The 51,452-nt window shown below is 68.9% G+C and carries 64 protein-coding genes and 2 pseudogenes (1 of these 66 running past the window's edge); 50 read left to right on the top strand and 16 right to left on the bottom strand.

Annotation, left to right across the window (positions count from 1 at the left end; all coding sequences use genetic code 11):
- Positions 1–270 carry the 5' portion of a transcriptional regulator gene (locus HNR00_RS26080; protein ID WP_183571591.1) on the bottom strand. It extends 12 nt beyond the left edge of the window, so the window shows 270 of its 282 coding nt (coding positions 1–270); the start codon lies at positions 268–270; its stop codon lies beyond the left edge, outside the window.
- Between the two features lie 88 nt (positions 271–358).
- Between HNR00_RS26080 and HNR00_RS17390 the strand changes: the two genes are divergently transcribed.
- Positions 359–1,048: a helix-turn-helix domain-containing protein gene (locus HNR00_RS17390; protein ID WP_183571589.1), complete on the top strand. Its 690-nt coding sequence runs from the start codon at positions 359–361 to the stop codon at positions 1,046–1,048.
- Between the two features lie 3 nt (positions 1,049–1,051).
- On the opposite strand, the gene HNR00_RS17385 is transcribed toward HNR00_RS17390, so the two are convergent.
- Complete coding sequence (locus HNR00_RS17385; RefSeq protein ID WP_183571587.1) at positions 1,052–1,339, bottom strand: hypothetical protein; 288 nt, start codon at positions 1,337–1,339, stop codon at positions 1,052–1,054.
- A 153-nt stretch (positions 1,340–1,492) separates the two neighbouring features.
- On the opposite strand from HNR00_RS17385, the gene HNR00_RS17380 reads away from it, so the two are divergent.
- The 26 genes and pseudogenes from HNR00_RS17380 (at position 1,493) to HNR00_RS17255 (ending at position 15,270) form a co-directional block, all read left to right on the top strand.
- Positions 1,493–1,927 carry a hypothetical protein gene (locus HNR00_RS17380; protein WP_246390764.1) on the top strand — a complete coding sequence of 145 codons (435 nt, stop codon included), beginning with the start codon at positions 1,493–1,495 and terminating at the stop codon, positions 1,925–1,927.
- A complete protein-coding gene (locus HNR00_RS17375; RefSeq protein ID WP_183571585.1) occupies positions 1,927–2,208 on the top strand; it encodes a hypothetical protein in 282 nt (93 codons plus the stop codon). Before HNR00_RS17380 ends, HNR00_RS17375 begins: the two co-directional genes overlap by 1 nt.
- 69 nt (positions 2,209–2,277) lie before the next feature.
- On the top strand, positions 2,278–2,853 hold the full coding sequence (locus HNR00_RS17370) for a hypothetical protein (RefSeq protein ID WP_183571583.1): 576 nt from the start codon (positions 2,278–2,280) through the stop codon (positions 2,851–2,853).
- A gap of 5 nt (positions 2,854–2,858) precedes the next feature.
- Positions 2,859–3,071 (top strand): hypothetical protein, encoded by a 213-nt coding sequence (locus tag HNR00_RS17365; protein ID WP_183571581.1) that lies wholly within the window; start codon positions 2,859–2,861, stop codon positions 3,069–3,071.
- A gap of 111 nt (positions 3,072–3,182) precedes the next feature.
- The gene (locus tag HNR00_RS17360) at positions 3,183–3,503 is read left to right on the top strand and encodes a hypothetical protein (RefSeq protein WP_183571579.1); all 321 of its coding nucleotides are present in this window, start codon (positions 3,183–3,185) and stop codon (positions 3,501–3,503) included.
- Positions 3,500–3,796 carry a hypothetical protein gene (locus tag HNR00_RS17355; protein ID WP_183571577.1) on the top strand — a complete coding sequence of 99 codons (297 nt, stop codon included), beginning with the start codon at positions 3,500–3,502 and terminating at the stop codon, positions 3,794–3,796. Before HNR00_RS17360 ends, HNR00_RS17355 begins: the two co-directional genes overlap by 4 nt.
- Positions 3,793–4,059 (top strand): hypothetical protein, encoded by a 267-nt coding sequence (locus HNR00_RS17350; protein WP_183571575.1) that lies wholly within the window; start codon positions 3,793–3,795, stop codon positions 4,057–4,059. Before HNR00_RS17355 ends, HNR00_RS17350 begins: the two co-directional genes overlap by 4 nt.
- Positions 4,056–4,448: an HNH endonuclease gene (locus HNR00_RS17345; protein WP_183571573.1), complete on the top strand. Its 393-nt coding sequence runs from the start codon at positions 4,056–4,058 to the stop codon at positions 4,446–4,448. The genes HNR00_RS17350 and HNR00_RS17345 overlap by 4 nt, the downstream gene beginning before the upstream one ends.
- A 60-nt stretch (positions 4,449–4,508) precedes the next feature.
- Entirely contained in the window at positions 4,509–4,823 is a 315-nt protein-coding gene (locus tag HNR00_RS17340) for a helix-turn-helix domain-containing protein (RefSeq protein WP_183571571.1), read from the top strand.
- The gene (locus tag HNR00_RS17335; protein WP_183571569.1) at positions 4,817–5,266 is read left to right on the top strand and encodes a hypothetical protein; all 450 of its coding nucleotides are present in this window, start codon (positions 4,817–4,819) and stop codon (positions 5,264–5,266) included. The genes HNR00_RS17340 and HNR00_RS17335 overlap by 7 nt, the downstream gene beginning before the upstream one ends.
- Positions 5,263–6,033 carry a DNA cytosine methyltransferase gene (locus HNR00_RS17330; protein WP_312886077.1) on the top strand — a complete coding sequence of 257 codons (771 nt, stop codon included), beginning with the start codon at positions 5,263–5,265 and terminating at the stop codon, positions 6,031–6,033. Before HNR00_RS17335 ends, HNR00_RS17330 begins: the two co-directional genes overlap by 4 nt.
- A gap of 184 nt (positions 6,034–6,217) precedes the next feature.
- Positions 6,218–6,907, top strand: coding sequence for a hypothetical protein (locus HNR00_RS17325; protein WP_183571567.1), 690 nt, complete (start codon positions 6,218–6,220; stop codon positions 6,905–6,907).
- Positions 6,908–6,912: 5 nt separating this feature from the next.
- Positions 6,913–7,350, top strand: a pseudogene (locus tag HNR00_RS17320) (DUF4326 domain-containing protein); the annotation flags it as partial.
- Between the two features lie 93 nt (positions 7,351–7,443).
- Positions 7,444–7,854 (top strand): hypothetical protein, encoded by a 411-nt coding sequence (locus tag HNR00_RS17315; protein WP_183571563.1) that lies wholly within the window; start codon positions 7,444–7,446, stop codon positions 7,852–7,854.
- Complete coding sequence (locus tag HNR00_RS17310; protein WP_183571561.1) at positions 7,851–9,329, top strand: hypothetical protein; 1,479 nt, start codon at positions 7,851–7,853, stop codon at positions 9,327–9,329. The genes HNR00_RS17315 and HNR00_RS17310 overlap by 4 nt, the downstream gene beginning before the upstream one ends.
- Before the next feature lie 2 nt (positions 9,330–9,331).
- A complete protein-coding gene (locus HNR00_RS17305) occupies positions 9,332–9,850 on the top strand; it encodes a hypothetical protein (protein WP_183571559.1) in 519 nt (172 codons plus the stop codon).
- A complete protein-coding gene (locus tag HNR00_RS17300) occupies positions 9,847–10,242 on the top strand; it encodes a hypothetical protein (RefSeq protein WP_183571557.1) in 396 nt (131 codons plus the stop codon). The genes HNR00_RS17305 and HNR00_RS17300 overlap by 4 nt, the downstream gene beginning before the upstream one ends.
- A complete protein-coding gene (locus tag HNR00_RS17295; protein WP_183571555.1) occupies positions 10,235–10,636 on the top strand; it encodes a hypothetical protein in 402 nt (133 codons plus the stop codon). The genes HNR00_RS17300 and HNR00_RS17295 overlap by 8 nt, the downstream gene beginning before the upstream one ends.
- Complete coding sequence (locus HNR00_RS17290; RefSeq protein ID WP_183571553.1) at positions 10,633–11,148, top strand: hypothetical protein; 516 nt, start codon at positions 10,633–10,635, stop codon at positions 11,146–11,148. Before HNR00_RS17295 ends, HNR00_RS17290 begins: the two co-directional genes overlap by 4 nt.
- Positions 11,138–11,449, top strand: a complete 312-nt coding sequence (locus tag HNR00_RS17285) for a hypothetical protein (RefSeq protein ID WP_183571551.1) — start codon at positions 11,138–11,140, stop codon at positions 11,447–11,449. Before HNR00_RS17290 ends, HNR00_RS17285 begins: the two co-directional genes overlap by 11 nt.
- Positions 11,442–11,801 (top strand): hypothetical protein, encoded by a 360-nt coding sequence (locus tag HNR00_RS17280; protein ID WP_183571549.1) that lies wholly within the window; start codon positions 11,442–11,444, stop codon positions 11,799–11,801. Before HNR00_RS17285 ends, HNR00_RS17280 begins: the two co-directional genes overlap by 8 nt.
- Complete coding sequence (locus HNR00_RS17275; RefSeq protein WP_183571547.1) at positions 11,791–12,150, top strand: hypothetical protein; 360 nt, start codon at positions 11,791–11,793, stop codon at positions 12,148–12,150. The genes HNR00_RS17280 and HNR00_RS17275 overlap by 11 nt, the downstream gene beginning before the upstream one ends.
- Positions 12,143–12,310, top strand: a pseudogene (locus HNR00_RS26075) (helix-turn-helix domain-containing protein); the annotation flags it as partial. The gene HNR00_RS17275 and the pseudogene HNR00_RS26075, both read left to right, overlap by 8 nt.
- 29 nt (positions 12,311–12,339) lie before the next feature.
- A complete protein-coding gene (locus HNR00_RS17265; protein WP_246390762.1) occupies positions 12,340–13,428 on the top strand; it encodes a tyrosine-type recombinase/integrase in 1,089 nt (362 codons plus the stop codon).
- Positions 13,429–13,732: 304 nt separating this feature from the next.
- Positions 13,733–14,185, top strand: a complete 453-nt coding sequence (locus HNR00_RS17260) for a hypothetical protein (protein ID WP_183571541.1) — start codon at positions 13,733–13,735, stop codon at positions 14,183–14,185.
- 362 nt (positions 14,186–14,547) lie between these two features.
- A complete protein-coding gene (locus HNR00_RS17255) occupies positions 14,548–15,270 on the top strand; it encodes a class I SAM-dependent methyltransferase (protein WP_183571539.1) in 723 nt (240 codons plus the stop codon).
- Positions 15,271–15,429: 159 nt separating this feature from the next.
- Here HNR00_RS17255 and HNR00_RS17250 read toward each other — a convergent pair whose 3' ends face one another.
- Positions 15,430–15,645: a hypothetical protein gene (locus tag HNR00_RS17250; protein ID WP_183571537.1), complete on the bottom strand. Its 216-nt coding sequence runs from the start codon at positions 15,643–15,645 to the stop codon at positions 15,430–15,432.
- Between the two features lie 157 nt (positions 15,646–15,802).
- On the opposite strand from HNR00_RS17250, the gene HNR00_RS17245 reads away from it, so the two are divergent.
- Entirely contained in the window at positions 15,803–16,510 is a 708-nt protein-coding gene (locus HNR00_RS17245; protein WP_183571535.1) for a glutathione binding-like protein, read from the top strand.
- Between the two features lie 395 nt (positions 16,511–16,905).
- On the opposite strand, the gene HNR00_RS17240 is transcribed toward HNR00_RS17245, so the two are convergent.
- Positions 16,906–17,772 carry an NAD(P)-dependent oxidoreductase gene (locus HNR00_RS17240; RefSeq protein ID WP_183571533.1) on the bottom strand — a complete coding sequence of 289 codons (867 nt, stop codon included), beginning with the start codon at positions 17,770–17,772 and terminating at the stop codon, positions 16,906–16,908.
- 13 nt (positions 17,773–17,785) lie between these two features.
- The gene (locus HNR00_RS17235) at positions 17,786–18,793 is read right to left on the bottom strand and encodes an alpha/beta fold hydrolase (protein WP_183571531.1); all 1,008 of its coding nucleotides are present in this window, start codon (positions 18,791–18,793) and stop codon (positions 17,786–17,788) included.
- Positions 18,794–18,879: 86 nt separating this feature from the next.
- Between HNR00_RS17235 and HNR00_RS17230 the strand changes: the two genes are divergently transcribed.
- Together HNR00_RS17230 and HNR00_RS17225 are read left to right on the top strand one after the other, a co-directional pair.
- A complete protein-coding gene (locus tag HNR00_RS17230) occupies positions 18,880–20,244 on the top strand; it encodes an MFS transporter (protein WP_183571529.1) in 1,365 nt (454 codons plus the stop codon).
- A gap of 72 nt (positions 20,245–20,316) precedes the next feature.
- A complete protein-coding gene (locus HNR00_RS17225; RefSeq protein WP_183571527.1) occupies positions 20,317–21,108 on the top strand; it encodes an SDR family NAD(P)-dependent oxidoreductase in 792 nt (263 codons plus the stop codon).
- A gap of 158 nt (positions 21,109–21,266) precedes the next feature.
- On the opposite strand, the gene HNR00_RS17220 is transcribed toward HNR00_RS17225, so the two are convergent.
- Positions 21,267–21,629 (bottom strand): SWIB/MDM2 domain-containing protein, encoded by a 363-nt coding sequence (locus tag HNR00_RS17220; protein ID WP_183571525.1) that lies wholly within the window; start codon positions 21,627–21,629, stop codon positions 21,267–21,269.
- A gap of 298 nt (positions 21,630–21,927) precedes the next feature.
- On the opposite strand from HNR00_RS17220, the gene HNR00_RS17215 reads away from it, so the two are divergent.
- Positions 21,928–22,368, top strand: a complete 441-nt coding sequence (locus HNR00_RS17215) for a PRC-barrel domain-containing protein (protein ID WP_183571523.1) — start codon at positions 21,928–21,930, stop codon at positions 22,366–22,368.
- A 20-nt stretch (positions 22,369–22,388) separates the two neighbouring features.
- Here HNR00_RS17215 and HNR00_RS17210 read toward each other — a convergent pair whose 3' ends face one another.
- Complete coding sequence (locus tag HNR00_RS17210; protein ID WP_183571521.1) at positions 22,389–22,760, bottom strand: hypothetical protein; 372 nt, start codon at positions 22,758–22,760, stop codon at positions 22,389–22,391.
- A gap of 296 nt (positions 22,761–23,056) precedes the next feature.
- Here HNR00_RS17210 and HNR00_RS17205 point away from each other — a divergent pair, with 296 nt between their 5' ends.
- The 4 genes from HNR00_RS17205 (at position 23,057) to HNR00_RS17190 (ending at position 28,497) form a co-directional block, all read left to right on the top strand.
- A complete protein-coding gene (locus HNR00_RS17205) occupies positions 23,057–23,704 on the top strand; it encodes a PRC-barrel domain-containing protein (RefSeq protein WP_312886076.1) in 648 nt (215 codons plus the stop codon).
- Entirely contained in the window at positions 23,701–25,053 is a 1,353-nt protein-coding gene (locus HNR00_RS17200; RefSeq protein WP_183571519.1) for an MFS transporter, read from the top strand. Before HNR00_RS17205 ends, HNR00_RS17200 begins: the two co-directional genes overlap by 4 nt.
- A gap of 317 nt (positions 25,054–25,370) precedes the next feature.
- Positions 25,371–27,137: an ABC transporter ATP-binding protein gene (locus HNR00_RS17195; protein WP_183571517.1), complete on the top strand. Its 1,767-nt coding sequence runs from the start codon at positions 25,371–25,373 to the stop codon at positions 27,135–27,137.
- 319 nt (positions 27,138–27,456) lie between these two features.
- Positions 27,457–28,497, top strand: a complete 1,041-nt coding sequence (locus tag HNR00_RS17190; RefSeq protein WP_183571515.1) for a threonine aldolase family protein — start codon at positions 27,457–27,459, stop codon at positions 28,495–28,497.
- A 60-nt stretch (positions 28,498–28,557) separates the two neighbouring features.
- Here HNR00_RS17190 and HNR00_RS17185 read toward each other — a convergent pair whose 3' ends face one another.
- On the bottom strand, positions 28,558–29,397 hold the full coding sequence (locus HNR00_RS17185; RefSeq protein WP_183571513.1) for a transglutaminase-like domain-containing protein: 840 nt from the start codon (positions 29,395–29,397) through the stop codon (positions 28,558–28,560).
- A gap of 212 nt (positions 29,398–29,609) precedes the next feature.
- Here HNR00_RS17185 and HNR00_RS17180 point away from each other — a divergent pair, with 212 nt between their 5' ends.
- The 11 genes from HNR00_RS17180 (at position 29,610) to HNR00_RS17130 (ending at position 40,455) form a co-directional block, all read left to right on the top strand.
- Positions 29,610–30,410, top strand: coding sequence for a heme ABC transporter permease (locus tag HNR00_RS17180; RefSeq protein ID WP_183571511.1), 801 nt, complete (start codon positions 29,610–29,612; stop codon positions 30,408–30,410).
- 8 nt (positions 30,411–30,418) lie between these two features.
- Complete coding sequence (ccmD, locus tag HNR00_RS17175) at positions 30,419–30,562, top strand: heme exporter protein CcmD (protein ID WP_183571509.1); 144 nt, start codon at positions 30,419–30,421, stop codon at positions 30,560–30,562.
- On the top strand, positions 30,559–31,158 hold the full coding sequence (locus HNR00_RS17170) for a DsbE family thiol:disulfide interchange protein (RefSeq protein ID WP_183571507.1): 600 nt from the start codon (positions 30,559–30,561) through the stop codon (positions 31,156–31,158). The genes ccmD and HNR00_RS17170 overlap by 4 nt, the downstream gene beginning before the upstream one ends.
- 120 nt (positions 31,159–31,278) lie before the next feature.
- Positions 31,279–32,022, top strand: coding sequence for a (Fe-S)-binding protein (locus tag HNR00_RS17165; protein WP_183571505.1), 744 nt, complete (start codon positions 31,279–31,281; stop codon positions 32,020–32,022).
- A 181-nt stretch (positions 32,023–32,203) separates the two neighbouring features.
- Positions 32,204–33,775 (top strand): lactate utilization protein B, encoded by a 1,572-nt coding sequence (locus HNR00_RS17160; RefSeq protein ID WP_183571503.1) that lies wholly within the window; start codon positions 32,204–32,206, stop codon positions 33,773–33,775.
- Complete coding sequence (locus HNR00_RS17155) at positions 33,772–34,377, top strand: LutC/YkgG family protein (protein ID WP_183571501.1); 606 nt, start codon at positions 33,772–33,774, stop codon at positions 34,375–34,377. The genes HNR00_RS17160 and HNR00_RS17155 overlap by 4 nt, the downstream gene beginning before the upstream one ends.
- A gap of 86 nt (positions 34,378–34,463) precedes the next feature.
- Entirely contained in the window at positions 34,464–35,324 is an 861-nt protein-coding gene (locus tag HNR00_RS17150; RefSeq protein WP_183571499.1) for a transglutaminase-like domain-containing protein, read from the top strand.
- Positions 35,325–35,418: 94 nt separating this feature from the next.
- Positions 35,419–36,801 carry an ethanolamine ammonia-lyase subunit EutB gene (locus HNR00_RS17145; RefSeq protein WP_183571497.1) on the top strand — a complete coding sequence of 461 codons (1,383 nt, stop codon included), beginning with the start codon at positions 35,419–35,421 and terminating at the stop codon, positions 36,799–36,801.
- The gene (gene eutC, locus HNR00_RS17140; protein ID WP_183571495.1) at positions 36,798–37,580 is read left to right on the top strand and encodes an ethanolamine ammonia-lyase subunit EutC; all 783 of its coding nucleotides are present in this window, start codon (positions 36,798–36,800) and stop codon (positions 37,578–37,580) included. The genes HNR00_RS17145 and eutC overlap by 4 nt, the downstream gene beginning before the upstream one ends.
- A gap of 270 nt (positions 37,581–37,850) precedes the next feature.
- Positions 37,851–39,581: a dihydroxy-acid dehydratase gene (ilvD, locus tag HNR00_RS17135; RefSeq protein ID WP_183571493.1), complete on the top strand. Its 1,731-nt coding sequence runs from the start codon at positions 37,851–37,853 to the stop codon at positions 39,579–39,581.
- Positions 39,568–40,455 carry a tetratricopeptide repeat protein gene (locus HNR00_RS17130; RefSeq protein WP_183571491.1) on the top strand — a complete coding sequence of 296 codons (888 nt, stop codon included), beginning with the start codon at positions 39,568–39,570 and terminating at the stop codon, positions 40,453–40,455. Before ilvD ends, HNR00_RS17130 begins: the two co-directional genes overlap by 14 nt.
- A 27-nt stretch (positions 40,456–40,482) precedes the next feature.
- Here the strand turns inward: HNR00_RS17130 and HNR00_RS17125 are convergent, their stop codons facing one another.
- On the bottom strand, positions 40,483–41,376 hold the full coding sequence (locus HNR00_RS17125) for a dihydrodipicolinate synthase family protein (RefSeq protein WP_183571489.1): 894 nt from the start codon (positions 41,374–41,376) through the stop codon (positions 40,483–40,485).
- 140 nt (positions 41,377–41,516) lie between these two features.
- Here HNR00_RS17125 and HNR00_RS17120 point away from each other — a divergent pair, with 140 nt between their 5' ends.
- Positions 41,517–42,038, top strand: a complete 522-nt coding sequence (locus tag HNR00_RS17120; protein ID WP_183571487.1) for a GAF domain-containing protein — start codon at positions 41,517–41,519, stop codon at positions 42,036–42,038.
- A gap of 47 nt (positions 42,039–42,085) precedes the next feature.
- On the opposite strand, the gene ychF is transcribed toward HNR00_RS17120, so the two are convergent.
- From ychF to HNR00_RS17100, 4 genes are all read right to left on the bottom strand, one after another.
- Positions 42,086–43,183 (bottom strand): redox-regulated ATPase YchF, encoded by a 1,098-nt coding sequence (gene ychF, locus HNR00_RS17115; RefSeq protein ID WP_183571484.1) that lies wholly within the window; start codon positions 43,181–43,183, stop codon positions 42,086–42,088.
- Positions 43,184–43,196: 13 nt separating this feature from the next.
- Positions 43,197–43,643: a PIN domain-containing protein gene (locus tag HNR00_RS17110; RefSeq protein ID WP_183571482.1), complete on the bottom strand. Its 447-nt coding sequence runs from the start codon at positions 43,641–43,643 to the stop codon at positions 43,197–43,199.
- A gap of 273 nt (positions 43,644–43,916) precedes the next feature.
- Positions 43,917–44,549 carry an aminoacyl-tRNA hydrolase gene (gene pth, locus HNR00_RS17105; protein WP_183571480.1) on the bottom strand — a complete coding sequence of 211 codons (633 nt, stop codon included), beginning with the start codon at positions 44,547–44,549 and terminating at the stop codon, positions 43,917–43,919.
- 91 nt (positions 44,550–44,640) lie between these two features.
- Positions 44,641–45,345 (bottom strand): 50S ribosomal protein L25/general stress protein Ctc, encoded by a 705-nt coding sequence (locus HNR00_RS17100; protein ID WP_183571478.1) that lies wholly within the window; start codon positions 45,343–45,345, stop codon positions 44,641–44,643.
- 316 nt (positions 45,346–45,661) lie between these two features.
- Here HNR00_RS17100 and HNR00_RS17095 point away from each other — a divergent pair, with 316 nt between their 5' ends.
- Positions 45,662–45,901, top strand: coding sequence for a hypothetical protein (locus tag HNR00_RS17095; RefSeq protein ID WP_183571476.1), 240 nt, complete (start codon positions 45,662–45,664; stop codon positions 45,899–45,901).
- A 35-nt stretch (positions 45,902–45,936) separates the two neighbouring features.
- On the opposite strand, the gene HNR00_RS17090 is transcribed toward HNR00_RS17095, so the two are convergent.
- Together HNR00_RS17090 and HNR00_RS17085 are read right to left on the bottom strand one after the other, a co-directional pair.
- Positions 45,937–47,271, bottom strand: a complete 1,335-nt coding sequence (locus HNR00_RS17090) for a sensor histidine kinase (RefSeq protein WP_183571474.1) — start codon at positions 47,269–47,271, stop codon at positions 45,937–45,939.
- Positions 47,268–47,936, bottom strand: a complete 669-nt coding sequence (locus HNR00_RS17085; RefSeq protein ID WP_183571472.1) for a response regulator — start codon at positions 47,934–47,936, stop codon at positions 47,268–47,270. Before HNR00_RS17085 ends, HNR00_RS17090 begins: the two co-directional genes overlap by 4 nt.
- A 181-nt stretch (positions 47,937–48,117) precedes the next feature.
- Between HNR00_RS17085 and HNR00_RS17080 the strand changes: the two genes are divergently transcribed.
- The gene (locus HNR00_RS17080; protein ID WP_183571470.1) at positions 48,118–48,789 is read left to right on the top strand and encodes a DNA-binding protein; all 672 of its coding nucleotides are present in this window, start codon (positions 48,118–48,120) and stop codon (positions 48,787–48,789) included.
- 230 nt (positions 48,790–49,019) lie between these two features.
- A complete protein-coding gene (locus HNR00_RS17075) occupies positions 49,020–50,522 on the top strand; it encodes a phosphomannomutase/phosphoglucomutase (RefSeq protein ID WP_183571468.1) in 1,503 nt (500 codons plus the stop codon).
- Positions 50,523–50,695: 173 nt separating this feature from the next.
- Here HNR00_RS17075 and HNR00_RS17070 read toward each other — a convergent pair whose 3' ends face one another.
- Entirely contained in the window at positions 50,696–51,178 is a 483-nt protein-coding gene (locus HNR00_RS17070; protein ID WP_183571466.1) for a pilus assembly protein N-terminal domain-containing protein, read from the bottom strand.
- Between the last annotated feature and the right edge of the window lie 274 nt (positions 51,179–51,452).

Raw genomic sequence — 51,452 nt, 5'->3', positions numbered from 1 at the left:
CTCAGGAGTGGAGGGGGTGGGCCTTCCACCATGGGGGCCGGGGCGGTTGAGCATCGACGACGTGGGCGCGTCCCAGAGATCGGGGCGCAGTCTCCACCTTGGGATTGCGCCGCTGGTGGCGCGCTCGATCTTGACTGCCATCTCACCAGAGACCCGGCCGGCCGTTTTGGCCTTCCAGATGGCTCCCTGCGTGACGCCGCACGCGACCCCGAGCTTGGCTTCCGAGCCAAGCATGGTGATCGCCGCTTGAATGAGAGATCGCGCGCTCATGGTCGGAGATATAACTACCTGCGTGGTCGGTAGTCAACCACCATGTTGTCGAAGCGCGTCAACGACCGAGGTAGTATGGTGCGATGCTATGACGTGGCACGACCAAATCCGAGAGGCGCGCACGAAGCGCGGCCTGAGCCAGGGAAAGCTGGCAAAGGCCGTGGGTGTATCGCAGGCGATTATCGGCAAGATTGAACTGAGGCAGGTCGAGTCGACGAAGGCGCTTGGAGCGCTGATCGAGTTTTTGGGGCTCGATCGTGCCGACTTCCCGGAGGAGGCGTTTGGGCAAGTCGCGCTTCCCGCGACCGACAGCGCGCCTACCGAAGCGAGCCCATTGCCGCTCCCAGAGTACGCTCGCGATCCGGCCTACTGGGCTATGGCCGCGGGCTTGGTCGGCGATGTGCCCCTCTATGCTGCGGCAGAAGGAGGCGCCGGTACGATCCTGATTGATCGCGACAGCATCGGGTCCGAGCGCCGACCGCCCGAATTGCAGGGCGTAAAGAACGGATATGCAATTCTCGTGGTTGGAACGTCAATGACTCCCGAATTCGAGCCGGGCGATACGCTCTATATCAACCCGCGCCTTCCGGTAATTCCTAACACGTCTTGCGTATTTTACAGCAACAAAAATGAGGAGCCCACCGCTACGGTGAAGCGTTTCTTGGGTGAGCGCGGAGATATGTGGCTCGTTCGTCAGCACGAGCCCAAAAAAGACTTTGAGCTTGATGCCGAGGAATGGGCTGTCCGACATCGCATCGTTTCGAAAAAACTCCGCTGAAGCTCAGAATGGCAGGTCGTCCAGGCCCTCGATGCTGCCGTAGGATTTGACGATCACCGGCTCATCAAATTCGCCGGTCGCAATCGTCCCAGATCGCGCCAACACCACGACCGACGGCTTTCGCCTCGCCAGTCGCTCCGCGGTTCGTAGGGCAGCTGCCTCGCTGCGTGCTTCAAGCGGCTGGTCCATCTGAAGTCGGCCTCCCTGGAAGCTGAAGCTCTGGATGACGTAGAAAATCGCCTGGTCGCTGCTCGCCGACATCTTCGCCCCCATGGTGCTGGCAACGGCCATGTTCCTGTTTCGTTCCGGTTGCGGTCAATCCCTAACTCATGGGGATAGTTGTGGGTAACTACCTGTTTGCTTGAGCGCCCACTCAGGTAGTTGACAATTAACAACCTAGGTCGTAGCTTGCCTCTATCGCTTCTCGCGGTGGAGCCCATCCCGATGTCCAACAAGTCGATCGACTGGCGCGCCGCCCGGTCGCAGATGCGCAACGGCCGTAAGCCGATGCCGGAGGTTCGGGAGGAGCGCCTGCGCACGATGGTGGGCCTGCGCGGGTCGCCGGCCGTAGCGCTGTCGGCGTGGCGCGGGCGCTCCGGCCGCCGCTACGTCGTCGGCGTCCACACCATTGGCTTTGCGGATGCCATCGACGCCGTGCCCGCCGTCCTGATCGCGGTCAGCCGCAACGCCTCGGGCATTGCCGAGCCGATGGACGCTCGCAACGTCCCGACCCGTGAAGCCGCCGAGACCTGGATCTCAGCCGCCCGCGAAGCTGGCGCCACCGAGATCCACGTTCACCGTCTCGCCGAGGGTGACGACGAGCGCGACGCTCTCGTCAACGACCTCCTGTTGCCCGCCACCGAGACAGAGGCCGCGTGATGGCTTCCGATCTCATCGCCTCGGCCCGTCTGCCCGACGCGCTCGACACCCTCCAGATGCTCGCGACCGTCGCCCATGACCGGGTTTGCGTCGTCGAGGGCGCGGCTTCCAAGGCCATCGTCGCCGAGGACCGCCGCGCCGGCCTGCTCACGGTCGCTGCCGACTTCCGCGCCCTCGCCGAACGCATGGAGGCCGCGGCCGCCGAGGTCGCCCTCAACGCCATCGCCGAAGGCCTTGCCGGCGCCATTGGCGAGCCGCCCGCCGTCGCTCGCGCCGCCTGACTCGGCCGCCGCCCACTCTTCCCCTTCGCCGTGCCTGCCCCGCCCCCTCAAGCCGCCCGAGGTCCGCCCATGTGCGCGCCGTTTAGCCCCACCGACACCGCCGTGACGTCCGAGCCCGCTCTCACCTCCCTCGATCTCGCCGACGCCGCTGGCCGCACCTGCGTGGCCATCGCCGGCATCGTGGAGATCGTCCGCCGCATCGCCATCGACGACGCGACTGGCGCGCAGCTCGGCCCCCGTGGCGCCCATCACGCCGTCCTGGCTCGGATGCGGTTCGAGGAGGAGGTGATCGCCCTGCGCGCCACGCTCTGCAACGCACTCGCCGGAACGGCTGTCACCTACGCTGGCGAGACGGATTTCGCCCGGGCGCTCACGGACCGCATCGAGCGCAACAACCGGGCGATCCTCTCGACCGCGATGCGCCGGGTCGACACGGCCGAGGCCGCGGACGCCGCGCTGACGGCCAACGCCCACGATCGCGGCGACGCCATCACCGCCGCCCTCTACGGCACCACCGCGATCGCGCCCTGTGCCGATCTCACCCGTGAGGCGGATCGGTTCGACTACGGGAAGTCGGCGGCGGCCAACGCCTCGTTCGCCCACGGCACGCACGAGCGCGGCTTCGTCAGCCCGGCTGCGGCCTGACCGCCATGGCCGACGCCGCGCCCTGGATCGCGCTCGCCGCGTCGCTGGCGTTCCTCGCCGTCTCGATCCGCGTCCTGCTCTGGATCGCGGACCGGCCGCCGATCGTCCGCCACCGCACCGTGATCGGCGTGTGCGCCCGGCTCGACCTCGCGCCGCCCGCCAACCGCAACCAGCCCCGTCCGGAGATCTTCGATGACACCGCGTCCGTCGGCGGTTGAGCCGCGCCTGAACCCGAGCACCGTCCTGGCCATCGTGATCGCTGGGCCGGGCGCGTGGATCGCTGCCGCGGTCGGTGCCGCCCTCTGCGCCCGCGCGCATGGATGGCTGTGATGCAGCGCAAGCTCTCCGTCCCGGCCGCGCGGCGGCACTTCTCTGGCATCCCGCGTGCCTACACGCGCGAGTTGGCCGAGCCCCGAACGGTCGCCGCCCTTCGCCACGTGCTGGCCGGCCGCGAACGCTCCCCGGATGACGTCATCCAGGCGTGCCGCGACATTCGACTCGGGCTGATGTCGAGCCGGACGGTGAACATGCCCGGCATGCTCGACTGCCTGGGCGGGCTCGGGCTCGCCCGTCTGCACGGCAGGCAGGTCTCGTTGCGGGCGGCCGCGCGAGATCTGATGGAAGATGCCGACGCGCGGAGGCTGTGGTGACCGCCCGCCTCGCCCATCTCCCGCTCCCGGCCGCCTACGGCCAGCGCCCTGACGGCACGACATGGATCAGCTTTGGCGATCCCGCCAAGGGCCGGCATATCCAGATCGACGGACCGCTCTGCGCGAAGGCCGCGGCCGACATCTGCCGCGCCGTGAACGCCTTCGGCCCGGCCGCCTTCGCCCTCGAAGCCGTCCGCTCCGACTGCCGCGATCCCGACACCGATACCGCTCTCGCGCCTGCCACCGGTGAGCTTGTCGAGGCGGCCCTTGCAGCGATGGAGGGGCGAGCGTGAGCGGCAAGCACTGGCGCGCCTGGGGCGTGCTCTTCCGGTCTCAGAACCGCCTTGATGGCAGCAGCGCCTTCCTCGTGGGGACGACACTGCACCCCTGCAGGACGATGCTCTTCACGACCCGTCGTGAGGCGAGAGCCTTCATCGCTGCCGAGTACGGCTACATCCGCGAGCGCAAGGATCTGCGCGACGAGCCGCACGGCTGGCGCATGCCGGTGCCCGTTCAGGTCGATGTCCGGATCTCGAAGCGCGGAGCGCTCCCGTGATCCGCTGCGACGCCGTCACCTACGAGGACGTCGGCACCACGCCGCGCCGGCCCCTCACGCCTTCGCAGAAGCTCGAGCTCTACGAGCAGCAGAAGGGCATCTGCCCGCTGTGCGGCCTCTTCATGCGGCCGGGCAAGCGGCTGATCGACGAGCACCTGCGCGCGCTCGGCCTCGGCGGCAGCAACGACTTCGGCAACCGGGCCATCGTCCACGAGGCCTGCGCTCTCGCCAAGACGCACGGGCCGACCGGCGACCTCACGGTGATCGCCGACGCCAAGGCGCAGAAGCGCGCGATCCTCGGCTTCGAGCGGCCGAAGGGCCGGCCTCTACCCGGCACCAAAGCCTCCGGCCTCAAGCGCGGCTTCGACGGCCGCGTCACCCGCCGCTGAACCCACCCGCATCAGGATAGGCGCTCACCGATGCCGAAGCCCATTAACCCTGACGACCGTTTGATCGGCCAGCGCATCGCCGCCGCCCGATCGCGCAAAGGCCTGCCGCAGCGCGAGACCTCCGTGGCGTTCGGTTGGCCGCCCGGCGTGCTCAGCGAGGTCGAGCGCGGCACTCGCCCACTGGCCGCCTCCGCCCTCGTGGAGATCGCGCGCTTCCTCGGCGCCGACGCTGGATATCTCCTGACCGGCAAAGCCGGCAGCCACGTGCTCTCGCCGCGGGAGCAGCGGCATATCCAGAATTGCCGCCGGCTCGCACCTGCGCGCTTCGACGCCCTGGAACGCATCGTCGATTGCCCGGAGGCGCGCACATGCTGAGCGCCGCCGATTTCGCCGGCTTTGACCTCTCCGGGCTCTCCTCCGGCCTCCAGAGCATGGTGGTGCGCCAGGATCGCTACCGCCGCGAGGCGGCTAGCATCGGCGTCCGCCCCGACTGCCCGGAGACCTACCGGCTTGTGCAGGCGGCCGAGCGCGACGCCGCGGTGCTGGCCGACGCCGAACGGTTGGTCGCCCTCGTTCGCCAGTTCGCTGCCGACGAGAGCACCCGGCCGGCGGCGCCCGTGCTGCGGCTGGTGCGAAAGGACGACGTCGCGCCCGCGCCCGACCAGCCGACCGCTCGCAGCCTCGTCCGGCGGGCCCTGGCCGCGATTTCCGGCGCCCGATCCGGCGAAACGTCGAACTGCCCCGCCCTTTCCCCCGAATCCCATCACCTCACGACCCTCGCCGCGAGAGCGGGCGAGGATGGGGGGAGGGACGCGTGAGCGAGCCCCTGCACGTCCTTGATCTTTTCAGCGGCATTGGCGGCTTCAGCCTCGGGCTGGAGCGCACGGGTGGCTTCAGAACCGTAGCCTTCTGCGAAATTGATCCCTTCTGCCGGCGCGTGCTGGCGAAGCACTGGCCGGAGGTCCCCTGCTACGATGACATCCGCACCCTCACAGCCGATCGCCTCCGCGCAGATGGAATTGCCGTGGATGTCATCTGCGGGGGCTTTCCGTGCCAAGACATCAGCAACGGGGGGCATCGCGTCGGGATCGGGGGCGAGCGATCGGGCTTATGGTCGGAAATCGCCCGTCTTTCTGGCGAACTACGACCCGACTTCATCATCTTGGAGAACGTTGCAGCACTGCTTGGTCGAGGGCTTGGCCGGGTTCTCGGAGACTTGGCCGCGCTCTGGTATGATGCGGAGTGGCACTGCCTTTCTGCTTCCGACCTTGGCGCCCCGCATGAACGGGACCGCATCTGGATTGTGGCCTACCCCGAGACACTGCGACGGGACGAAGGGCAGTGGGGCGCGGAAGGGTGGGGGCGGCTCCTATGGGCTGGGATACACGATAGCCCGAGCGCTTGGTCTTCGGCAGCAAACAACCACGAAGTTCGATCCGGGCTTGTCCGAATTGTTCATGGGCTTCCCGATCATGTGGACCGCCTTGGAGTTCTCGGAAACGCTGTCGTCCCGCAAATCCCGGAAATGATCGGTCGCGCGATCTTGGCATCACGCGCTCCGTGCATTGCGGAGGCCGCGCCATGATCGTCGCCCTCATCCTCTACCCCGCCGCAATCATCGCGCCCGCTCCGACCTACCGCGGCCACGACGCCTGCATCGCCGCCGGTCGTGCGGCTGCCACGCGCGGACAGGCGCGGACGTGGGCGTGTGTGAGCGTCAGCGTTCGGTCTCGCGCGAACTCTCACCGAGATGACCGCGGAGGCGCGCTGTGAGCGAGATAGCTTTCGACTGGGTCGAACTTCCTGTCGGCCCTCAGCCGCTTCCCGAGTGGCTGCTCGGCGCCACGGTCCGCTGGAACGAGGGCTACGCGAATGCTCCCGACCTGTGGCTGATGGCTGATCGGCCACTGCGCGATTGGCCTGGACAGTCCTTCGTTCGCGAAGGGGGCGCGCTGGTCGCCCGGCATCCAGACGGCCGGATCCATCAGTGGGGCTTCCAAGGCGAGTTCGTCGAGACGGAACAAACGCGCTACGTCGCCGGCCAAGCCGAGCGCTTCATAATCCCGGCGACGCCGCCGAGCGAAGGTTGCGGCGGTTGGGCGGTGGATTGTCTGATGGCAGAAGGCCCCTACGCAGGCCGCCACGTCAGGATCAGGGGGCCGTGGGGCATCGGCCAGCCCGACGGCTACATTGATGTTTGCCACACCGTCCGCACGCCCGCCATCATCTGCGGCGCGCCGAGCCACAAGGAAGAGATTGGTCTCGCCGGCCTCGGGATCACGCACGACCTTTTCCTGCGCGTCGTCGCGCGGTTTCTACCGCACTGCCGGGTCGCCCGCATCTTGCGGCTGGGCTGGCGCGACCGCCTGGAGATCGTAGACGGCTCCTGGGACGAGCCGAAGACCGTGCGCCTGAATCGGCCACGAGCGCCGTCCTCACGCCCTCAGGCCGCGGAGTAGCCCCCATGCCCACCACTCAGGGCCGGGAGACGGCCGCCATAGGACAGGCGGAGGCGAAACCCGTCCGTCTGCAACTGAGCCGGAAGAAGGGGTTCGATCTCCAGGCGCACAGCCGGGCGGTGAACGGGCTGCCCGCGGTGAGCGTCGCGCGTCCTGGCATTCTCGGAAACCCCTTCGTGCACGCGACCGACCCGGCACAGGCCGTTGAGGCGTTTGATCGGCTGTGTCGCGGCGGCACCCAGAGCTTCCAGTGCAGCCCCGACGGCCTGCACTTCGCCGGTAGTATACACGCGAACGCCCTGCATTGGGCCTGGAGCGAGTGGCTGCGAGATCATGGGTTGCCGGCCATTCGAGGCAAGAACCTCGCTTGCTGGTGCGCCGTCGGCTCGCCCTGCCACGCCGACGTGCTCTTGCGCCTCGCGAACGGCCCCGTCTGCGACGACCCACTCCCGACCGGAGCGGATGCCGGGGAGGGACGGCACGCCCTTGCGCCTTCCGCAAGTTCAAATCCCACCGCAGCACGGGAGCATTGAACCATGCAGCACGCACGCTCGGACTACGGCCATATTCAGGACACCAGCGCCGCCCGCGAACTCGCGGAGCTGATCCTGTCCATGCAGATGGGCACACCGCAGGGTCTCCGCGCCCGTCAGCTTGCACGGCAGGTGCTCGGCGTCCCCGACCACGGCGAGTTCGCTGGCAGGGTCCCGATCCACACCAACGGCACGCTCCGGGTCATCCCGAAGGACGAGCCGGTGTTCCTGATCCGCGGCCAGGACGTGGCCGGGGGCGACGCAGTGCGCGCGTGGGCCGACCTCGCCGAGAAGGTAGGCGGCGCTCCCGACATTCTCGCGGTCGCGCGCGATCACGCCGCCAAGATGGACGCGTGGCCGAAGAAGAAGGTGCCGGATTTCGCTCCGACCTACAACGCGGGGTCACGCCCATGACCCTCGCCCCCACACACAGGGAGGCGAAGGCCTCCGCCTCCGATGCGGTGGAGCCCGCAGCCACCTCGCTTTCCGCATCGGAGAATAACGCTCGGCTCGTGGCCTACTTCGATGCCTGCTACCGCAACCCCCAACCAGAAACGCTGACCATGCCCCACGCACACGTGGAGGCCGGCGCCTCCGAACTCGCAGCCCGCGTCTGCCACGAAGAGCAGATGACGTTTTGGTCCGGCGAAATCATGGGTACGCTGTCGATAGGCGGCTACCTGCGCGAGGACTGGTCCTACGAGGACACGATTAGCGCCAGCGGGGCCGTCGCGGCCGATATCCGCAGCATCGTTGAGAGCGCGTTCGACCACCCTGAACTGAAGGTCGCCGCCCTCGCCCCGGCCGCAGTTCCGGAGAGCGTGCGGCGGCTGGTTTACGAGCTTCGGGGCTTTCACGACGCCCTGGACGGCCGGGAATGCGGCGATGGTGCCTTCACCATCCGCTGCGAGAATGGCGAAAGCGAGCAGACCCGCCTCAACCTGCGGGCGGTGCTTCGCGAGGCCGCAGCTACCCTCCTCGCCACCCCATCGTCCGTACAGGCGGGGGAGGTCTCCGCACCGGCCAGCGCCGGTGCGGAGACGGAGAGCGTGCGGGCGGCGACGCTGGAAGAGAAGGTTAAAGCTGCACTTGCGCAAAAGCACGTCCGTCAGCTTGGACCGAACCCACTTCCCGCTGGCTGCGACCTCTACCATCAACTAAGTCACCTGAAAGAGTGCTGGCACGCTGGTTACAAAGGGTATCTAACTCAAGAAAATCTGTTGCTTTGGCTGATGGATTTTGCTGCTGCGCTTGCCAGCGACCCATCGTCCGCACCGGCCAGCGCCGGGGCGGTGCCGGAGGACGAGCCGGTCGCGGAGGTGCTCTGGTACGACCCCGAGGCGCACTTTGGTGAGAAGAAGCCGCACAAAATTATCGACGCCTCGCTGGCGTTCATGGACGCCGCTGAGATCGGAACTAAGCTCTATGCTCGGCCCGCCGCCCCCGCCACACCCGAGCCCGCGGCGGGCGGAGGGCGGTCGGACGCTTGGCTGATTTTCGAGCAGCTAGAGAAGCTGGAACGGCACCTCCACGATCTCTCGGGCGAGCCGTTGGGCGGTCAGCCGGACGCTGCTGAAATCATCGAACACGCCCACGCCCGCATCCGGACGCTCTCTAACCAAGTGGAGGCGCTTGCGGCGCCCCGCTCGACCCTCTCCGCCTCGACGGCGGATGGGGGGACCGCGGGGGAGAAACGCCGGTCCCTTCGTCCCGAAGCCAGAGCCGCGCTCGACGGGCTGTTAGCGCTGAGCGCCGACGACTGGACGACCCTGCGCGCGGTCGATCCGAGCGCCGTCGCATGGTTAGAGGCGTTTCTGACGCCGACCCCCACCCGCCCCGACGCGACCGCTGAAGACGCCACCCCCGCCACCCCCGCAGAGGGGAGGTAGCCGTGGCGAACAACTTCGACCTTTCGGCGCTCGACGCCCTTCGCGAGTACCTGCACCCAAAGCCGCGCGGCGGGCAGCCAGCAACCACCGTGACCTTGCCGACGCAGACATCACCTCCATCGGCTGATGGTCTGATGCGGTCGCTCCGCGATCTGGTACCGGATCGCCCGCGTGAGCGCCAGGATGCTTCGGACGCCTTCGCCTTCAGCATCTCGCGGCGCTCAATCATGCCTAGCGGTGGCCTTCGCATCGTCGAAGACCCGCACATGACGAACACGGTCGAGGACTGGTCGCAGGTGCGCTCGCCCTCGCGGGCCGCCCGCCGCCGGCGCCAAGGCCATCGCCAGCGCATCCGTTGGGTCGAGAGACCGAAGCCCGACATCTACCACGTCGGCGACATGCTGGTGATGCATCCCGAGACCGCGCGCATCTTCCGCATGAAGGTGGCTGCATCTGGCGACGCGCTCGCCAAGCGCTTCGAGTGGGGCATCCTGAACACGATTTGTGTAGCCCGCCCATGACGCCCGCTGACCACGACGCCCTGCGCGAAGAGCCTGTCGAAGTCACGCCGGCAATGCTGGAGGCTGCGCGACGCGCCTGGAACGAGGGCGGCTACGCACTTCTGCCTACAGCCCAACGGATGGAGGCGGCAATTGCTGCTGCGCTGCCCCTCGCCCCTCTCCTCGCCAAGGCCGAGAGCGCGGAGCGGGTGGCGGCGGATGTGAAGCGCGCCCTGTCCGAAGCTACCCGCATGGACGCGATCCTGCTCATGGCCGGCGAGATGACGGCGCAGGAGCGGCGCACGGCCAGGGCGGTCGCCAACGGCATCGCTGCCAGGGTCCGCGCCGCCCTCCGCACCGACCCACCAGCGGGGACGGATGCTCCTGTGAAGGAGGGGGCGCGCCATGGGTGAGGTTCGCAATTTTATCGCTGGCCGGCTTGCCGAACTTGAACCACGGGCGGCTCAATTAGAGGCGGAACTGGCACCGTTGCGCGCCGAGATCGCCGACCTCAAGAAGGCCCATGCCGTGCTTGAGGGTAAGCCACCGCGCGGTCCAAGAAGGACGTGCGCACCGGAGCCCGACACCATTCAAGGGCAGGCGCTCGCAGTTCTTCGCGAGGTCCAACGCCCGCTGACGGCTGCCGAAATCCTCTCGCGCATCCACGTCCGGTTCGCCCGCGACCTAACGCGTGAGGGCTTGGCTCCGCAACTCAGCCGCCTACGCCGAGACGGGCATCTTGAGCACCGCGGGACGGAGTACGCGCTACCCGCCGATCTCGCTGCATCGAAGGACCAGCCCCGATGACCACACCCACGGGAGATGCCGGCGTGACGAGGACGGAGAGCTTGAAGGCGCTGATACTCCGCGTGCAGGCAGCGAAGGAGGCCGACCGCGCTCTAGACGAGGCGATCATGGCGGCATTCTACGTGCGTGACCGCCGGCACATCGGCGCCCGCGACTATTACACGAACGAGCGCGTGACGGAGGACGTGTGGGCCGATCCGCGAACCGACAGGTTTGTCACAAACCAAGTTTTCGAGTTTACGGCCGAGCCGAGACACCACGAGCGGCTCGTCGGCTTCTTGCCGGGCGATTGCTGGCAAATCAGCACGAGGTCGCCTGACCCGACCACATCGGGCTTCAGCAGTCGAGCCTGGGCAAAGATCGCCCCGTGTCTCGGCAACGCTGAAGGGCAGATGGTTGGCGCTCGCGATTGCATGGCGCCGACCGTCGCGCTCGCTCTCACGGCCGCGGCCCTGATGATCCATGTCTCGGCCCTCATCGCCCGATCCGAGGAGGCCGATCATGCCGAATGAGCGCGAGATCGCGGAGATCGAGGCGGTGCTCCGAGGGCATCTTGACTGCGAAGACGGGGCGGTCGGCGGCATCTATCAGGCCGCCGTCGTGATCGCCGCCCTCCGGGCCAAGGACCGCGAGGACGGGGCGCGGGAGATGCGGGAGAGGGCTGCTGAGGCGGCTGAAAGCTGGCTGGCCATTTGGGGCAGCTGCGAGATCCGGCACACATCGGCCCGCGAGTATGCAAGCGATGCCGTCGCCGATGTGCGCGACGTGATCCGGGCCCTCCCCCTCACACCGAAGGAGAGCGGCGATGCGTAGGCTGACCGGCGGGCAGCGGCTTCATCAGATCAAACGGAAGGCGGAACTTATCAGTCAGCGCCAGATGCGCAATTGGCAGGCCGGGCGTCTTCCTTGGCTTCCGTGCTCCGGCGACACCGAGCGGGATGCGATCATCGCCGAGTTCGACCGGATGGATGCCAACCTTGCGCAGCACCTAGAAGAGCACGCTCGGTTCCGCGCATCCGCAAATGAGATGTGGGAGCAGTGCAAGTTCTACGGCGGGCAGATGCTTGCAAACAAGAGGCGATACGAAGAGGCAGAGGCCAAGGTCGCCGAACTCAAAGCCCTCTGTGCCGCCCTCAAAGAACAGGAGGCGCGGGATGGCCGGTGATCGACAGGAGCTTCTGGACAGCTTCTACCATCAGCACGGTCCCTGCTGCGCGGGCTGCGATTGGTGGCGCTCGCTCAACTCGATGGCCGGCGAATGCCATGCCGGCCCGATGGTTGCCGGAGTTGATCGAACGGCGCCGCTCAATATCCACGGCGCGTCGCGGGCAATCGGCGCCGGCCACGTCATGACGCTGCGCGAGCACGTCTGCGGCGCGTTCAAAGACGAGTTCGATTGGGCCAGCCTGCCACTCGGCTACAGGCGACGGATCGGCGCTCCGCTCACCGAAAAGGGCCGCATCGCCCTCGCCACCACCCAGGGACGAGAGACCGGGGGAGGCGTGGATGGGTGAGCGACTTCTCCTCACGTTCGCGGAGGCCGGCGAGCGGATCGGCGTCTGCGATCGCACCGTGCGCGGGCATGTTGATCGCGGCGAGCTGAAATGCGTAGCTTTCGGCAACGGCACGAAGCGCCGCAAGCGGTTCATCCACCCCGACGACCTTGATGCCTTTGTCGAGATGAAGCGGCAGGAGCGCCCGGCATGTCCGTCTATCGCCCCAAGGGCTCGCCGTATTACCACTACGACTTCCAGTTCAGGAAGCGGCGGTTTTCTGGAACTACTGGCCGCCGAAAGAAGCCAGAAGCCAGGGAATACGAGCAACGGGTCAAGGAAGAAGCCAAACGCGCCGCCGAAAACGAGAGCGCCGCTGCAATTGGTGAAATGACGATCAACGCGGCGGCGCTGCGGTTCTGGAACGAGAAGGCGCAGCACTACCGCGGCAATGCTAAGAAGACCTTCAAGGCGTCGCTGGCGTGGATCGTGACGCAGGCTGGGCCGGATCGGAAGCTCTCCGAAATTCGCGGCACGGTCATCGCCGATTTGGTCGCCCGGCGTCGCGGAGATGGCGTGTCGCCCGCCACAGTCAACCGCACCGTCACCGAACCGCTGCGGCGCGTCCTGAACCGCGCTCGTGTCGCTTGGGAGATCGAGCTGCCGCTGATTGAATGGAAGGTCTACCGGCTGAAGGAGCCGGACGAGCGGGTCCGCGAGATGCGCGACGATGAGCAGCCTGTCATCCTGTCCGCCATGCCGGAGGGCTACCGAGACTTGGTGCGGTTCGCGCTGATGTCCGGCTGCCGGCTGGCCGAGTGCGTGAACCTGCGGTGGTCCGACGTGGATTGGGGCAAGCGCGAGATCAGCATCCTCGGCAAGGGGGACAAAAAGGCCAGCATTCCGCTGACTACCGATATGCGGGCGCTGCTGTTCCCGCTGCGCACCCACCATCCCGAGCGCGTGTTCACCTACCCGGTACGGAAGAAGCGCGGCCTGCGCGCCGTAGGTGACCGCCTGCCCATTACCTACGAAGGCATGAAGACCGCATGGCGCCGGGCTCGTGGGCCGGCAGAGGTCGATGGTTTCCGCTTTCACGATCTCCGCCATACGGCAGCGACGCGGCTGCTGCGCTCCGGCGCGAACATCATGGCCGTGCGCAACCTCCTCCGGCACACCGACGTGGCGACCACGGCCAAGTACGCGCACGTCACGATGGACGATCTGCGCGAGTCCATGGAGCGATTGGGTGAGCGGGCCGAGGGCAGAGGCGAGGGGGCGGTGAAGGTCACGAAGTAGGTTTGGGCGGCTTGCGGGCAGCGGCACGCTCGCGCTGAGCGATTGCCTTGTCCACCACAGATCGGACGAACGAGGCGTTGTCCTCGCCTTCGACCAAGACGGCTTTGATCCGATCCCGCGTGCCGGGGACGAACCGAATCAACACAGGCTCATGATCGTTCTTCGGCCGGGCCATCCGGCGGCTTGAACGGGATATCTCCGATGTCGTCAAGGATGGCCCAGTCATGCTCGTTTCCGAGATATCTCGGATTGACCTATAGCACGGCCGGTCGTAGGATGCGAGATATCTCGAAAGGGCATTTCGATGAAGAGCCTGAACCCCCGCATCATCCGCCGCAAAGACGGAAGCGCCCTGCTGACGGGCCTCTCGTATTCGGACCTTTGCCACATCCTGACGCTTGCTTCGATCCGGCAGCACGATAGCGAGAAGGAGCATCGGGAGCGGCGTGAGCCCGAAGCCGCCGCCGCCATTGCGCGCTATCGCGTTGAGGACGGGCCGGACGCCATCATGGCCGAGGTCGTCGAAGATAACCTGCGCGAGGAGCGCATCTTCCATCGCCGCATCCGCGCGACGCTCGACATGCTCAATGCGCGCACGAGCCCGCGCTACACAGGGGACGATGGGCCACTCCGCGCCTTGCCGCGATGGCAGGCGATGCGACGATTGGAGCGCGTTCGGTCTGATCGCCGGTTTCGGCATGCGATGGCGGAGATGATTGCGGACGCCGTCGCCAATCGCACCAAGGCAACTGTATAGCCCTCGAAGAGCCGAATTTTCGAATTCGTGAGGCCCGGTCCCGAAAAATCCCCGAGCCGCTCGGGACAAATTCCGCTAAGTCATTGTGGGGAAAGGCGCCAAGATGCTCTGCACCGATGCTCCCAAAGCAGATGCGCTACCAGACTGCGCTACACCCCGACGCGATGATCGCCGCGCAGGAATACGATTTTGACGCTCCGCGAGCAAGCCGGCCGTGCGCGACGCGTGCATGCCATGTCACCCGCCGACTCGTTTGACATGTCGATGGCCCGTCCGGTGTCGAAGGATCGCGCTCGACGACCGGCCGGTACGGCGCATGCTCTCCTGGCCGCGCCGGCGACGGTTCAGAGTTATTCAGTTGAATGCCGCGAACGCGTCTGGTACGCACGCAAAACGGATCAGTTCTTGCACTGAAATCAATGAAGGGGGCAACGATGCTTTGGTCCGGATTATCCGAGAAGACACTGCAAAAGATCATTACGCATTGTCTGGAGAATGATCCTGCACCGAAGACGCATCACATCACACGCTTCGCCATGTATAAGGCGCTTAGCGGCGTCTTGGCCGAACACGATAGCGAGGAAAAGACCTGCCTGGGTGTTTCGACATCCAAAAATCTGGCAAAAATTATCGGTCTCAACGCCGTGAAGTTCACATCGGCTAACTATCCTGAATACAATATCATGAAATTGCCGTTCGAGAACGAACAATTTGATTTCGTGATCACTGATCAGGTCTTCGAACACATTGAGGGATCCCCGATCGAAGCGTTCAAGGAATGCAATCGGGTTCTCAAGCCGGGCGGATATGCCGTTCATACGACCTGCTTCCTGCAGTTCATCCACGGCGCTCCGAGCGACTTCTGGCGCTACACGCCGAACGGACTGCGCTTCATGGCGACGGACAGCGGCTGCGAGGTCATCCTCGCCGATGGCTGGGGCAACCGCGAAGTGTGGCCCTATATCAATCTCGGTTTTCGCACCGCGAAGATCCCGGACAATCCGAAGAACCCGATCTACCAGCTTGCCATGCGCAACGAACCGGCCTGTCCCTACGTCGTCTGGATCGTCGCCCGTAAGCCCTGACCGAGAACGGCGCCGCCCCGCGGCGACCCCGGTCGGTTCGACGACGACAGCCCCGGCTGCGGCCGGGTTGGGCAGGATCGAAGTCCCGGGACGACGCAAGCAGATCCTGTCGTTCGGACGGCCGGGGGGAGCCTTGGCCGGTACCATCGCCCGAGGACGTCACACCAAGATGTCGAGGACGCGCTTCTCCGCGTCCAGGGACGACTTCAGCAAAGCGGTGTTCATCGCCACGTCGAACTTCGCCTGACCGGTCTCGACCACCGCGGCGGTCGGATCGGCCGAGGCTTCGGGTGCGGCGACGCGGGAGGCCGCACCGTCGAAGCGCTGGAAGGCGGCGCTCAGGCCCGCCATGCTCGTGGAGACCGCCGAGATCATCGCTTCCCCTTTCCTGTCCTCGCCGGCAGCACAGCACGGGAGCCGTGAAGCCTTCGTTGCCGGCAAGCGGACAAGTCGCGCAAGCGGCCGAGCTTGACCGGGCCGGCGCGGGTTCCCACCTCGCCGCCACCGAGCGCCGCGGAGATGCGAGGCACCAATGATTGATCTGCACTACTGGCCGACCCCGAACGGCCACAAGGTGACGCTGTTTCTCGAAGAGACGGGCCTGCCCTACCGCATCCATCTGGTCGATATCGGGAAGGGCGCGCAGTTCGAGCCGGCCTTCCTGAAGATCGCTCCCAACAACCGCATGCCGGCCATCGTCGATCACGCGCCGGCGGATGGCGGCGCGCCGGTCTCGCTGTTCGAGTCGGGCGCGATCCTGCTCTACCTCGCGGAAAAAACCGGGCGCTTCCTGCCGGGCGATCTGCGCGGCCGGACCGAGACCCTGCAATGGCTGTTCTGGCAGATGGGCGGCCTCGGGCCGATGCTCGGCCAGAACCACCACTTTTCGCAGTACGCCCCCGAGAAGATCCCCTACGCCGTCGACCGCTACGTCAAGGAGACCAACCGGCTCTACGGCGTGCTCGACCGGCGGCTGGCCGACCGCGAATTCGTGGCGGGTGCCGACTACACCATCGCCGACATGGCGGCCTATCCGTGGATCGTGCCGTGGGAGAAGCAGGGCCAGAACCTCGACGACCATCCGCACCTGAAGCGCTGGCTCGAGGCCATCGCCGAGCGCCCGGCGACGCAAGCCGCCTACGCCAAGGCCGTCGAGGTGAACCCGAGCTACGGCCAGCCGATGAGCGAGGACGCCAAGAAGGTGATGTTTGGCCAGAACGCTGCGAACGCGAAGCGGTAGTCGCCGAGCCTGTGTCCTGCGCGCCACCGCCATGAACCGGCGCGCAGGGTGGCCCGGCAAACGGTTGTGCTTCCCGCCGCGCGCCGCATACTGATTGTGTTGAACGAACACCTCCCCGTCACGAAGGCCCTGCGGCTCACAGGGCTTACGGCGGCCTCGCCGACCGCCGTCGCGCGAGTAGGCAGACGGGAAGGGGGTGAGCGATGTGCTGATGTTTCCGCTTCTGCGGATCGCCATTACGGAGAAACCCGAGCGGTGAGTGGTCGATGACCATCACGCTCGGGCTCATCTGGTAGTTAGTTCAATAAGAGCGCTCGCAGGTAGCCGCCTGCGGGCGCTCGCCACGATTATGGGACGCTCGCCTCGCAATCGCAATCAGCGCGAGCCGCCTGTCCTCACCGCCCGCTGCGCCGCGCCGCCACCGTGGCGAGCGCGGCAAAATCCCGGTCGCCTTCGCCATGGGCGATGGCGTCGAGCAGGTTGTCGCGCAGCACGCTTGCGAAGGGCATCGGCACGGACGCCGCTTCGCCGGCCTCGAGCGCGAGGCGCACGTCCTTGAGGCCGAGCCGCAGGGTGAAACCCGGCGGCTCGTAGCGACCTTCCATGATCATCGCGCCGTAATTCTTGTAGACCGGCGAGGCGAACAGCGTGTTGGTCAGCATCGCCAGCACGTCGGCGCCGGGGATGCCGTGGCCTTCCGAGAAGGCCGCGACCTCGCCCATCGCCTCGATCGCCGAGACGATCATGAAGTTGCCCGCGAGCTTGACCGCGTTGGCCTTCTCCGGCTCGAGACCGAAGCGCCAGGTCTTGGTACCCATGGCGTCGAACAGCGGCTGGACCTTCGCGATCGCCCCGTCCTCGCCCGCGGCGACGATGTTGAGCGCGCCGCTCGCCGCCGCGTCGGGCCGGCCGAAGACCGGGGCGGAGACGTAAGCCACGCCCGCCCGGCCGTGCACGGCGGCGAGTTCCTTGGCCAGCGCCACCGAGATCGTCGACATGCCGACATGCACCGCCGGACGCGCCGCGCCGTCGAGCAGACCGCCCTCGACGAGCACGGCGCGAAGCGCGGCGTCGTCGGCCAGCATGGTGATGGCGGCGTCGCCCGAGAACGCCTCCTCCGCGCTCCCCACCGGCTCAGCCCCCTCCACGGCGCGGGCGGCTTCCGGCGAGCGGTTCCACACCCTGACCCGGTGCCCTCCCGCGACGAGGCGGGCGGCCATGGCTCGGCCCATGCGGCCGAGCCCGATGAATCCGACGTCCATATCGTCTCTCGCCTCAGTTCCGGTCGAGGAAGTCGAGCATCAGCCCGTTGAACATGTCGGTCGCCTCCATGTGGACGAGGTGGCCGACATTGGCGATCACCTCGGCGCGGCCGTTGGGCATCCGCGCGGCCAGAGCCCGGGCATGTCCGGTGTTGTCGCCCATGCCGGCCCGCAGTTCCGGCGGCGCGAACGGCTTGCCCGGCGCGTTGCGGTCGTTGGCGCCCATCACGAACAGGGTCGGCGCCTTCACCAGCGGGAACTCGTGGACGACCGGCTGGCCCCAGATCGCCTGATAGGATTGCACGAACGAGCGCAGCCAGCGCGGATACTCGCCCGAGCCCTTCACCCGCTCGCGGATCTGCACGAACGGCTCGATCGCCGAGACCGGCAGCGACAGCGCGTAGCTCGTCATCAGCTGCTTGCGGTAGGCCTCGGCCGTCAGTTCGCCCTCGCGGGTCAGCAGCAGGTCGTCGGTGACCGGCGGCACGGTGAAGCGGTAATCCTCAAGCCCGATCGGCGCCTCCAGCACGAGGCTGTTCACCCGCTGCGGGAAGTTGCGCGCCATTCGCACCGCCAGCATCCCACCCATGGAGTGGGCCACCACGTCGAAGCGCTGGAGCCCCAGCGCATCGGCGAGCGCGACCGTCTCCGCGGCCATCCGGTCGAAGGTGAACGGCTTGATCGGCTTGGAGGACTTGCCGAATCCGAGCTGATCCGGGACGACGACCCGGTACCCGCCCTCCGCCAGCGCGCGGATCACCGGCTCCCAGTAGCTGGAAGGAAAGTTTCGCCCGTGCAGCAGCAGGACGGTGCGGCCGTTGGCGTTCCCCGTGGGGGCCACGTCCATGTAGGCGAGGCGTTGCGCCTCGTGGTCGCGGCTGAGCGGCAGGAACTTCACCGGATAGGGATAGGCGAAGCCTTCGAGCGCGATGCCGAGCGGCGCGTCCGCTCCCTCTTGGGCGGAAGCCGGTGCGGCGGTCAGGGCCAGCGCCAGCAGCGCCAGGATGGGGGCGGATCGCATGAGAACTCCTTGGTCGACTGTATACAGATAGGACAGCCGGGCCGTCAGCGCGCCTCTGTAGCGCATTTCAGCGGGGCGCGGTCGTAATGGCGAGCGCAGGCGGCGACGGGCTGCCGGCACGGGCGCGCGGGCTGGCGTTCTTCGCGATGGCGCTCGCGATGGCCATGGCGGTGCTCGACGGCGCCATCGTCAACGTCGCGCTGCCGGTGATCGCCCGCGATCTCGGCGTGCCGGCCTCGGACGCGATCTTCGTCGTCAACGCCTACCAGATCGCGGTGACCGCCGCGCTGCTGCCGCTGGCGACGCTCGGCGAGAGCCTCGGATACCGTCGGGTCTATCTCGCGGGGCTCGCCGCGTTCACGGCGGCCTCGGTCGCCTGCGCCGTCGCCCCCGACCTCCCGAGCCTGATCGCGGCCCGCGTGGCGCAGGGCCTGGGAGCCGCCGGGATCATGAGCGTCAACACCGCGCTCGTGCGCTTCATCTATCCGCAGCGCCTGCTCGGGCGCGGCGTCGGCAACGTCGCGCTCGTGGTGGCGGTCGCCTCGGCAGCGGGACCGAGCCTCGCCGCCGCGATCCTCTCCTTGGCCGAATGGCCCTGGCTGTTCCTGGTCAACCTGCCGGTCGGGCTGGTGGCCTTGGCGGTCGGGGCCCGGACGCTGCCGCATACGCCCCGCTCGTCCCGGCGGTTCGATTTGCCGAGCGCCGGGCTGAATGCCCTCACCTTCGGCCTCCTCATCGTCGGCCTCGACGGCTTGGCCGATCCCGGGCGGCGCGGCCTCGCGCTCGCCGAGATCGCCGCGGCGATTCTTGTCGGCACCGTCTTCATCCGCAGCCAGATCCGGCTGGCCCAGCCGCTCCTGCCCCTCGACCTCCTGCGCATTCCCGCCTTCGCGCTGTCGATGATGGCCTCGGTCTGCGCGTTCAGCGCGCAGATGGTCGCCTACGTCGCCCTGCCCTTCTACTTCCACGACGCCATCGGTCTCTCGGTCGCCCACACCGGCCTGCTGATGACGCCCTGGCCGCTCGCCATCGCCGTCATGGCGCCGCTCTCGGGGCGGCTCGCCGACCGTTACCCGCCGGGCCTCCTCGGCGCGCTCGGCCTCGCCCTGCTGGCCATCGGCCTCGCGGCCCTGGCGCTCCTGCCGCGGGAGGCGACGACCCTCGACATCGTTTGGCGGCTGACGCTCGCCGGCATCGGCTTCGGGCTGTTCCAGTCGCCCAACAACAAGATCATCATCCTGAGCGCTCCGCGGGAGCGCAGCGGCGGCGCGAGCGGCATGCAGGCGAGCGCCCGGCTCGTCGGGCAGTCGCTGGGCGCGGCGCTCGTCGCCGTGGCCTTCGGCCTCGTGGCCGGCGGGCCGGCCGCGGCCTTCGTGCCGACCCTGTGGTGCGCGGTCGTCCTCGCGCTGACCGGCGCCGTCGCGAGCGGGCTGCGCCGGGCGCGGTTCTGATCCGGCTTGCGCGCCGCACCCGAAGCCGGCCTCGCGCGTTGTGCCGAAAGGACAGCGCGACGGACGAGACCCATGGACATCGACCTGAAGGGACGCAGCGCCCTCGTCACCGGCTCGACCGGCGGCATCGGCTACGCCATCGCCAAGACCCTCGGGCAGCTCGGCGCCACCGTCGCCGTCAACGGACGCACGGGCGAACGGGTCAACGCCGCCATCGAGCGGCTGCGCGGAGAGGGGCCGGGCGCGGACTTCATCGCCGGCATCGGCGACGTCGGCACCGAGGAGGGCGCGGCCGAACTTCTCGCCGCCCTGCCGACGGTCGACATCCTCGTCAACAACGCCGGCATCTTCGAGCCGAAGCCGTTCTTCGAGATCCCCGATCAGGAATGGCGCCGCTTCTTCGAGGTCAACGTGATGAGCGGCATCCGGCTCGCCCGCGCCTACGGGCCCGGCATGGTGGAGCGCGGCTGGGGCCGCATCGTCTTCATCAGTAGCGAATCCGGGATCAACATCCCCGTCGAGATGGTCCATTACGGGGTGACCAAGACGGCGCAGCTCGCCGTCTCCCGGGGGCTCGCCGAGACGGTCGGCGGCAGCGGCGTCACCGTCAACAGCGTGCTGCCCGGTCCGACGCTGACCGAGGGTGTGGCCGACTTTCTGGAATCGATGGGGGGCGCCGGAGGCGATCTCGAAGAGAAGGGCCGCGCCTTCATCGCCGAGAACCGGCCGACCTCGCTCCTCAAGCGCCTCGCCCAGCCGGAGGAGGTCGCCAACATGGTGGCCTATCTCTGCACGCCGGCCGCGAGCGCCACGACCGGCGCGGCCCTGCGTGTCGACGGCGGCGTCCTGCGCGGCATCGCGTGAGGGGTCGTCGGTCGATCGCCGCGGCTCCAGCCTCGCAACGAGGGTGAGGGCGGCCCGGATCGGGCGTCCCTCACGAAACGAAAAAACCCGGCTCGCATCGGCGAACCGGGCCGGAGACGTCGGCGCGCGGAGCGCGCCGCAACCATCCCTCCAAAGAATCAGCCCTTCAGGTGGGCGGCGAGGTGCTTGTTCATCTCAAACATCGAGCACTTGTCCTTCCCGAAGATCTTCTTGAGCTTGTCGTCGGCGACGATCTCGCGCTTGTTCTCGGGGTTCTGGAGGTTGTGCTTCTTGATGTGTTCCCACACCTTGCTGACCACCTCGCCGCGCGGCAGCGGCTTGTCGCCGACGATGGCGGCGAGATCGGCGGAGGGGGTGAGCGGCTGCTGGAGCGCGTTCGGCTTGGTGCCGCCCTCGGCCTTGGTGGCGGTGGATTTCTTCGCGGCCGCGGGCTTCGCGGCGGCCTTGGTGTCGGCCTTCTTCGGAGCCGCGGCCTTCTTCTCCGTCGTCTTCGTCGCCATGGTTTCCCTCCGTTCTGCGATTCGCAGTCAGTTCGAAACGAGCCCGGGGTTCCGGGGCGCCAGGGAGCAACAACTAAGCGGTGCCGCGTCCGTTCCAAGAGCGCAAGGGCGCCATTCGGGCGACCATCCACAGATCAGGCGCGGTTTTCGTCGTCGAAGTGGCCGTTTCGGGACTTTCGGCGCACTCGCGGCGCGGATCGCGGCCGGCGCATCGCGCAATCGTTTCCTGCGAGGAACCGCACGCGGCGCGCCGCATTCATCGCAGGTCCGCCCTGCGGCGGCCAGCGAGGAGACGTGAATGCCGACGGACCTGCCCGCCGAACGCAGCTTGCGAAAGCCCGGAAGCCTCGAACTCGATCCCCAAGGCGGCGACGGCATCGCCATCGACGAGACGCCTCGGCTGATCGCCTCGGACAAGGTGGAGGGCACGCCGGTCTACGACGGGACCGGGCGCCATCTCGGCACCGTCCACAACTTCATGGTCGACAAGATGTCGGGGCAGGTCGCCTACGCGGTGCTGTCCTTCGGAGGTTTCCTCGGACTCGGCGAGACCTACCATCCCCTGCCGTGGCGGGCCCTCACCTACTCGGTCGAGCTCGGCGGCTACGTGGTCGACATCGATCCGGCGGAGCTGGAGGGCGCGCCGACGCAGGGCCCCGGCGAGGATCCGTTCTCCGATCCGTCCTTCGGCGGCCGCCTCGACGACCATTGGGGCGGCCGCAAGGCGCCGACCGCCTGAGCGAGCGGCCGGCGATGCCGTCAGAACTTGCCGCCGAGGCCGACGCCGCCGGGCGTCACCGACGGAGCGAGGCCGCCCGACGCGCTGCGGCCGGACTGCGAGCCCTCGAGCTCGTCGCGGCTGATGCGGCGTGGGCCGCCATCGGCCGCCCTGACCTCGCCGCGCACGTTCTTCGGCAGGTCGAGGCGCCGCGTCGGCGTCGAGGGCAGCGGCGCGCCGTCCTCGTCGACCTGGGCGTTGCGGACCGTGCGGCCCGGAACGGTGCCGCGGGCCGAGGGCGGTGGCCCGATCTCGGTCTCCGGCATCACCCCGCCGCCGCCGCTGAACGCCTGGCAGCCGCCGAGGCTCGCAGCAAGCAGCGCCACGGCGCACAATCTCGACGGTACGGGCATGGGAATCGTCCTCGTCACGGCCGCACCCTGCGGCGGCCCCGCGTGTCTCGCGTCTTCTCCTGCACGGCTCTAAGGCAGGGTTGGGGCGAAAACCAGACGGGGCGCCGTGGCGTCCACGCCTCCTCCGGTCCCGATCGGCGCCGCGCGCTGGGTTCTCCGGTTCGCCCCGGAGGGTCCATAACTTCGCCGCGGTTGCCGCGCATCGCTGCGGCATCCGCGCGCTCCATTCCGACCGGCCGCGGACCGTCAGCGGCGTGCCGGGCGTGACGATTCCAGGCGGCGAGAGGATGTACGGGGTGCGCAGACTGATCCGGACGATCGTGACACCGGCGATCGCCCTCCTGTCCACGGCGGCCTTCGCCGGAGACGCCGCCCCCAACGGGTCCGGCGATGCGCAGACCGCGCCCCCTGCCGCGCCCCCCGCCGCACCGCCGGCGACACCACCCGCTCCGCCCCCGCCCCAGAGCAGCGGCACGCCCGCCGTGGTCCTCGACACCCAGGACTACGAGAGCCTGCTGGGCAAGAGCGTGCGGGCGATGAACGGCGACGACCTCGGCCGGATCATCGACGTGATCATCGACAGGGAAGGGCGGCCGCGGGCGGCGGTGATCGATTTCGGCGGCTTCCTCGGCGTCGGCTCGCGCAAGATCGCGGTCGATTGGCGCGTGTTGAAGTTCACCACCGAGGGCAAGGTGGGCCGCCTCGTGCTCCAGCTCAACCGCAACCAGGTCCGGGTCTCGCCGGAATACAAGACCGGCGAGCCGATCGTGGTGCTCGGCGCCGCCGGCCCGGCGACCGCCGCCGCTCCCGGCGAGGGCGACACGGCCGCAGCACCTGCGCCGACGCCCGCGGCGGCGACGCCCGCACCGGCCCCGGAAAAGCCCGCCGACCCGGCCGCGAAGCCCCAAGATAAACCGCAAGACAACAAGACGCCGGATAGATGACGGCGATCCCGGTGACGGAAAGGCGGGCGGTCCTGCCCCGCGAGCGCGACATCCCCCGCCCCGATCCGCGAGACCGGGCCGGCTGGCGCCCCTCGCGCCGCCCCGGCCCCAGCGCGGGTGAGCCCACCCCCGCCGGGCCGGCGCCGAGCGCCGCGCGCGGGCTCGACGCCTTCACCTTCTTCATCGCCAACCTGCAGACCGGCTTCGGCCCGTTCCTGGCGGTCTACTTCACCCAGCAGAAGTGGACGCAATCCGATATCGGCCTCGCGCTGACGGTAGGCAGCCTCGTCAGCCTGCTCGGGCAGATGCCCGGCGGCGCCTTCGTCGACGCCTCGCGCTCGAAGCGATTCGCCGCCGGCTTCTCGGCCTTCTGGGTCGGGATGAGCGCGGTGATGCTTGCCGCCTTCCCGACCTACCTGATCGTCATGCTCGCCATGGCGATCCACTCGGCGGCGAGCTGCGTTCTGACGCCGGCCATCGCCGCGATCTCGATCGGCCTCGTCGGCCACGCCAACGCCGGCGCCCGGCTCGGCCGCAACGCCAGCTTCTCGGCCATCGGCAACGCGCTCGGTGCGGCCAGCATGGGGGCGGTGGGCTACTATCTCTCGAACGACGCGGTGTTCTATCTCGCCGGCGCCCTCGTCATCCCGGCGCTGATCTCGCTGCGCTTCATCCCCTCGCGCCGCACCGAGACCGCCCGCCCGGCCGCCGCCGAGGAGCCGCCGGCGGCCCCCTCCGCCGGGGGCATGGCGGCACTGCTGAAGAACCGGGCGCTGCTGTGTTTTGCCGCCTGCATGGTGCTGTTCTTCCTCGCCAACGCCGCGATGCTGCCGCTGGTGGGCTCGGTGATGACGCTGCGCGCCAGCGAGACCGCCACGGCGTTGGTCGCCGCCTGCATCATGGTCCCGCAGGCGGTTTTGGCCGTCACCGCCCCCTTCGTCGGGCGCCTCGCGCAGAGCTGGGGGCGAAAGCCGCTGCTCGTCATCGGCTTCGCGGCGTTGCCCGTGCGCGGCCTGCTCTTCGCCTTCGTCAGCGACCCTTACTGGATGGTGGCGATCCAGGTGTTCGACGGCATCTCGGCCTCGGTGCTCGGCGTCATGGTCCCGCTGATCGTCTCCGACCTCACCCGCGGCACCGGCCGCTTCAACACCGCACTCGGCGCCGTCGGCACCGGCATGGGCATCGGCGCGGCGCTCTCGACGGCGCTCGCGGGCTTCATGGCCGACAACCTCGGCAGCCAGAGCACGTTTTTGGGACTCGCGGTCATGGGCGCGGTCGGCCTCGTCCTCGTGCTGCTGATCATGCCGGAGACGCGGGACAAGGGAGCGGGGCAGCGCGCGAGCGCGTGAAGAACACCAAGCCGCATTCCGGGCGCGAGAAGCCCAGCGGACACGACGTCTGCGGATGCGGCCGTCGACGTCCGAGGCACACTAAAAAATCCGCATGCCTTGACCTCGGGTCGCCGACGCGCTTGGAATCGTTGCTGCGCCGCACGGTCGCTCAAGTCCCGTTCAGCTTGGCCGCGATAGCTCGCGGAAAGCGGCCCGCGCTTGAAACATAAGGCGACGCTTCGCGTTGCGGTTAACAGGGTCCTCCTGCGCCTGCCGCGCCCTCGGCACGCCTATGCCGCCCTGCGGGTCTGATCGAATCGGGATTGACGGTCGCGATGGAAGATCTCTGCCAATACGCCAACCGGCCCTTCGCCTTCGTCGGGCGCTACCTCAAGCGCCGCATCGTCCCGCACCTCGTCATCCTGTTCGCCGTCCTCGGCGCCGTCACCTTCTCGGTCTCGACGGATTACGCGCTCAAGGGCGTGGTCGATGCGCTCGGCAAGGGCCCGAGCGCCGGCCAGGTCTGGACCGCGCTTGCCGTGCTGATCGCCTTCATCGCCGCCGACAACCTGCTCTGGCGCGTGGCGGCCCTCGTCGGTGCCTTCACCTTCGTGGGCGTCACCGGCGACATCCGCCGCGACATGTTCCGCCACATGACGGGCCACGCCCCGTCCTTCTTCGCCGACCGGCAGCCCGGCACGCTGGCGTCCCGCATCACCGCGACCTCGAACGCGATCTTCACCGTCGAGAACATGTTCACGTTCAACGTGATGCCGCCCTGCGTCGCGGCCGTGCTCTCGATCATCTACATCGGCACCGTGAACCTCACGATGGCGCTAGTGCTCGCCTCCATCTTCACCGCGGTCGTGGTGCTGATGTTCAAGATGGCATCCGCCGGCAAGCCGCTGCACCACGATTTCGCGGCCAAAGCCGCCAGCGTCGACGGCGAGATGGTCGATCTCGTCGGCAACATGCCGCTGGTGCGCGCCTTCTCGGCCTTCAACCGCGAGTTCGTCCGCTTCGACGGCACCATCGGCACCGAGATGCGGGCGCGCCGCTCCTCGCTGATCTATCTCGAGAAGCTGCGCATCACCCACGCCATCCTCACCGTCGTCTCGATCCTCGGCCTGCTCTACTGGTCGATCAAGATGTGGGAGGCGGGCCAAGCCACCACCGGTCAGGTCGTGCTGGTCTGCACGCTGGGCATCCGCATCCTCGCCGCCACCCGCGACCTCGCCGTGGCGCTGGTGGACGCGACCCAGCACACCGCCCGCCTGTCGGAGGCGCTCCACACGCTGCTGCAGCCGCATGAACTGGTGGATCACCCGGAAGCGGAAACACTCGTCGGCCAGACCGGCGCCGAGATGCATTTCGACCACGTCGCCTTCAGCTATCCCGACGGCCGCCCCGTCTTCTCCGATTTCGATCTGCTGATCCCGCCGGGGCAGACGGTCGGGCTCGTCGGCAAGTCGGGCGGGGGCAAGTCGACCCTGTTCTCGCTGATCCAGCGCTTCTACGAGGTGCAGGGCGGGCGCATCCTCATCAACGGCCAGGACATTACCCGCGTCACGCAGGAATCCTTGCGCGAGGCGATCACGGTCGTCCCGCAGGACGTTTCGATGTTCCACCGCTCGTTGCGCGAGAACATCCGCTACGGCAGGCCGGACGCCAGCGACGAGGACGTGTGGAAGGCGGCCGAAGCGGCGCACTGCACCGACTTCATCCAGGCGCTGCCGGAGGGCTTCGACACCATCGTCGGCGACCGCGGCGTGAAGCTGTCGGGCGGCCAGCGCCAGCGCATCGCCATCGCCCGCGCGATCCTGAAGGATTCGCCGATCCTGCTCCTCGACGAGGCGACCTCGGCGCTCGACGCCGAGTCCGAGGAGGCGATCCGCGCCGCGCTCGCCAACCTAATGAAGGGCCGCACCGTCATCGCCATCGCCCACCGGCTCTCGACGCTGAAGGACTTCGACCGGATCGTGGTGCTGGAGGGCGGCAAGATCGTCCAGGACGGCTCGCCGGAAAAACTGACCCATCTCGACGGCTTCTACCGCGAGCTGATGAAGAAGGAATCGATGTCGATGGCGCTCGCCGCGGCGTGAAGCGGGGCGCTTTCGTCGTCGTCATCCGATCCCCCTCATCCCATCTCCCCTCATTCTGAGGCGCCGCGAAGCGGCCTCGAACGAGGGCTCCAGGAGGCTCAGAGATCCCCAGAGCCCTCCTTCGAGGCTCCGCTTCGCTTCGAATCTCAGGATGAGGGGATGAGTGGGAAGGGCCGGTTCCTTCAGCCGTTCCGCTTACCAAGCGCCGAGCTTTCGGTTGCGGGAGGCCGACCTGCTTCATAGCTTAAGCCGCTCTTGAGGCGGCTCCGCCGTTCCGGTCCGGTTCCGCCCTCCCCCCATGGCAGGAGCATGACGCGCCGTGCCCGACCAGCAATTCGCCAGCGACAACTATGCCGGGATCTGCCCGGAGGCGATGGCCGCGATGGTGGCCGCCAATGCCGGCCACGCGCCGGCCTACGGCGCCGACAGCTGGACCCAGGCCGCCGCGGACGGCTTTCGCCGGCTGTTCGAGACGAACTGCGAGGTGTTCTTCGTCTTCAACGGCACGGCGGCGAACTCGCTGGCCTTGGCCTCGCTGTGCCAGTCGTACCACAGCGTGATCTGCGCCGACTCGGCCCACATCGAGACCGACGAATGCGGCGCGCCGGAGTTCTTCTCCAACGGCTCGAAGCTCCTGACCGTCGCGAGCCCGGACGGCAAGCTGACGCCCGAGTCGCTGCGGGCGATGGCGGAGAAGCGCAGCGACATCCACTTCCCCAAGCCCAAGGCGGTGACGATTACCCAGGCGACCGAGACCGGCCGGGTCTACACCCCGGGGGAGATCGGGCGGCTCGCCGAGACCTGCCGAGCGCTCGGCCTGCACCTGCACATGGACGGGGCGCGCTTCGCCAATGCCTGCGCGGCGCTCGACGCCTCGCCCGCGGAGCTGACATGGAAGGCGGGCGTGGACGTGCTGTGCTTCGGCGGCACCAAGAATGGCATGGCGGTGGGCGAGGCGGTGATCTTCTTCGACACCGCGCTCGCCGAGGATTTCGGCTATCGCTGCAAGCAGGCGGGCCAGCTCGCCTCCAAGATGCGCTACCTCTCGGCCCCCTGGGTCGGGATGCTGGAGAACGACGCGTGGCTGCGCCACGCCCGCCACGCCAACGCCTGCGCCCGCCGCCTCGCCGGGGCCATCGCCGACGTTCCGGGTGCTTCCCTCGCTGCCCCGGTCGAAGCCAACGGGGTGTTCCTGAACCTCTCGGCCTCGGCGCAGGAACGCCTGCGGGCGCGCGGCTGGCACTTCTACGGATTCATCGGCGGGGCGGCCCGCTTCATGTTCGCCTGGGATTCGGACCCGGCCCGGGTCGATGCGCTGGCGCGGGACATCCGCTTCTGCGCGCTGTCGGCGGCGGCCTGACCGTCGCCGAAGTCTCGGTCCGGGCGACCGCCTCGGGGCGGCGGGCGACGATGGGAACCGTCAGGCCGCCCGCTCGAACCCGACCGCGTCGGCCCCCGTCACCTCATCCGTATGCACCTCGAACTGCACCAGCCGCGCCGTGCCGAAGCTCGTCGAGATGGCGCAGTCGGTGGCGTCGCGGCCCCGCGCCATGACGATGCGGCCGATGCGCGGCCGGTTGTGACGGGCGTCGAACGTGTACCAGCGGCCGTCGAGATAGACCTCGAACCACGCCGAGAAATCCATCGGGTCGGGCACCGCGGGGACGCCGATATCGCCGAGATAGCCGGTGCAGTAGCGCGCCGGGATGTTCATGCAGCGGCAGAACGCGATGGCGAGATGGGCGAAGTCGCGGCAGACGCCGACCTGCTGGGTGTAGCCGTCGAAGGCCGTGCGGGTGGAATCCGCCAGCTGGTAGTCGAAGCGGATGCGGGCGTGGACGTAATCGACGATCGCCTGCACCCGCGCCCAGCCCTCGGGCGTCTGGCCGAAGAGCTGCCACGCGGTCGCGCAGAGCCGATCGGTATCGCAGTAGCGGCTGCCGAGCAGGTACGGCATCACGTCGTCGGGCAGCTCTTGCACCGGGATCTGGCGTGCCGCCGGCACCACCGCGTCGGGCAGGCCTGAATCGTCCACGAGAAAATCGGCCGAGAGCGTGATGCGGCCCGCGGGCGCGAGGATGCGGGTGCAGACGTTGCCGAACGCGTCGAGCGACTGGCGCTGCGGTACGGCCGGGTCGGTTCGGATCGTCTCGGGGCTGCGCAAATCCTTCTGGCGCGAAGGATGAACGCTCAGGAGCAGCGACATCGGGGTCGGAGCGAAGGTCTCGAAGGTGATGTCGTAGCCGGTGCGGATCAGCATGGCCCTGCCTTGGGTTTGGACTGCAACGCCAGCGGCCGACCATTGGGCGATGGAGCGGTCGCGATGTAAGCAGGCCGAAAATGCCTCCGCGAAACGTGACGTTCCACCGCGCGCTGCACAAATGTTGCGCAGTGCAACCAACCGCCCGGAGGTTCACCCGCGCGAAACGCGCGCATTGCTGGTGCAGCGCGGCACGCGGTATGGAAGGGCGCATGTGGACCGCCCTCTGGAACCGCCTCGCCCAACCGGGCCATTTCCTGCGCTGGTCTGGCGCGGCGCTACCCTGGCTCGCCGGGCTCTCGGCCGTGCTGCTGGCGGTGGGGCTGTACCTCACCTTCTTCACCGTGCCGCCGGACTACCAGCAGGGCGACACGGTGCGGATCATGTACATCCACGTGCCGGCCGCCGTGCTCGGCATGGGTTTCTACGGGGCGATGGCGCTCTCGGCGATCGGCTCGCTGGTCTGGCGCCATCCGCTGGCCGACGTGTCGCAGCGCGCCGCCGCGCCGATCGGGGCGGCCTTCACCCTGATCTGCCTCGTCACCGGCTCCCTCTGGGGCAAGCCGATGTGGGGCACCTACTGGGTGTGGGACGCGCGGCTGACCTCGATGCTGGTGCTGTTCCTGCTCTATTGCGGCATCATCGCCCTGTGGCGCACCATCGAGGATCCGAGCCGGGCGGCCCGAGCGGTCTCGATCCTGACGCTCGTCGGCGCCGTGAACCTGCCGATCATCAAGTTCTCGGTGAACTGGTGGTCGACGCTGCATCAGCCGGCCTCGATCCTGCGCATGGGCGGCCCGTCGCTGCATTCCTCCATGCTGTATCCGCTGCTGGAGATGATCCTGGCGATGACGCTGCTCGGCGTGACGCTGCATCTCCAGGCGATGCGCACCGAGATCTATCGGCGCCGGGTGCGCAGCTTGCTGATCCGGCAGGCCGAGCGGCTGGACGCGGGCGCGCAGGCCCCGGTCGCCCGCGCCGCCGCGCCGCTTTCCGTCGGCCAAGCGATCTGAGGGACGCGATGGAGTTCGGACCCTACGCCCCGTTCATCGCGGGCGCCTTCGGCTTCACCGCCCTGGTGCTCGGAGCCCTGATCCTCCACGGCTGGCGCGACGGGCGGGCGCAAAAGCGCGCCTTGGCCGAATTGCAGGGCGATCGACCATGAGCACGAACCCGGTCGCCGAGCGCCCCCGGCGCTCGTTCCTCGCCCTGCTGCCGGTCGTCGTCTTCGCGGTGCTGGCGGTGGTGTTCTTCGTGCGCCTGCGCTCGGGCGCCGACCCGGCGGCGCTACCCTCGGCGCTGATCGGCAAGCCGGTGCCGGCCTTCGCGCTCGGCCCCGTGCCCGGCCTTCAGGCGAACGGCCAGCCGGTGCCGGGTCTGACTAGCGCCGACCTGAAGGGTCAGGTCACGGTGCTCAACGTGTTCGCCTCGTGGTGCGCGCCCTGTCAGGTCGAGCACCCGATGCTGATGCGGCTGGCGCAGGAGCCGGGCATCCGCTTGGTGGGCATCGACTACAAGGATCCCGGCGAGGCCGGCCGGCGCTGGCTGGAGCGCCACGGCCTGCCGTTCTCCGCGGTCGGCGCCGACGCGACCGGCCGGGCCGGCATCGATCTCGGCGTCTACGGCGTGCCCGAGACCTTCATCATCGGCCCCGACGGCACGATCCGTGACAAGCTGGTCGGCATCCTGACGCCGGAGAATTATGCCGGCGTGCTGGAGCGCATCCGCGCCGCCGGCCGCCCCGCCCCCGTGACGAACTGACCGGGCCGTCCGGCGAGCGCTTGGAACCGGACTCGTGAGGGCGTATTGCACCCCGAGGGCCAGCTTGTAACCGTTCCAGGGGGCGAGCGGCGCCCGCGGTCTCACGAAGCAAGAAGCGCCATGCGGATCGGGCTGTTCGTCCCCTGCTACGTCGATGCGTTCGAGCCGGAGGTCGGCATCGCGACGCTCGAACTGCTGGAGCGGTTCGGCCTCGACGTCGAATACCCGTTCGACCAGACCTGCTGCGGCCAGCCGATGACCAACACCGGCTGCCACGCCGAGGCCGCCGCCACCGAGGCGCTGTTCGTCAAGAACTTTTCGGGGTTCGACTACGTCGTCGCCCCGTCCGGCTCCTGCGTGCATCAGGTGCGCGAGCACCTCACCGCCATTCCGCAGACCGACGAGGTCAAGGCGGTGCGCTCGAAAACCTTCGAGCTGGTCGAGTTCCTGCACGACGTCCTGAAGATCGAGGAACTGCCCTGGGCGGCGTTCCCGCATAAGGTCGCCTACCACTCGAACTGCAACGCTTTGCGCGGCATCGGACACGCCCGGCCGTCCGAGCTGAACCGGCCGTTTTTCTCCAAACCCCTCAATCTCCTCCAGAAGGTGAAGGGCATCGAGATCGTCGATCTGGCGCGCCCCGACGAGTGCTGCGGCTTCGGCGGCACCTTCTCGGTGTTCGAGCCCGCGGTCTCGGCCAAGATGGGTTACGACAAGGTCACCGATCAGGCGCGTGCCGGGGCCGACTACGTCGTCTCGGCCGATTCCTCCTGCCTGATGCATCAGAAGGGCTGCGCCGAGCGCCTCGGCGTGCCGCTGAAATACATCCACATCGCCCAGGTGCTGAACGGAGCCGCGGCATGAGCGGTGTCGGCCTGGCCAAGGGTCATCCCACCCATTCCCCTCATCCTGAGGTGCGCCGCGAAGCGGGGCCTCGAAGGAGCCCTCCAGGCATCGCGCGATTTCTGGAGCTCTCCTTCGAGGCCGCTTCGCGGCACCTCAGGATGAGGGCGAGGGCGGGAATTCACGCGACGGAGCGGCAGGCATGAGCGAAGAGCTGCAACCCCGCGAGCGCGAGGGCGTGATCCACCCCGAGGTCCGCGCTCCGAATGACGAGAGCGAGCGCGGCCCGAACGGCCAGCGCCTCCAGCACGCGGAAGCCGCCTCGAAACCGATCCGCGCCGACGCCCCGCGCGAGCCGCAACCCCGCGGCGCCAGGATCAAGGGCAACCGCCCGGTCGATCAGGCCGAGGCCGCCGAGCGCTTCCTCGCCGCCCCCCTGCACCAGAAAGCCCACGACGAGCGCCTGTGGGACGTGCGCAAGAAGCGCGACACCGCCGCCCACGGCATCCCCGAATGGGAGGAACTGCGGGAGATCGCCTCGCAGATCAAGGCGCACACCCTCACCCACCTCGACAGCTACCTCGCGCAGTTCGAGGCGGCGGCCAAGGCCAACGGCGTCCACGTCCACTGGGCCGAGGACGGCGCCGCCCACAACCGCATCGTCCTCGACATCCTGAGGAAGCACGGCGCGAAGTCGCTGGTGAAGTCGAAGTCGATGCTGACCGAGGAATGCGGCTTCCGCCACTTCATGGCGGCCAACGGCATCGACATCATCGAGACCGATCTCGGCGAGCGCATTCAGCAGCTCGACGACGAGGAGCCGAGCCACGTCGTGATGCCCGCCGTCCACAAGACGCGCCTCGACGTCGCCGACGTGTTCGCCCGGACGCTGGGGACCGACCCAGACAACGACGACGCCCACTACCTCGCCGAAAGCCAGCGCGAGACCACGCGCCCGCTGATCCTCAAGGCCGATGCGGGGCTCACCGGCTGCAACTTCGCCGTCGCCGAGACCGGCACCGTCGTCACCTGCACCAACGAGGGCAATGCCGACCTCTCGGGCAACGTGCCGCCGCTGCAGATCCACTCGATCGGCATCGAGAAGATCGTCCCCAAGGTCGAGCATCTCGGCGTGTTCATCCGCCTGCTGTCGCGCTCCGCGCTCGGCTCGCCGATCACGCAGTACACCTCGCATTTCAGAGGCCCCCGCGCGGGGACCGAGATGCACATGGTGCTGGTCGATAACGGCCGCTCCGAGCGCCTCGGGATGGAGGAGTTCTGGACCTCGCTCAAATGCATCCGCTGCGGCGCCTGCATGAACACATGTCCCGTGTACCGGCGCTCGGGCGGCCTCTCCTACGGCGCGACCTATTCGGGGCCGATCGGGCTCATCATCGATCCGACCTTCAACAAGCGCAAATACTCGACCCTGCCGTTCTCCTCGACGATGAACGGCTCCTGCACCAATGTCTGCCCGGTCAAGATCAACATCCACGAGCAGATCTTCGCGTGGCGCAAGGTGCTGGCCGAGGAACACCAGATCCCGCTGCTGAAGCAGGGCATGATGAAGGCCGCCGGCGCCGTGCTGAGCCGACCCGCCGCCTACCGCGCCGCGATCGGGGCGGCGGATTCGGCGCTCCGTGTCCTTCCGCGCTTCGCCGTCTACAACCCGGCCAACACCTGGGGGAAGAAGCGCGAGATGCCCCACGCCCCGCGCCAGAGCTTTCACGCGTGGTATCGCCAGAACCGCATGAAGAAGGGCCCGGAGGCATGAGCGCCCGGGAAGCCATCTTCGCCCGGCTCGAGGCCAACCGGCCGGCGGGCGACTTCCCGCTGCCCGAGGTTCCGGTCTTCGAACCTTTGGTCGGCGACGACCTCGTGGCCGCGTTCACCGAGCGGCTGGCCCGGATGGGCGGGCGCGTCGAGCGCGCCGGCAGCCCCGCCGACCCGTTCGCGCCGGTGCGCTCGCGCCTCGCCGGCGCGGCGGTGATCGCCTCCGCCGTCCCGGAATTCGCCGGCAACCGCGATCTCCGGGCGGCGCGGCGCCCGCAGGAGATGGCCGACGTGGACGTGGCCATCGTCCGCGCCCGATTCGGCGTCGCCGAGACCGGCTCGGTGCTGTTCACGGAAAGCGACCTGATCGTGAACGCGGTCGCCTACCTCGCCCAGCACCTGATCGTGCTGCTCGACCCGGCCGACCTCCTCGTGAACATCCAGGCCGCCTACCGGCGGCCCGAATTCGGGCAATCCGCCTACGCCGTGCTCCACACCGGCCCGTCGGCCACCGCCGACATCGAGGGCGTGCTGATCCATGGGGCACAGGGCGTGCGCTCGCTGACGGTGCTTCTGCTGCAGCGCAAAATAGAGGCAGGCTAAAAGCGGAGCCGGACGCTATTCTGGACGTTTGCGGCAAAATGCCTCCGTTGGCGGAGGCCGCCCCGCGGACCCCGGAGATTCGACCCTTGCGCTTCAAGCTCGGCTGCAGCCTCGCCTACGAGGTCAAGACGCCTACGACCTTCATCTTCAACGTGGAGGTCGCCCACCTGAAAAGCCTCGCGGTGATCGGCGAGACGCTGACCCTCGCGCCCGACCTGACCCGCCGGACCTACATCACGCCGGACCTCAAGAACCGCTATCTCGGCATCAACGCGCAGCCGGGCCCGTTCTCGCTGGAATACAACGCGGAGGTCGAACTGTCGGTCGTGCGGGCCGATCCGGAGACGATCCGCGAGACGCCGGTGTCGGAGCTTCCCCTCGACATCCTGCCGTTCCTGCTACCAAGCCGCTTCGTGTCGTCCGACAGGCTCGCGCCCTTCGCGCAGGCCGAGTTCGGGCATCTGCCGAAGGGCCACCAGCGGGTCAACGCGATCTGCAATTGGATTCACGACCACATCGCCTACCAGCGCGGCGCCAGCGACGGCGAGACCACCGCCGACGAAAGCCTGCTGAAGCGGGCGGGCGTGTGCCGCGACTTCGCCCATATCGGCACCGCCTTCTGCCGGGCGCTCGGCATCCCGGCCCGGTTCGTGAGCTGCTACGCCTACGGCCTCGTGCCGCGCGACTTTCACGCCGTGTTCGAGGCCTATCTCGACGGGCGCTGGTGGCTGTTCGACGCCACGCGCCAAGCCCATCTCGACGGGCTGGTCCGCATCGGCATCGGCCGCGACGCCGCCGAGATCGCCTTCGCCACGCCCTACGGCGAGATGGAGCCGACGGGCATGGAAATCCGCATCGACCGCGCCGACGGCGGCCCGGAGCCGACCGAGCGCACGGTGGACGCGATCTCGACGGAGGAGCCGGCGCCCCATGCCGGCGCGGCGTGAGCGGGGACGCCTCTCACGCCGGGCACCTCGACAGATCCCCCGATCCTTGCATCCTGTGACCACAGGCCGGGGGACAGATCAGGAGAGACGCCGGATGCCCTATCGCCACACCGTCGGTCCGCGCACCCACGTCTTCGCCGACCTCGCGACCCTGATGGCCAAGGCAACGCCGATCCGCTCCGGCGATTGCCTCGCCGGCATCGCCGCGGAATCGGCCGAGGAGACCATGGCGGCACGCTGGTGCCTCGCCGAGGTGCCGCTCAGGGATATCCTGGCCCGCCCGCTGATCCCTTACGAGGACGACGACGTCACCCGCCTGATCCTCGACGATCACGACGAGGCGGCGTTCGCCGAGATCGCCGGTCTCACCGTCGGCGACTTTCGCGAGTTCCTGCTCACCGCCTCGTCCGAGACGCTGTCCCGCATCGCGCCGGGGGTGACGCCGGAGATCGCGGCCGCCGTCTCCAAGATCATGCGCAACCAGGACCTGATCCTGATCGCCCGCAAGTGCCGGGTGGTCACCAAGTTCCGCAACACCATCGGCCTGCCCGGCACGCTGGCGGTGCGGCTCCAGCCCAACCATCCGACCGACGATCTCGCGGGCGTCACCGCCTCGATTCTCGACGGGCTCTCCTACGGCTGCGGCGACGCGGTGATCGGCATCAATCCGGTTTCCGATTCGATCCAGACCATGGCCGGCCTGCTGCGGCTGTTCGACGGGATCATCGACCGCCTCGAAATCCCGACGCAGGCCTGCGTGCTCACCCACGTCACCACGACGCTCGATGCGATGAACCGCGGGCTGCCGGTCGATCTCGTGTTCCAGTCGATCGCGGGCACGCAGAAGGCGAACGCCAGCTTCGGCGTCACGCTACCGATCCTGCAGGAAGCGCACGAGGCCGCGCTCGCCCTCAAGCGCGGCACCCTCGGCGACAACGTGATGTATTTCGAGACCGGCCAGGGCTCGGCGCTCTCGGCGGATGCCCATCACGGCATCGATCAGCAGACGCTTGAAGCGCGTGCCTACGCGGTGGCGCGACGCTACCGGCCGCTTCTGGTCAACACGGTGGTGGGCTTCATCGGGCCCGAATACCTCTACGACGGCAAGGAGATCATCCGGGCCGGGCTGGAGGACCATTTCTGCGGCAAGCTGATGGGCGTGCCGCTCGGCGTCGACGTCTGCTACACCAACCACGCCGAGGCCGATCAGGACGACATGGACACCCTGCTCACGCTCCTGGGGGCGGCCGGCTGCACCTACGTGATGGGCATTCCCGGCGCCGACGACGTGATGCTGAACTACCAGTCCACCTCGTTCCACGATCAGCTCTACATCCGCGAGGTCTTGGGGCTGAAGCGGGCGCCGGAATTCGAGGAATGGCTCGCCCGCATCGGCCTCACCGATGCCGCCGGAACGCTGCTCCCCGGCGGCGCGGCCACCCGCCTGCTCACCGCCGCGCCGGACCTCGCCGCATGAGCGAGAGCGACGATCTCTGGCGGCGCCTCGCGGCGCTGACCCCGGCCCGGATCGGCCTCGGCCGCGCGGGCGCCGGACTGCCGACCCGCGAGGTGCTGAAGTTCGGCCTCGCCCACGCCCAGGCCCGCGACGCCGTCCACACGCCGCTGGAGGCGGCAACGGTCGCCGCCGCGATCGAGGCGTTGGGTCTGCCGACCGTCACAGTCACCTCCCGCGCCGAGGATCGCGCCACCTATCTACGCCGCCCCGATTACGGCCGCCGTCTCTCCCCCGAGAGCCGTACAGTGCTCGCGGAGGCCGCGGGCGAGCCCACCGACCTCGCCCTCGTCGTCGCCGACGGCCTCTCGGCCCGCGCCGTCCACGAGGGCGCGGCGGCGATGATCGAGGCCTTTAAACCGCATGCGGAAAAGGCCGGCTGGCGCCTTGCCCCGGTGGTGATCGCCGCCCAAGCCCGCGTCGCGCTCGGCGACGAGGCCGGCGAGGCGCTCAAGGCCCGCGCGGTCGCGGTGCTGATCGGCGAGCGCCCTGGCCTGTCCTCCCCCGACAGCCTCGGCCTCTACGTCACCTTCGACCCGAAGCCCGGCCGCTCGGACGCCGAGCGCAACTGCATCTCGAACGTGCGCCCGGCGGGCCTCTCGCATGACCTCGCCGCGTTCAAGCTCGACTGGCTGCTGACCCAGGCCTTCTCCCGCGGACTGACGGGCGTGAACCTCAAGGACGAGAGCGACCGGCTGATCGAGGCGGCCGAGTCTCCCGAAGCTTTGTCCCCTCCGGCCTGAAGACGCCGGCGCTGACAAAATTGTCCGTTCGACAAGCGTGGCTGTTGCGGGCCCGACACACCGCGAAACCAACCAGACTTTGCCTTGGGGAGCGCCTTCGAGCGCCGCAATCCCACCATAAACCGGGACGACTTCGGGGTCGCGGTAAATGCTGTCGCTCCAACGCTTTATCGCGGAGTTTCGAGGACGTCGAAGGACGTTTTTCCGCGTGAGGCCGTCACAGGCGCCGCGGCCTCGGATGCGTAGCAGGGCCGGGGCACGAGATCAGCGATGGACGCGCGTCAGACCGACAAGTCGAAGCTGCCGAGCCGGCACGTGACGGAGGGGCCCGAGCGGGCGCCGCACCGCTCGTATCTCTACGCCATGGGCCTGACCACCGAGCAGATCCATCAGCCGCTCGTCGGCGTGGCCTCCTGCTGGAACGAGGCCGCCCCCTGCAACATCTCGCTTATGCGCCAGGCCCAGGCCGTGAAGAAGGGCGTGGCCGCCGCCAAGGGCACGCCGCGCGAGTTCTGCACCATCACGGTCACCGACGGCATCGCCATGGGCCACGGCGGCATGCGCGCTTCGCTGCCGTCGCGCGAGGTCATCGCCGATTCGGTCGAGCTGACGATCCGCGGCCATTCCTACGACGCGCTCGTCGGCCTCGCCGGCTGCGACAAGTCCCTGCCCGGCATGATGATGGCGATGGTGCGCCTCAACGTGCCGTCGATCTTCATCTACGGCGGCTCGATCCTGCCCGGCTCGTTCCGCGGCCGGCCGGTCACCGTGCAGGACCTGTTCGAGGCGGTGGGCAAAGTCGCCGTCGGCGACATGAGCCTCGACGACCTCGACGAGCTGGAGCGGGTCGCCTGCCCCTCCGCGGGAGCGTGTGGAGCCCAATTCACCGCCAACACCATGGCGACCGTCTCCGAGGCCATCGGCCTCGCCCTGCCCTACTCGGCCGGCGCCCCGGCGCCGTACGAAATCCGCGACCAATTCTGCGCCGCAGCGGGCGAGAAGGTCATGGAGCTGATCGCCAAAAACATCCGCCCGCGCGACATCGTCACCCGCAAGGCGCTCGAGAACGCCGCCGCGACGGTGGCGGCCTCGGGCGGCTCGACCAACGCGGCGCTCCACCTGCCGGCGATCGCGCACGAATGCGGCATCGAATTCACCCTGTTCGACGTCGCCGAGATCTTCCGCAAGACGCCGTACATCGCCGACCTGAAGCCCGGCGGGCGCTACGTCGCCAAGGACATGTTCGAGGTCGGCGGCATCCCGCTGCTGATGAAGACGCTGCTCGACCACGGTTTTCTGCACGGCGACTGCCTGACGGTGACCGGCCGGACGATCGCGGAGAACCTCGCCAAGGTCGCCTGGAACCCGGATCAGGACGTGGTGCGCCCGGCCGACCAGCCGATCACCGTCACCGGCGGCGTGGTCGGCCTCAAGGGCAACCTCGCCCCCGAGGGCGCGATCGTGAAGGTCGCGGGCATGCCGCCTTCGAGCCAGGTCTTCACCGGCCCGGCCCGCGTGTTCGACGGCGAGGAGGCCTGCTTCGAGGCCGTGCAGAACCGCACCTACAAGCCGGGCGAAGTTCTGGTCATCCGCTACGAGGGCCCGAAGGGGGGCCCCGGCATGCGCGAGATGCTTTCGACCACCGCGGCGCTCTACGGCCAGGGCATGGGCGACAAGGTGGCGCTCATCACCGACGGGCGCTTCTCCGGCGCGACCCGCGGCTTCTGCGTCGGCCATGTCGGCCCCGAGGCCGCCATCGGCGGGCCGATCGGCCTGCTTCGCGACGGCGACATGATCACCTTGGACGCGATTCGCGGCACGCTCGACGTGGCGCTCTCGGACGAAGAGCTGGCCCAGCGCCGCTCGGAATGGACGCCGCGGGGCAACACCGCGACCTCCGGCTACCTCTGGAAATACGCGCAGACCGTCGGCCCCGCGGTGAACGGCGCCGTCACCCATCCGGGCGGAGCCCAGGAGACGCAGACCTATGCCGACATCTAGGACTGTCCCACACCGGCCCGCGTGGCCGGCCGGGGCCGATCCGGGTCGGCTCCGCGCGGCCCTGCTCGCCGGCTTCCTCGGCTTCACGCTGATGCTCGCCGCCAACGAGCCGACCACGGCGCTGGACGCGACCGCCCGCACCCCCGTGCCCGAGAAGGGGTTCCGCTCGGGCCGCGATGCCCTGCGCTCGGGCGTGCGCGACTACAATGCGGGCGACAAGCAGGGCGCCGTGCGTGCGCTGGAATACGCCGCGGACCAGGGCCAGACGCTGGCCCTGTGGAAGCTCGGCCGCATGTACGCGGCCGGCGACGGCGTGCCCCAGGACGACCTCAAGGCGTTCGAGTATTTTTCGCGGATCGCCGACGACACCACCGAAGACGCGTCCGACACGCCCAATTCCGGCGTGCTGGCGAGCGCGTTCAACGCGCTCGGCACCTACTTCTTGGAGGGGATCAAGGGCACCTACGTGCGCCCGAACCCCGAGCGCGCCTACGACATGTTCAACTACGCCGCCTCCTACTTCGGCGACCCGAACGCGCAGTACAACCTCGCCCGGCTCTACCTCGAAGGGACCGGCGTGGATCAGGACCCGCGCAAGGCCGCGCGCTGGTTCAACCTCGCCGCCGAGAAGGGGCATCGTCCGGCCCAGGCCCTGCTCGGCGACCTCCTGGTCAACGGCATCGGCATGCCGCGCCAGACCGTCAAGGGCTTGAGCTGGCTCGCGCTCGCGCGGGCCGGGGTGCAGGGCTCGTCGGACGCCTGGATCGTCGATCTGTACGACAAGGCCTGGGCGTCCGCGAACGAGGCCGACCGGGCCGACGCGATGGCGCAGGCGCAGTCGCTCTCGACGGGCTCGACCCGGCGGCGGCGCTGACCCGTCCCTGAACCGGTACGCGCCGGTTCAAGCCAGTCCGAGTTGCCTCAGCACCGTGGCCACCTCGCCGCGCACCGGCTCGGCGACCGGCAGGATCGGACGCGGCGGCGCCGCGCGGCAGACGCCCAAGATCTCCGCCGCCGCGTACATGATCCGCAGGCTCGAATGGGCGCGGAACAGCGCCCAGAGCGGTTCGAGCCGAGCGTTCTCGGTCCGCGCCCCCGCGGCATCGCCCGCGCGCGCCGCTTGGGCGATGCGCAGGCACGGCTCCGGAAACAGCCCGGCGGCTACGCCGTACCATGCCGCGCCGCCGGCCAGCAGCGCCTCGGCCGCGTTCCAGTCGCCGCTATAGCCGATGGAAAAGCCGTCCGGCACGGCGGCGCGCAGGGCGGCATGGTGGGCCGCGACCGCGCTCGCCTCCGGGGCCGGGCTCTTCACCGCGACGATGCCGGGGAGCCGGGCGAGGCGCCCGACGAGGGCGGGCGTGAAGCGGAAATGGGTCGTGGCCGGGTTGTCGTAGAGGCAGAGCGGCAGCCCGCTCTCGCCCGCCACCGCCGCGACATGCGCGAACACCTCGTCCTCGGTGAGCGGCGTGTAGGACATCGCCGCCAGAAGGCCGGCAGCGGCGCCCGCGGCCTTGGCGTCCTGCGCCAGCCGCACCGCCTCGTCGGTGCGCAGCGCCCCGACGCCGACCAGCAACGGCACGCGGCTGGCGACCGCGTCGAGGGCGGCATCCAGCGCCCGGCGGCGCTCCGAGCGCGCGAGATAGGCGTAGGTGCCGGTGCTGCCGAGAAGCCCGATCGAATCGACCCCCGCCTCGGCAGGCGGCCCCACCAGCCGGCGCAGGGCCTGCGTATCGACTTGGCCCCCGGGCGAGGTCGGCGTGATCGGAAAGGCGGAGAGACCGGAGAAGCACGACATGGCCGACACGATGCGGACGCGTCTGCCCGCCGGTCAACACCGCCCGTCGGTTCGAGACCGGTCGAGATGGCATCCGATTCGTTCCGGCGGCCGGGAGTCGCCTGTACGGGCTGCGCCAAGCGCGGTACCATCGGCGAATAATGGATGCATACCCCAAGCTCGACCCGGCGCTGGCGCGAACCGCCGCCATGATGGCGGACGCCCGGTCCGTGGACGAGGTGGTCGCGATCCTGCGGCGCAATGCGCGGCGGATCGCCGGCTCCGACGGCATCGCCGTGGTCCTGCGCGACGGCGATGTCTGCCACTACGCCGCCGAGGACGCGATCGAGCCGCTGTGGCAGGGCTGCCGCTTCCCGCTCACCGCGTGCATCTCGGGCTGGGCGATGCTGCACGACGAGACGGTCGTCGTGCCCGACATCGCCCTCGATCCGCGCGTGCCGCGGCCGGCCTACGCCAACAAGGCGATCTGCAGCCTCGCCATGGTCCCGATCGGCGCACCCGAGCCGGTGGCGGCTTTGGGGGCCTATTGGTGCGCCATGGTCCTGCTCGATCCGACGACGCTGGCGCGGATCGAGGCGCTGGCGCGGCAGGCCGGGGAGGCTTTTTCGCGGGTGCGGGGCGAAGCGGTGCCGGAGCGGGCGTTGCAGCCGGCGGACGTGTAGGCGAGCACGCGAAGCGTCCTGCGGCGCGCCGGAGCTGCAAGCAAGCGTCAGTTGGCGAAGCGGAAATGCAGCACGTCGCCGTCCTGCACCACGTATTCCTTGCCTTCCAGCCGCAGCTTGCCGGCGTCGCGGGCGCCCGCCTCACCGTTGAGCGTAGTGTAATCCTTGTACGCGATGGTCTCCGCGCGGATGAAACCCTTCTCGAAGTCGGTGTGGATCACGCCCGCGGCGGCGGGCGCCCGCGTGCCCTTGGTGATCGTCCAGGCGCGGGCCTCCTTCGGGCCGACGGTGAAGTAGGTGACGAGGCCGAGCAGGTCGTAGCCCGCGCGGATCACCCGGTTGAGGCCGGGCTCGGTCAGGCCGACGGCCTCCAGGAACTCGCCCTGGTCGGCCACCGGCATCACCGCGATCTCGCTCTCGATCTTGGCCGAGACCACGACGGCGACGGCGCCCTCGGCCTTGGCTCGGTCGAACACGGCCTGCGAATGGGCATTGCCCTTGTCGGCATCACCTTCGTCCACGTTGCAGACGTAGAGGACGGGCTTGGCCGTCATCAAGCCGAGTTGCTGAAAAAGCCGCTCCTCGTCGGCCTTGCGCTCGACGAGGCGGGCCGGCTTGCCGTCGCGCAGCAGCGGGAGCGCGCGGTTGACGAGGTCGAGAAACTCCTTGGCCTCCTTGTCGGCGCCCTTGGCGCGCTTCTCCAGGGCGACGACGCGCTTCTCCAGGCTGTCGAGGTCGGCCAGCATCAGCTCGGTCTCGATCGTCTCGATGTCGGCGATGGGATCGACCTTGCCCTCGACATGGGTCACGTCGCCGTCCTCGAAGCAGCGCACCACGTGGGCGATGGCATCGACCTCGCGGATGTTGGCCAGGAACTGGTTGCCGAGCCCCTCGCCCTTGGAGGCGCCGCGCACGAGGCCGGCGATGTCCACGAAGGTCAGCCGCGTCGGGATGATCTCCTTGGACGAGGCGATCTTGGCGAGCGCATCCAGGCGCGGATCGGGCACTGCCACCTCACCGACATTCGGCTCGATGGTGCAGAACGGATAATTGGCGGCCTGCGCCGCCGCCGTCTGGGTCAGCGCGTTGAAGAGGGTCGACTTGCCGACGTTCGGCAGGCCGACGATGCCGCATTTGAAGCCCATGGGTGTAATTCCGTCAGATCAGCGCCAACCTGGCGCGAGCGTTCCAAGTGAAAGGGTTGACGACGGTCAGCGCCTCGATGGCTTGCCCGTCGTTCAGGTCTTCGGACACGAAGTGGTCGCATCGGGCCTGGAGCGCCGAAGCGACGGCGAGGCTGTCCCACCACGAGAGGCCATGCCGCGCTTCGAGTTCGATCGCCGACCGATGCGTGTCCACGTCGAGCGGTGCCGTGCAGGCGCCGTGAAACGCCGAGAGATAGCGCGCAGCCGAGGGCGCATCGGCAAGCCGGAGCCGATGCACGAGAACCCGGTAGCATTCATTCAGAATCTGTGGGCTCACGACGAGCCGCCGCAGGGTTCGTGCCTGCCCGATCAGCGCCATGCTGGCGGCCCGCCGCGTCGGATCCCTCGGGTCCATCGCGTAGATGAGCAGGTTCGTGTCGAAGAAGAGCAGGCCGGTCATAGAGTTCGTCACGACGAGGAAGAGTGTCGGCCACGCCGGGCCAGCCGGGGCCTTCGAAAAACTCGCCCAGGATCGCGAGTTGGGTCGCATGATCCGGGGCCCTGCGCTCTTCCAGGGCCGAGGCGACGTAACGCGACAGGCTCAAGCCCTTTTTCGCAGCCTCGACGCGTGCCCAGGCGAACAAGTCGTCGTCGAGCGTGATCGTCACGTTCCGCATCGCCGCCTCCTGCTCGGTGATATCGTGCCCTCGTGTTTTCGTGTCAATTCGCGTCTTCAGGACGCATCCCGCGCTTTCGCCTTCCCGGCTTCCGCGGGCGTCTTCACCGTGTCCCAACCGCGGCCCGCCATGGCGAGGTGGACCTTGTTTTGGAAGCTGGCGTCCTCGCCCGCGGCCATCACGGCGGCGTGGTCGGCGATCGCCCGGCACAGATCCTCGACCCACGGCTCCTCCGACTTGGCGAAGTCGTTGAGGACGTAGGAATGCACCAGCGCCTTGTCGCCGGGATGCCCGATGCCCAGCCGCACCCGGCGATAGTTGTTGCCGCATTGCGCGGTGATCGAGCGCAGGCCGTTGTGGCCGGCATTCCCGCCGCCGAGCTTCACCCGAAGCTTGGCCGGCGCGAGATCGAGTTCGTCGTGCAGCACGATGACGTCGGCGAGCGCGATCTTGAAGAAGCGCTGCGCCTCGCCGACCGAGCGGCCGGATTCGTTCATGAAGGTCAGCGGCTTCAGCAGGATGGCCCGCTCGGTGCCGAGCACCACCTCCGCGGCCTCGCCCTGGAAGCGGCGGCGGAAAGGACTCGCCCGGTGGACGCGGGCGATCTCGTCCACGGCCAGGAAGCCGATGTTGTGGCGGTTTCGCGCGTAGCGCGGGCCGGGATTGCCCAAGCCGACGATGAGCCGCATGCGATGCCCCATCCCACATGAAAATGCCCCGGCCGGGCGGCCGGGGCATCGTTCTCGATCGGCCGGGCGCGGACAAAGCGCCCGGACCGGATCAGGCCTTGTCCGAACCCTCGGACTTCTCGTCCGACTCGCCTTCGGTCTCTTCGGCCTCGGCTTCGGCCTTCTCCTCGGCGGCCTCGGCCGACTGCGCCTCGGCGATCGCGGCCTCCTCGGCCTCGACCTCGGCGCCGAGCACCGTCGGCGGCAGGATGTTGGCGACCGCGTCGGTCGGCTCGCCGGTATAGGTGCCGACCGGGATCTTGATGTCGGAGACGTGGATCGCGTCGCCGATCTCGCGGCCGGTCAGGTCCACCTCGATCGCCTCGGGGATCTGGTCGGGGGCCACGTCGAGCGAGAGCGTGTGCTGCGCCACGTTAAGCGTGCCGCCGTTCTGCTTGATGCCGGGCGCCGCTTCCTCGTTGAGGAAGTGCACGGGCACGTCGACGGTGACGGTCTGGCCCGCGACGACGCGCAGGAAGTCGACATGCAGCGGCACGCCGGAGACCGGGTCGAGCTGGTAGTCGCGCGGGATCGCGCGGACGTTCTTGCCGCCGACCTTGATGTTGAACAAAGTGGTCTTGAAGCCGCCGGCATAGATCAGCGTGCGGGTGCGGATGAGTTCGATGGCGATGGCCTGCGGGGCCTGGTTTCCGCCGTAGATGACGGCGGGAATCTGGCCCTGGCGACGAACGGCCCGGGCGGCCCCCTTGCCGACCCGGTCGCGTGCCACGGCCTCAAGCGACTTCGATGCGCTCATGGCGTGATCCTTCGTTAAAAAACTGGAGCCGGAACAAACGACAAAGGCCGCCCGAAGCGGACGGCCCGACCGTTCCCCAGCGCGCCCGTGCCTCCAAGGGTGTCTCAAGGGCGCGAGGCGGCGCATACACGGGAATGCCGGCGCTGGCAACGCCGCGTCCGCGGATATTGCGATGCGCAATAAACCTTGGGTCGCGCGAAGTCACGGACGCATCCACCGAGCCGCATGACCTTGAACTCGGAAGAACTCGAACGCCGATTCGGGAACGTCTTCGGCGCGAATTGCGTTTTCGCTCGATCACAGATCGGAGGAAACCATGACCCGCGTGTCCCTCGCCGTCCTCGCCACGCTCGGCCTTTGCGGCACGGCCCTCGCCATGGAGAAGCCCGGTGCCGCCGCGAACGCGCCCGGCCAGGAGATGAAGCAGGGCGAGGGCAAGAAGATGCAGGGCTCGCCCAACGCCGCGGGCTTCGACAAGAACAAGAACGACACGACCGGCTCCGCCGGCCAGGGCGCGGCGAGCGCCACCAGCACCGACAGCAAGGCCAAGCCGTAACCGGATTCCGGCCGCCGGTTCGTCCGGCGGCCGGCTCAGGCCGGCAGGCGCAGCCGTGCCAGCAGCCCGCCGAGATCGGAACGCTCCAGATTCAGGGTCCCGCCGTAGAGTTCGGCGAGTTCGAGCGTGATCGGCAGGCCGAAGCCGTCGCCCGGCACGCTCTCGTCGAGGCGCCGGCCGCGCTGGAGGACGTGCGCGGCCTGATCCGGCGTCAGACCGGGGCCGTTGTCCTCGACGCGGAGTTCCACGAAGGTGCCGCTTCGCTCGGCCCGGATGCGCACGCGGCTGCGGGCCCAGCGGCAGGCATTGTCGATCAGGTTGCCGAGCATCTCGTCGACATCCTGAGCGTCGCAGGCCGCGCTCAGGCCCGCGGCGACGTCCGTCTCGATCGACAGTTCGCGCTCGGCATGGAGGCGGGCGAGCGCCGTCACGAGGTCGCTCACTTGGGCCGAGAGATCGGCCCGCGCCCGCGAGGGCCCGCCGAGCGCCGCGGCGCGAGCCCGGCGCAGGTGGTGGCGCACCTGTCGGTCCATCGCCGCGACGAGGGGCGCGAGACCGGGCTCCGCGCCGCGCTCGGCGGCGACCGCCAGGGTCGCGAGTGGCGTCTTGAGGCCGTGGGCGAGGTTGGCGACGTGGGCACGGGCACGCTCGAGGTTCGCCGCGTTCTGGTCGAGCAGCAGGTTGAGTTCGGTCACGAGCGGCCGGATCTCCTGCGGCTGCTCGGCCGGCACGCGTTCGCGATCCCCCGCGCGGACGGCGGCGAGGTCGTCGCGCAGGGTCCGGAGCGGGCGCAGGCCCAGCCGCACCTGCACGGCGATGCCGGCGAGCAGGCAGGCGCCGAGGAGCACCAGGGCCAGGGCCAGCGTCTTGCCCGCCTCGCGCAACGGCCCGTGCAGGGCGGCCGCGGGGGCCGCCGCCACGAGCACCGCATCGGGCCCGTCGCGGGGGCCGGGCAGGCGCAGCACCCGCAGGATCAGCCCTTCGCCGCGCGGCCCGGTGCCGTCCGCCGGGACGGGTCGGCCCTCTTCGCGCTCCGGCATCCGCGGCAGCGCGAGGTCGGCACTGCCGAGGGAGGGGGAGCGCAGGACCGCGTCCCCTGCCCGGACCTGCCAGTACCAGCCGGAGCGCGGACGGTCGAAGGGTGGCCCGTCGTGGGGCGCCAAAAGGCTCGGCCCGTGCTTGCCCGGTCTCAGGTCGGCGGAGATCGCAAACAGCTCGCCGTCGAGCCGGGCATCGATCTGGCCGCGGGCGAAGCGGTAGAGCACGAGGCCGATGGCGAGGCCGGCCACCACCAGGGCCAGCGTGACGAAGACCAGCGCCCCAAGGAACAGGCGCCGCTGGAGCGAGCCGCCGGGGCGCCGCGCGCTCACGCCTCGGTCTCCGCGCGCAGGCGCCAGCCGTGGCCGCGCACGCTCTCGATCCGGGCCGGGGCGATCTTGCGGCGTAAGCGCGTGATGATGACCTCGACCGAGTTCGAATCGACCTCGGCGTCGCCGTCGTAGACCCGCTCGATCAGCTGGTCGCGGGGCACCACCGCGTCCTTCCGCAGGATCAGGCAGGTCAGCACGCGCCATTCGAGGCCGGTGAGGCGAAGCGGCAGCCCGTCGCGCTCGAAGCTGCCGAGCCCGGCATCGTAGACGAGCGGCCCGCAGGCGATCCGCGTCGCGCCGTGGGCGCTGGCGCGGCGCACGAGCGCCCGCAGGCGGATCACCAGTTCCTCGACCCGGAACGGCTTGACGAGGTAGTCGTCGGCGCCTGCCTTGAAGCCCGCGACCTTGTCGCTCCAGCCGTCGCGGGCAGTGAGGATCAGCACCGGCAGGGTCAGGCCCGCCGCCCGCCAGTCGCGCAGGACCGTGACGCCGTCGATTACCGGCAGGCCGAGATCGAGCACGACGGCGTCGTAGCGCTCGGTCTCGCCGAGATGGCGCGCATCCTCGCCGTTCACCGCGTGATCGACCGCGAAATGCTCGGCGCGCAGGGCCCGCAGCAGCTCGGCGGCCAGCGCGGCATCGTCCTCGGCCAGCAGCAGCTTCATCGGTCGGGCGTCTCGCGCGGGCGGTCTTCTGGAACGGGCGGCGCGCTGTAGGCGCCGACCTTTAACGGGAACTGAACCGGCGGGTTCAGGTCGGATTTCCGGGGCCCCTCTAAACGGTGCCCATCCCGGCGGACGAAAGCCCCACCGGAGATTCTTTTCCGATTCACGAAGGACACGATCGATGACCGACCAGCCCTCCCCTGCCCTCGCCGAGACCCACTCGACCGAGACCGCTCAAGCAAAAGCCCCGCGCCGCCCGGCCGCCCGCCGCGGCCTCGTCGTCGGCGCGCTCGCCCTGCCGCTGGCGCTCGGCGCCGCCGGGCTGTCGTTCGCCCAGAAGGGCGAGATCGCGACGACCCCGCTGGAGCCGACCGCAATCTCCGCGCTGGCGCCGTCCGGCGCGGCGGCCGCCAAGGGCGAGGTCGCCGAGATCTTCGGCAACAAGTTCGTCCTGCAGGACGCCACCGGCCGGACGCTGGTCGAGACCGGGCGCCAGGGCGAGGGCGGCGCGCTCGTGCGCAAGGGCGAGACCGTGACGGTGCGCGGCCGGTTCGAGAACGGCTTCCTCCACGCCGCCGCCCTAGTGCGGGCCGACGGCACCACGACGGACCTCAAGCCCGCGGGCGGGCCGCGCCCCGGCGGGCTCGACTGGATGAAGGACAAGGTCGGCCTCGGCCCCGAGATCGACCTGCCCGGGCTGAAGGCCAAGGTCGAGGCCGCGGGCTACACCGATGTCCGCATCGCCGGTCGCGGGCCGAAGCATCTGGATGTGGCCGCCAAGGGCGCCGACGGGCGCGAACGGATGCTCCATGTCGGCTTCGACGGCGGCATCCGTGAGAAGCGGGTGTTCTGATTCGCGAAGGCGATGGCTCGTTCATCGAGCCGTCGCGCCGGATAGCCGGGCGCGAAGAGCGCCTCGCGCAGCGGCCTCGGCTATGCCGAGGCGTCGAGCGAAGCGAAAGCCGAGCCCGCGGAGACTGGCGCCGGCGCTTGAATCGGGTGAAAGACACCCTGCTTCCCCCGGCCGCCCCCGCGGGCTACACGCGTCGTCGGTTCCACAACCGACGACGCGAAGGGTCCGCGATGTTTCCCAAGCCATTGCCGAAGCTCGACCCGAACACCTTCGCCTTCGAGCAGTTGCCGCTGGTCAAGCCGACGGGCTTCCGCGAGTACGATGCCCGCTGGCTGTTCCCGCAGGAGATCAACCTGATGGGGGTGCAGGCGCTGGGCTTGGGGCTCGGCACCCTGGTGCACGAACTCGGCGTGCGGCCCGAGATCGTCACCGGCCACGACTTCCGCAGCTACTCCTCCTCGATCAAGCTCGCGCTCATCGCCGGGATGCAGGCGGCGGGCCTGCGGGTGAAGGATATCGGGCTGGCGCTCTCGCCGATGGCCTATTTCGGCCAGTTCGCCCTCGATTGCCCGTGCGTGGCCATGGTCACCGCCTCGCACAACGACAACGGCTGGACCGGCGTCAAGATGGGCGCCAACCGGCCGATGACCTTCGGCCCCGAGGAGATGACCCGCCTCAAGGAGATCGTCACCGGCGGCACCTACCAGTATCGCGACGGCGGCTCCTACGAGTTCGTCGAAGGCTTTTCGGAGGTCTACCTCAAGGACCTCGTCGCGCGGGCCAAGCCCGTCGGGCGCAAGCTCAAGGTGGTCGCCGCCTGCGGCAACGGCACGGCCGGCGCCTTCGCACCCGCCCTGCTGGAGCGGCTCGGCGTCGAGGTGATCCCGCTCGATGTCGAGCCCGACTACACCTTCCCGCGCTACAACCCGAACCCCGAGGACATGGAGATGCTCCATGCCATCGCGCACGCCGTGAAGGCGCACGGCGCCGATGTCGGCCTCGGCTTCGACGGCGACGGCGACCGCTGCGGCGTGGTCGATAACGAGGGCGAGGAAATCTTCGCCGACAAGATCGGCGTGATGCTGGCCCGCGACCTGTCGAAGCTCCATCCCGGCGCGACCTTCGTGGTGGACGTGAAGTCGACCGGCCTCTACGCCGCCGACCCGGAGCTGCAATCGCGGGCGGTCAAGACCGATTACTGGAAGACCGGCCATTCCTACATCAAGCGCCGGGTCAACGAACTCGGGGCGCTGGCGGGCTTCGAGAAGTCCGGCCACTTCTTCTTCAACGAGCCGGTCGGCCGCGGCTACGACGACGGCCTGCTCACCGCCATCGCGGTGATCGAGATGCTCGACCGCAACCCCGACACCTCGATGGCCGACCTCTACCGGGCGTTGCCGAAGACCTGGGGCTCGCCGACCATGTCGCCGCATTGCGCCGACGAGGTGAAGTACGGCGTGGTCGAGGCGGTGACCGAGCGGTTCCGGGCGATGCAGGCGACGGGCGAGACGGTGGCCGGTCAGGCGATCACCAGTCTGGTGACGGTCAACGGCGTGCGGGTGACGACCGAGGACGGCACCTGGGGTCTGGTGCGGGCCTCCTCGAACAAGCCGGAACTGGTCGTGGTGGTGGAGAGCCCCGTCTCCGAGGCGCGGCTGCATGCCATGTTCAAGGCCGTCGACGGCGTGCTGCGCCAGCACCCGGAGGTCGGGGCGTACAATCAGACGATCTGAGTGCGCGCTCGGGCGCGGGGCCGTCGCTTCGGGCGATGGCCCGGTGCCGGTAGGACCGCGAAATCGGATCGAGGCGTTCAGCCGAACGCGGAGCGGTTCACGAAAAACACAGCCCGTCATTCCGGGGCGCGAAGCGAACCCGGAATGACGGCGGGGGTTCGGAGGTGGCCGCCTTACTTGCCGGTCGCCATCGACCGGCGCTGCTCTGCCTGGGCGCTGGTATCCGCGAAGTATTTCTGCGCATCGCCGAGTTGGACCGAGGGCTGGCAGTTCGGGGTGCAGGAATAGGATTCGCGGTCGAGCCCGCGCTGCACGGTGATGATCGAGGCCTGCGGGGCCTGCACGCTGATGGTCGATTCGGCGAGCATCGTGCCCTTGTGGTCCAGCGCGATCAGGTTGGTGCTGCCGAAGCTCTTTCCGGTGAGCACCACGACCCCGTTCCGCTGCAGCGTGATGTCGGCGATCAGCGGGTTGCCGACGATCACCGTCGCGGTCTTCTCCGGCAGCCGGATCACCTTCGCGTTGTCGACCGAGACGGAGACGACGCTCTGCGGCACCGGCTCGTTGGCGCTCGCGCCGTCGACGGTGACGAGGAGCATCAGGGCCGCCGGGGCGGCGGCGAGAAGGGCTGAGCGGACGAAGCGCGGGCGGGGCATGGATGATCGGTCCGGTCCGAAGGGCCGGCGGGTCGCCGCCGGGTATGCGCCGCCGGCCGGGCTCCAGGAGGGAAACCGTCCGGCGTCTCGCGAGCCATAGAACAGCAGGAAAGTGGTGAAGGAAGCGCTAAGGCCGTCGCGGGGCGGGCCCCCCCCCCCCCCCCGCCCCCCCCCCCCCCCCCCCCCCCCCCCCTTAACAGAGCGGTCGCAAAGCCCGCGCGGGCCGCTAGTAGGTGATCCAATTAAACCCAACCCACCCCGGCCGCGGGAACGC

It is taken from the genome of Methylorubrum rhodinum, from assembly GCF_014199935.1.
GTDB lineage: Bacteria > Pseudomonadota > Alphaproteobacteria > Rhizobiales > Beijerinckiaceae > Methylobacterium > Methylobacterium rhodinum.
The sequence above is the reverse complement of the archived record's forward strand: the minus strand, read 5'-3'. Positions and strand labels throughout refer to the sequence as shown.

What these genes read in the sequence shown, in the direction of transcription:
- HNR00_RS17260 (WP_183571541.1), top strand. Translation starts at nt 13,733, where the DNA reads ATGAAGAGCCTGAACCCCCGCATCATCCGCCGCAAAGACGGAAGCGCC.
- HNR00_RS17110 (WP_183571482.1), bottom strand. Translation starts at nt 43,643, where the DNA reads ATGACCGGCCTGCTCTTCTTCGACACGAACCTGCTCATCTACGCGATG.
- HNR00_RS17160 (WP_183571503.1), top strand. Translation starts at nt 32,204, where the DNA reads ATGAGCGAAGAGCTGCAACCCCGCGAGCGCGAGGGCGTGATCCACCCC.
- HNR00_RS17380 (WP_246390764.1), top strand. Translation starts at nt 1,493, where the DNA reads ATGTCCAACAAGTCGATCGACTGGCGCGCCGCCCGGTCGCAGATGCGC.
- HNR00_RS17185 (WP_183571513.1), bottom strand. Translation starts at nt 29,397, where the DNA reads ATGCTGATCCGCACCGGCTACGACATCACCTTCGAGACCTTCGCTCCG.
- HNR00_RS17235 (WP_183571531.1), bottom strand. Translation starts at nt 18,793, where the DNA reads ATGCGATCCGCCCCCATCCTGGCGCTGCTGGCGCTGGCCCTGACCGCC.
- HNR00_RS17215 (WP_183571523.1), top strand. Translation starts at nt 21,928, where the DNA reads ATGCCGACGGACCTGCCCGCCGAACGCAGCTTGCGAAAGCCCGGAAGC.
- HNR00_RS17275 (WP_183571547.1), top strand. Translation starts at nt 11,791, where the DNA reads ATGGCCGGTGATCGACAGGAGCTTCTGGACAGCTTCTACCATCAGCAC.
- HNR00_RS17240 (WP_183571533.1), bottom strand. Translation starts at nt 17,772, where the DNA reads ATGGACGTCGGATTCATCGGGCTCGGCCGCATGGGCCGAGCCATGGCC.
- HNR00_RS17155 (WP_183571501.1), top strand. Translation starts at nt 33,772, where the DNA reads ATGAGCGCCCGGGAAGCCATCTTCGCCCGGCTCGAGGCCAACCGGCCG.
- HNR00_RS17280 (WP_183571549.1), top strand. Translation starts at nt 11,442, where the DNA reads ATGCGTAGGCTGACCGGCGGGCAGCGGCTTCATCAGATCAAACGGAAG.
- HNR00_RS17300 (WP_183571557.1), top strand. Translation starts at nt 9,847, where the DNA reads ATGACGCCCGCTGACCACGACGCCCTGCGCGAAGAGCCTGTCGAAGTC.
- HNR00_RS17195 (WP_183571517.1), top strand. Translation starts at nt 25,371, where the DNA reads ATGGAAGATCTCTGCCAATACGCCAACCGGCCCTTCGCCTTCGTCGGG.
- HNR00_RS17360 (WP_183571579.1), top strand. Translation starts at nt 3,183, where the DNA reads ATGCAGCGCAAGCTCTCCGTCCCGGCCGCGCGGCGGCACTTCTCTGGC.
- HNR00_RS17120 (WP_183571487.1), top strand. Translation starts at nt 41,517, where the DNA reads ATGGATGCATACCCCAAGCTCGACCCGGCGCTGGCGCGAACCGCCGCC.
- HNR00_RS17075 (WP_183571468.1), top strand. Translation starts at nt 49,020, where the DNA reads ATGTTTCCCAAGCCATTGCCGAAGCTCGACCCGAACACCTTCGCCTTC.
- HNR00_RS17285 (WP_183571551.1), top strand. Translation starts at nt 11,138, where the DNA reads ATGCCGAATGAGCGCGAGATCGCGGAGATCGAGGCGGTGCTCCGAGGG.
- HNR00_RS17200 (WP_183571519.1), top strand. Translation starts at nt 23,701, where the DNA reads ATGACGGCGATCCCGGTGACGGAAAGGCGGGCGGTCCTGCCCCGCGAG.
- HNR00_RS17225 (WP_183571527.1), top strand. Translation starts at nt 20,317, where the DNA reads ATGGACATCGACCTGAAGGGACGCAGCGCCCTCGTCACCGGCTCGACC.
- HNR00_RS17255 (WP_183571539.1), top strand. Translation starts at nt 14,548, where the DNA reads ATGCCGCGAACGCGTCTGGTACGCACGCAAAACGGATCAGTTCTTGCA.
- HNR00_RS17365 (WP_183571581.1), top strand. Translation starts at nt 2,859, where the DNA reads ATGGCCGACGCCGCGCCCTGGATCGCGCTCGCCGCGTCGCTGGCGTTC.
- HNR00_RS17180 (WP_183571511.1), top strand. Translation starts at nt 29,610, where the DNA reads ATGTGGACCGCCCTCTGGAACCGCCTCGCCCAACCGGGCCATTTCCTG.
- HNR00_RS17085 (WP_183571472.1), bottom strand. Translation starts at nt 47,936, where the DNA reads ATGAAGCTGCTGCTGGCCGAGGACGATGCCGCGCTGGCCGCCGAGCTG.
- HNR00_RS17265 (WP_246390762.1), top strand. Translation starts at nt 12,340, where the DNA reads ATGTCCGTCTATCGCCCCAAGGGCTCGCCGTATTACCACTACGACTTC.
- HNR00_RS17230 (WP_183571529.1), top strand. Translation starts at nt 18,880, where the DNA reads ATGGCGAGCGCAGGCGGCGACGGGCTGCCGGCACGGGCGCGCGGGCTG.
- HNR00_RS17130 (WP_183571491.1), top strand. Translation starts at nt 39,568, where the DNA reads ATGCCGACATCTAGGACTGTCCCACACCGGCCCGCGTGGCCGGCCGGG.
- HNR00_RS17250 (WP_183571537.1), bottom strand. Translation starts at nt 15,645, where the DNA reads ATGATCTCGGCGGTCTCCACGAGCATGGCGGGCCTGAGCGCCGCCTTC.
- eutC (WP_183571495.1), top strand. Translation starts at nt 36,798, where the DNA reads ATGAGCGAGAGCGACGATCTCTGGCGGCGCCTCGCGGCGCTGACCCCG.
- HNR00_RS17390 (WP_183571589.1), top strand. Translation starts at nt 359, where the DNA reads ATGACGTGGCACGACCAAATCCGAGAGGCGCGCACGAAGCGCGGCCTG.
- pth (WP_183571480.1), bottom strand. Translation starts at nt 44,549, where the DNA reads ATGCGGCTCATCGTCGGCTTGGGCAATCCCGGCCCGCGCTACGCGCGA.
- HNR00_RS17375 (WP_183571585.1), top strand. Translation starts at nt 1,927, where the DNA reads ATGGCTTCCGATCTCATCGCCTCGGCCCGTCTGCCCGACGCGCTCGAC.
- HNR00_RS17245 (WP_183571535.1), top strand. Translation starts at nt 15,803, where the DNA reads ATGATTGATCTGCACTACTGGCCGACCCCGAACGGCCACAAGGTGACG.
- HNR00_RS17335 (WP_183571569.1), top strand. Translation starts at nt 4,817, where the DNA reads ATGCTGAGCGCCGCCGATTTCGCCGGCTTTGACCTCTCCGGGCTCTCC.
- HNR00_RS17070 (WP_183571466.1), bottom strand. Translation starts at nt 51,178, where the DNA reads ATGCCCCGCCCGCGCTTCGTCCGCTCAGCCCTTCTCGCCGCCGCCCCG.
- HNR00_RS17095 (WP_183571476.1), top strand. Translation starts at nt 45,662, where the DNA reads ATGACCCGCGTGTCCCTCGCCGTCCTCGCCACGCTCGGCCTTTGCGGC.
- HNR00_RS17295 (WP_183571555.1), top strand. Translation starts at nt 10,235, where the DNA reads ATGGGTGAGGTTCGCAATTTTATCGCTGGCCGGCTTGCCGAACTTGAA.
- HNR00_RS17315 (WP_183571563.1), top strand. Translation starts at nt 7,444, where the DNA reads ATGCAGCACGCACGCTCGGACTACGGCCATATTCAGGACACCAGCGCC.
- HNR00_RS17125 (WP_183571489.1), bottom strand. Translation starts at nt 41,376, where the DNA reads ATGTCGTGCTTCTCCGGTCTCTCCGCCTTTCCGATCACGCCGACCTCG.
- HNR00_RS17290 (WP_183571553.1), top strand. Translation starts at nt 10,633, where the DNA reads ATGACCACACCCACGGGAGATGCCGGCGTGACGAGGACGGAGAGCTTG.
- ychF (WP_183571484.1), bottom strand. Translation starts at nt 43,183, where the DNA reads ATGGGCTTCAAATGCGGCATCGTCGGCCTGCCGAACGTCGGCAAGTCG.
- HNR00_RS17385 (WP_183571587.1), bottom strand. Translation starts at nt 1,339, where the DNA reads ATGGCCGTTGCCAGCACCATGGGGGCGAAGATGTCGGCGAGCAGCGAC.
- HNR00_RS17170 (WP_183571507.1), top strand. Translation starts at nt 30,559, where the DNA reads ATGAGCACGAACCCGGTCGCCGAGCGCCCCCGGCGCTCGTTCCTCGCC.
- HNR00_RS17145 (WP_183571497.1), top strand. Translation starts at nt 35,419, where the DNA reads ATGCCCTATCGCCACACCGTCGGTCCGCGCACCCACGTCTTCGCCGAC.
- HNR00_RS17310 (WP_183571561.1), top strand. Translation starts at nt 7,851, where the DNA reads ATGACCCTCGCCCCCACACACAGGGAGGCGAAGGCCTCCGCCTCCGAT.
- HNR00_RS17165 (WP_183571505.1), top strand. Translation starts at nt 31,279, where the DNA reads ATGCGGATCGGGCTGTTCGTCCCCTGCTACGTCGATGCGTTCGAGCCG.
- ccmD (WP_183571509.1), top strand. Translation starts at nt 30,419, where the DNA reads ATGGAGTTCGGACCCTACGCCCCGTTCATCGCGGGCGCCTTCGGCTTC.
- HNR00_RS17100 (WP_183571478.1), bottom strand. Translation starts at nt 45,345, where the DNA reads ATGAGCGCATCGAAGTCGCTTGAGGCCGTGGCACGCGACCGGGTCGGC.
- HNR00_RS17370 (WP_183571583.1), top strand. Translation starts at nt 2,278, where the DNA reads ATGTGCGCGCCGTTTAGCCCCACCGACACCGCCGTGACGTCCGAGCCC.
- ilvD (WP_183571493.1), top strand. Translation starts at nt 37,851, where the DNA reads ATGGACGCGCGTCAGACCGACAAGTCGAAGCTGCCGAGCCGGCACGTG.
- HNR00_RS17220 (WP_183571525.1), bottom strand. Translation starts at nt 21,629, where the DNA reads ATGGCGACGAAGACGACGGAGAAGAAGGCCGCGGCTCCGAAGAAGGCC.
- HNR00_RS17210 (WP_183571521.1), bottom strand. Translation starts at nt 22,760, where the DNA reads ATGCCCGTACCGTCGAGATTGTGCGCCGTGGCGCTGCTTGCTGCGAGC.
- HNR00_RS17080 (WP_183571470.1), top strand. Translation starts at nt 48,118, where the DNA reads ATGACCGACCAGCCCTCCCCTGCCCTCGCCGAGACCCACTCGACCGAG.